This window comes from Pseudomonas sp. FW305-7, from assembly GCF_058786735.1.
Map to the genome: position 1 here is coordinate 20,316 of NZ_JBYSZA010000009.1, position 57,671 is coordinate 77,986.

A 57,671-nucleotide genomic window follows, 5' to 3' on the forward strand; every position below is an offset into this window, starting at 1 on the left:
ACTCGACAGGATTCGAACCTGTGACCGCTCGGTTCGTAGCCGAGTACTCTATCCAGCTGAGCTACGAGTGCATTTTGTTGCGCCGCATTATAGCCCGTCTAATCTCTATTCCAACCACTTTTTCTATAAATTTCAACAACTTACCGAAAAAGCCAGATTACAACGTACTAAGCAAATAATGGCGGAGAACGGGGGATTCGAACCCCCGACACCCTTTTGAGGTGTACTCCCTTAGCAGGGGAGCGCCTTCGGCCACTCGGCCAGCTCTCCGCAACACGGGGCGTATCTTAACCAACCTTTTCCCCGTTTGCAAACATAAAAATCGATAAAAATTAATGGCTTGGTTCTTCGTCCTTCTCTTTCTTTATACGCAGGTAAATTTCCTCACGGTGCACAGCAACCTCTTTCGGAGCGTTCACACCGATGCGCACTTGATTTCCTTTAACGCCGAGCACGGTCACGGTGATTTCGCCATCACCGATAATCAGGCTTTCTGCGCACCGACGAGTCAGAATCAGCATACCTTTCTCCTCACGCAATTCAGTTCAGGGACAACAGTCTGCAAAAAAAAGGCACCCGACCTACAACCGGAGCGATCGTAGCCCTACATGCCTGAGTATTGACCAGCGCGAGCAAAAGAACAGTTCAGGGCTCGCGCCATTCAAAAAATAAAGGGCGCGGTCAAACCGCGCCCTTCAGTGAAGCGGAATCACTCACCCTGACGGGCAGGCGCATCCAGTTCGAAAGCCGTGTGCAGCGCGCGCACAGCCAATTCCAAGTACTTCTCTTCGATCACCACGGAAACCTTGATTTCCGAAGTCGAGATCATCTGGATGTTGATGCTTTCCTTTGCCAGGGATTCGAACATGCGGCTGGCCACGCCTGCGTGGGAACGCATGCCGACGCCGACGATCGAGACCTTGGCAATCTTGGTGTCGCCTACCACTTCCCGAGCACCGATCTCGCGAGCGGTGTTTTCCAGCACGGTCTGTGCGGCCTGGTAGTCGTTGCGGTGCACGGTGAAGGTGAAGTCGGTGGTGTTATCGTGCGCAACGTTCTGCACGATCATGTCGACTTCGATGTTCGCGGCACTGATCGGGCCGAGAATCTTGAACGCCACACCGGGGGTGTCTGGCACGCCACGGATGGTCAGCTTGGCTTCATCGCGGTTGAAAGCGATGCCGGAAATGATCGGCTGTTCCATGGTTTCCTCTTCATCAATAGTAATGAGGGTGCCCGGACCCTCCTTGAAGCTGTGCAGTACGCGCAGCGGTACGTTGTACTTGCCGGCGAATTCCACCGCACGGATCTGCAACACCTTGGAACCGAGGCTGGCCATCTCCAGCATCTCTTCGAAAGTGATCTTGTCCAGACGCTGAGCGACCGGCACAACACGCGGGTCGGTGGTGTAGACACCATCGACGTCGGTGTAGATCTGGCATTCATCGGCTTTCAGCGCTGCCGCCAGTGCCACACCCGTGGTGTCGGAACCGCCGCGACCGAGGGTGGTAATGTTGCCGTGCTCGTCGACGCCCTGGAAACCGGCGACAACCACCACGCGACCTGCTTTCAGATCACCGCGAATCTTCTGGTCATCAATCTGCAAGATACGCGCTTTATTGTGCGCACTGTCCGTCAGGATCCGCACCTGATTACCGGTGTACGACACCGCCGGCACACCGCGCTTGATCAGCGCCATGGCCAACAGGGCAATAGTCACCTGCTCACCGGTGGAAACGATCACGTCCAGTTCACGCGGAACCGGTTGAGCCTCGCCACTGATTTGCTTGGCCAGATCGATCAGACGGTTGGTTTCGCCGCTCATTGCAGACAGCACAACCACCAGGTCATCGCCGGCATCGCGGAATTTCTTAACCTTGTCGGCGACCTGCTCGATTCTCTCGACAGTGCCGACCGAGGTGCCTCCAAATTTCTGTACGATCAAAGCCATTTCAAAGCCGCCTCTGCCCATGAAGGGCGCCCAATAATCACTCGAACAGCCGCCGGGCCCGCCACTAGACTGCGGGCCCGACGGGCCGTCTTATAAAGCCTGCTCGACGAATGGAACGGTCAGCGCCAGTGCGCCATCCAGCGCGCCGGCATCGATACCGCCGCCCTGCGCCATGTCCGGACGACCACCGCCCTTCCCGCCCACTGCCGCAGCAGCCTGTTTCATCAAATCACCGGCTTTGAGTTGGCCAGTCAGGTCTTTGGTTACGCCTGCAACCAGTACGACCTTTTCCTCATGGACACTGCCGAGCAGGATCACTGCGCGGCCGAGTTTGTTTTTCAGCTGATCGACCAGCGCCAGCAGCGCCTTGCCGTCCTGACCATCCAGACGCGCGGCCAGAACCTTCACGCCTTTGACGTCGACTGCCGAGTTCGACAGATCGTCGCCAGCGGCGCTGGCAGCCTTGGCCTGCAATTGCTCCAGTTGCTTTTCCAGCGCGCGGTTGCGCTCCAGCACGGCGGACAGCTTGTCGATCAGGTTGTCGCGGCTACCCTTGACCAGGTTGGCCGCTTCCTTGAGTTGTTCTTCAGCAGCGTTCAAGTAGGCCAGTGCCGCAGCACCGGTGACTGCCTCGATACGACGCACGCCCGAAGCCACACCGCCTTCGCTGATGATTTTCAGCAGGCCGATGTCGCCGGTACGGTTGGCGTGGATACCGCCGCACAGCTCGACGGAGAAATCACCGCCCATGCTCAGCACGCGCACGTTGTCGCCGTACTTCTCGCCAAACAGCGCCATGGCGCCTTTGTTCTTGGCGGTTTCGATGTCGGTCTCTTCGGTTTCAACCGCGGAGTTCTTGCGAATCTCGGCGTTGACGATGTCTTCCAGCGCTTTGATTTGCTCAGGCTTGATCGCTTCAAAGTGGCTGAAGTCGAAACGCAGGCGCTGGCTGTCCACCAACGAGCCTTTCTGCTGAACGTGCTCACCCAGAACCTGACGCAGTGCAGCGTGCAGCAAGTGGGTGGCCGAGTGGTTCAGCGAAGTGGCGTGACGCACCTCGGCATCGACGTGGGTTTCCACTGGCGCGCCAATAGTCAGGCTGCCCGAGTCCAGCACGCCGTGGTGCAGGAAGGCGCCGCCGGTCTTGGTGGTGTCGCGCACGTCGAAGCGCGCGTTGCCCGCCTGAAGGAAACCGCAGTCACCGATCTGGCCGCCGGATTCAGCGTAGAACGGCGTCTGGTTCAGCACGATTACCGCCTCTTCGCCTTCATTCAAGACGTCGACCGACTGGCCATCTTTATAGATAGCGACGATTTTTGCCGAACCGCTGGTGTCCTTGTAGCCGGTGAACTCAGTGGCCACATCAACCTTGACCAGCGTGTTGTAGTCCAGACCGAACGAGCTGGCCGAACGCGCACGAACACGCTGGGCTTCCATTTCACGCTCGAAGCCGACTTCGTCAACGGTCAGGCCGCGCTCGCGGGCGATGTCCGCGGTCAGGTCCATCGGGAAACCGTAGGTGTCGTAGAGTTTGAACACCACGTCGCCTGGCACCACGGTGCCTTTGAGTTCTGCCAGATCCTGCTCAAGGATCTTCAGGCCATGCTCCAGGGTCTTGGAGAACTGTTCTTCTTCTGCCTTGAGCACGCGCTCGATGTTGCTCTGCTGCTTCTTCAGTTCCGGGAAGGCTTCGCCCATCTCGGCAACCAGTGCCGCAACGATCTTGTAGAAGAAGCTGCCAGTGGCGCCCAGTTTGTTGCCGTGACGGCAGGCGCGACGAATGATCCGGCGCAGCACATAACCGCGGCCTTCGTTGGACGGCAGCACGCCGTCGGCAATCAGGAAACCGCACGAACGAATGTGGTCGGAAACGACTTTCAGCGAAGACTGGTCGCCATTCTCGCAACCGATGGCTTCAGCCGAGGCCTTCAGCAGGTTCTTGAACAGGTCAATGTCGTAGTTGGAATTGACGTGCTGCATCACCGCACTGATCCGCTCCAGGCCCATGCCGGTGTCGACCGACGGCGCTGGCAACGGATGCAACACGCCATCGGCGGTGCGGTTGAACTGCATGAACACGTTGTTCCAGATCTCGATGTAACGGTCGCCATCTTCTTCCGGCGAGCCCGGTGGGCCACCCCAGATGTGGTCGCCGTGATCGTAGAAAATCTCGGTGCATGGGCCGCACGGGCCGGTATCGCCCATGGTCCAGAAGTTGTCGGAAGCGTACGGCGCGCCTTTGTTGTCGCCGATGCGAATCATGCGCTCGACCGGCACACCGATCTGTTTGGTCCAGATGTCATACGCTTCGTCATCGGAGGCGTAGACGGTAACCCAGAGCTTTTCCTTCGGCAGTTTCAGCACGCCAGTGAGGAAGGTCCAGGCGAAGGTGATCGCGTCGTGCTTGAAATAGTCACCGAAGCTGAAGTTACCGAGCATTTCGAAGAACGTGTGGTGACGAGCGGTATAACCGACGTTTTCCAGGTCGCTGTTCTTGCCACCGGCGCGCACGCATTTCTGGCTGCTGGTCGCACGGGTGTACGCACGTTTTTCCTGGCCCAGAAAGCAGTCCTTGAACTGGTTCATCCCCGCGTTAGTGAACAGCAGGGTTGGGTCGTTGCCCGGAATCAAAGAGCTGGAGGCTACACGGGTGTGGCCTTGCTCTTCGAAGAAGCGAAGGAAGGCTTCACGGATTTCTGCGCTTTTCATTAGGTTCTTCCACGGAGGCTGCGGCCAAAGGCCTGTTCGAAACGTCAACAGACGAAGCGACGGCAAAGGGCCGCATTATATCGGCCCTGCGCGCGGGGTACAGCGTGTTTATACGATAGAAACGGTCAATTGGACGGCTAACGCTGTCACTTGCGCGAAAACTCGACGAATGTCGCGATCACTTGCTCGATTTGCGAGCGATTGACGTCCATGTGCGTGACCATGCGCAGACGAGCGGCAGCGCTCAATTTGATCCCGCGCTCGGCGGCAAACGCCTTGAGCGCCTCGGCCTTGTCGCCCATCTGCACGTAAACCATGTTGGTCTGTACGGGCTCAACACTGAAGCCTGCACCACGCAAGCCTTCAGCCAGAAACTGCGCGTTGGCGTGGTCATCGGCCAGACGCTCGATATTGTGATCCAGCGCGTACAGCCCTGCTGCTGCCAGCAAACCGGCCTGACGCATACCACCGCCGACCATTTTGCGCAGGCGGCGAGCCTTGCCGATCAACTCGACCGAGCCGCACAGCACCGAACCAACCGGCGCGCCAAGGCCTTTGGACAGGCACACCGACACCGAATCGAAATATTGGGTGATTTCCCGCGCATCGACCCCGAGCTTGACCGCCGCGTTGTACAAACGAGCGCCGTCCAAGTGCAGTTGCAGGCGGTGGTCCTGAGTGAATTGGCGCGCTCGCGCCAAGTATTCGAGCGGCAGCACTTTGCCTTGCATGGTGTTTTCCAGCGCCAGCAGGCGAGTCCGGGCGAAGTGGAAGTCATCCGGTTTGATTGCAGCAGCAACCTGATCCAGGTCCAGCGAACCGTCGGCCTGCACCTCCAGCGGCTGCGGCTGAATCGAACCGAGCACCGCTGCGCCGCCGCCCTCGTACTTATAGGTGTGCGCCTGTTGGCCAACGATGTACTCGTCACCGCGCTCGCAGTGCGCCATCAAACCCAGCAGGTTGCTCATGGTGCCGGTCGGCACGAACAGCGCAGCGGCGAAACCCAGTCGTTTTGCCAGTTCGGCTTCCAGACGATTGACCGTCGGATCTTCGCCATACACATCATCGCCGGTGGCCGCCGCGGTCATCGCTTCGAGCATGGCGGGAGTCGGTTGAGTGACGGTGTCGCTGCGAAGATCGATAACGCTCATGAACCTGGCCTCAAAGTCAGCAGGGAAAATCCCTTTACGAAGGTGAATTACTGCGGTCATTGCGCCGATTAATCAACCCTTGGCGCAGGAAAACACCATATCAGCGTTCGGAAAACTCGATAGCAATCATCAGAAAGGCGCAATGCACAGACACACAATCTGTGTTAAAAACGCTGCGCCGCCGAAAAAAGGGCGGCGTAAACGTTCTCAGGGCGGGGTGTAATTCCCCACCGGCGGTAATTGCGCGCAATGCGCATAGCCCGCGAGCGCTTGGTGACGAACACGGCTTAGGCGGTGGACGGCGGCAAGGTCAGCAGACCCGGTGTGATTCCGGGGCCGACGGTCATAGTCCGGATGAAGAGAGAACGGGATTAACGCCAAAGGGCCGTCCGCGCGCTTCTGCGCTCGTGCGTACCCTTGAATCCCTTTCGATTCATAACGCCCTGTTTTTCACACAAACAGGAGTCAGAACATGCAACCCACCGCTATCGACAGCAAAAGCAAACACCCACACGGCGAGCGCGTTGCGTTCATCCAGGCCTGCTGGCACAAGGAAATCGTCGACCAGAGCCGCAAAGGCTTCCTCGCCGAAATGCTTGTTCAGGGTTATCAGGAATCGGACATCGATTTCTTTGAAGTCGGCGGCGCCTTTGAAATGCCCCTGCACGCCAAACTGCTGGCCAAGACCGGTCGTTATGCCGGTATCGTCGCGGCAGCCCTCGTCGTGGACGGCGGCATCTACCGTCACGAGTTCGTCGCCCAGTCGGTGGTCAGCGGCCTGATGCAGGTACAGCTGGAAACCGAAGTGCCGGTGTTCTCGGTGTCCCTGACCCCGCATCACTTCCATGCCGGCGAAGAACATCAGAAGTTCTTCTTCGAACACTTTGTACACAAGGGTCAGGAAGCAGCACGGACTTGCGCGGATACGCTGCGCAAGGTTCGCGCACTGCGCCGCACCGAGCCACATGCTGTAGCGGTCTAAAGACGCTGAGTGAGATCTCTGGTCTCACTCATCCCCTGTGGGAGCGGGCTTGCCCGCGATAGCGGTGTATCAGTTGCGATAGATGTCGACTGACCGTACGCCATCGCGGGCAAGCCCGCTCCCACAGGGTTTTATGGCGATCAGCTCAGGCAAGATTTTCGTCGCTGGTCGGCACGATCAGGATGCCCGCGCGCAGGCCGTTCTTGACCTTGGGATTAGGGAAGATGATGCGTGCGCCCTCCTCCTCGATGACCCAGCGGGTATTGGCCAGATCTTCGGCCAGCACGTAACCCATCTCCAACTCGGAAAAGTTCTCGATATCCTGCGGCAGGTTCAGGCGGAAGGCATCGCTGTGCTTGATGATTTCCCGCGCCACGCTGAATAGCTGCAAACCATCCAATTGCGCTTCAGCCATTTCCGGCTCATTGCCTTCAATGATCTGCTTCAAACGGGTTTCCAGCAGCGACACATTGACCCCGTCGTTCTGCCCGAATGGCCGAGCCTTGCCCAACTCCAGCGTGAAGGACTCGGCATCGAGCTTGTCATAGGTGTACGAGCTGAACACGATCGATGGCTTGTTCTGCAACAGCACCGCTTCCATGCCCGCCGCACGCAGACGCGCCAGTTCCCGGCGGGAATGCTGACGACCTTCTTTCCACGGATACAAGGCGAACTGTTCGATCTTCGAGCCGCGAATCGCCGTGTGCAAGTCATAGTGCAGACGCTGGCGATTTGGCAGGCTGAAGAAACTCGCCGCTAACCGCTCCAGCTCACAGGCGCGTATGGCTTCAGAACCGCTTGTTTGTTCATGACGGCCATTGAACAGCCGATTGACGTCCTGCTCGATGAAACGCTCGCCTTTGCGAATCGCCTCGGGGTTGCCGAACAGGAACAGAATGCGGGCGCGTGGCTTCAGATCACCACGAGCGATGTCGTGCAGCAACCGGTCGAGCAACTCGATCGGTGCTGTTTCGTTGCCATGAATGCCTGCCGACAGCAGCAGATCCAGGCCATTGTCGCGAGCTTCCGGGGGCCGGACTTCCAGCGCCCCTTCGCTCAACCAGCGCATGCGCACGCCTTCGACAGTCAGTTGAGTCTTCTCCGCCGGTTCGCGGCCGGCGAGGGTCAGTTCAAGCAGTTTGCCGAGGGCGAGCATAGAGCGGTTTCCTTAGTGATCGTGGTTGCAATCCGGGCCGTGCACGTGGTCTTCGTCGTCGCCGACGTCAGCCGGTTCCATTTCCAGTTGCAGACTTACCAGATTAGTCGCCAATGGGCGCAGTAGCAGGTTGGCGTATTCCGCGTCACCTTCTTCAACGTCCACGCCGATCAGCAGTTGGCCACGGCCGTCCTGCTGGATCCACAGCTCTTTGCCTTGCCACATGACCGCGACGCGGGTGCACGAGGTTTGCAGTTGCGTGCCGTCGGTGTCTTCAAGGATCAGCTGCAGGGAATCGCTCATGTTTTTACTCTCTTGGGGAGACAAGCCGTGCGCCGCGTTCAGGCAGCGCGCCGGCCATCAATTGATCTGGAATGGATAAACCGCGCCCAGTTTAAGGATTTGCGTCAGTTCATCCAGTGCCGTCCGGCATTCAAGCAGCAACTGCGGGTCCGCCAGATCGGTTTCGCTCAGGCGGTCGCGGTAGTGCTTTTCAACCCATGCGGTCAACGAACCGTATAACGGGGCCGTCATGATAACGCCTGGGTTGACCGCCGCCAGTTCCGTTTCATTCAGCGCGACGCGCAGTCGCAGGCAGGCCGGGCCACCGCCGTTCTGCATGCTTTGCTTGAGGTCGAACACCTTCACTTCGCGGATCAGACCGCCGGAGCTGGTCAGGCTTTGCAGGTAAGCCCACACGCGCTCGTTGGCCTGGCACTCTTGCGGCACGATCAGCAGCATCGAACCGTCAGGGCGCGACAGCAACTGACTGTTGAACAGGTACGAACGCACGGCGTCATCCACGGTGACCGCCGAACGCGGCACGCAGATCGACTGGAAATTGCCGCCGACCTTAGCCAGCTTGCCTTGCAGTTCGGCGAGCATCTGTTCGGTGTCGAGGAAAGCGTCCTCGTGGTAGAACAGCGCCTCGCCGTTACCCACCGCGATCACGTCGTTGTGGAACACGCCCTGATCGATCACGGCCGGGTTCTGCTGGGCGTAAACCACGCCGTCCTCACGCAGACCGTGCAGACGGGCAACCGCTTGCGAGGCTTCGAGGGTCTGACGCGCAGGATATTTCTGCGGCGCCGGATAACGGTTGTCGAACGCACTGCGACCGAACACGAAGAACTCGACGCCGGCCTCGCCGTACTCACGGCAAAAACGCGTGTGGTTGGCCGCGCCTTCGTCGCCGAACTGCGCCACCGCTGGCAATGCCGCGTGGTGGGCGAAGTGCTGCTGATTGGCGAACATCGCGCCGAGCACGCGGCTGGTGGTCGGGTGCTCGATGCTGCGGTGGTATTTGCAGTTGAGGTTGGCGGCGGTGAAATGCACGCGACCGTCAGCGGTGTCGGCACTCGGGCTGACCGTGGCGGCGTTGGCCACCCACATGCTCGACGCCGAGCAACTGGCGACCAGCAGCGGCATGGCTTCTTTGGCGGCGCGTTCGATCACTTGCGCGTCGGTGCCACTGAAACCCAGACGGCGCAGAGCGGCCACGTCCGGACGTTCTTGCGGCGCCAGTACGCCTTGCTGAAAGCCCATTTCCATCAGCGCTTTCATTTTCGCCAGACCTTGCAGCGCCGCTTCCTTCGGATTCGAAGACTGCTGGCTGTTGCTCTGGGATGCAACGTTGCCGTAGGACAGACCACCGTAGTTATGGGTCGGCCCCACTAGACCGTCAAAATTGACTTCATAGGATTTCATCAGCGAGGCTCCACGAAAATCTGTTGTTATAGGCTTCAGTAACTAACTGTTCAGTGCGACCGCGTTGCGGCCATCGCTGGCAAGCCAGCTCCCACAAGTTCGGTGGTGTTCACAGATTCTGTGTACACCTCAATCCCTGTGGGAGCTGGCTTGCCAGCGATTGGCATCACGCCATTTTCACGCCTGGGGTCAGAGCCGCAGGCAACACCAGGCTCGGCGTTTCCAGCGACGCCACCGGGTACGCGCAGTAATCCGCCGCGTAATAAGCGCTGGCGCGATGGTTGCCCGAAGCACCGACACCGCCGAACGGCGCGCTGCTCGCAGCACCGGTCAGTTGTTTGTTCCAGTTGACGATGCCGGCGCGGCTTTCCAGCCAGAACTGCTGGTAACGTGCTTCGGAATCCGACAACAAACCTGCGGCCAGACCAAAAGCGGTGTTGTTGGCTTCAACAATCGCCGCTTCAAAATCGGCGTAGCGGATCACTTGCAACAGTGGGCCAAACAGCTCTTCGTCGGAGCGCTCGGCCACCGCCGTCACATCGACAATGCCCGGCGTCAGCAGCGCGGCTTGTGCCTGCGGCTGAGTCATCGCCAGCAACGACACGGCGCCGTTGGCCAGCAGATGTGCCTGGGCATCCATCAGCGCTTTCGCCGCGCCGAGGGAAATCACCGAGCCCATGAATGGCGCCGGTTGCTGATCGAACGCACCCACTTCAATAGTCGCGCAGACCTCAACCAGACGCTTGAGCAAGCTGTCGCCCCACGCGCCTTGCGGCACCAGTAGACGACGCGCGCATGTGCAGCGTTGACCCGCCGAGATGAACGCCGACTGAATAATCGTGTAGACCGCCGCATCCAGATCCGCGACCTGATCGACCACCAGCGGGTTATTGCCGCCCATTTCCAGCGCCAGAATCTTGTCCGGACGCCCGGCGAATTGCTGATGCAGATGATTGCCGGTACGGCTGGAGCCAGTGAAGAACAGACCGTCGATGCCCGGGTTCGCCGCCAGCGCGATGCCGGTTTCGCGAGCGCCTTGCAGCAGGTTCAAAACGCCTGCCGGCAGACCGGCTTCGATCCAGCACTTGACCGTCAGCTCGGCGACTTTCGGGGTCAGCTCGCTTGGCTTGAACAGCACGCTGTTACCGGCCAGCAGCGCCGGCACGATGTGACCGTTCGGCAAGTGGCCAGGGAAGTTATAAGGCCCGAACACCGCCACCACGCCGTGCGGCTTGTGGCGCAACACGGCGGTGGCGTCGCCCAATGGGCCGCTCTTCTCGCCGGTACGCTCGCGGTAGCTCTGCACCGAAATCGCGATTTTGTTGACCATGCTGGTCACTTCGGTCGCGGCTTCCCACAGCGGCTTGCCGGTTTCCTCACCGATGGCGCGGGCCAGTTCGTCGGCATGGTTTTTCAGGGCGGCGGCGAACGCTTCGAGGACGGCGATGCGTTCGTCCAGTGAACGACGTGCCCAACCCGGGAATGCCTGACGTGCAGCTTGCACGGCGGATTCGACCTGAGCGGCAGTGGCGCCCTCCCCCGACCACAGCACTTGCTGGGTCACCGGGTTCAGCGATTGAAAAGCCTCGCCCTGACCGGCCAGCCACTCACCTGCGATGTATAGCGAATTCATTATTTCGACTCCCGTGCAGCGGACAACGCTACGGCACGCACTTGATCGCCCGCGTTGAGTTGAAGACGTTTGGCGGTCAGTGGATCAACGACCAAAGTACCGGCGGCCAGACGGGCCGGCGCAGCAGTGATGCGGCAGTCTTCGCGCTTGCGGTTATGGATGATGAACGGCGTGGCGTCGTCGCCCGGCGTCCCCACGGCCAGCACCAGCGCTTCACTGTCACGCACTGCGCGGATCTTGCTGGTTTCGCATTCGATGGCCGGGCCGGCGTCGAAGATGTCGACGTAACCCTGATAGCTGAAACCTTCGCTCTTGAGCATCGCCAGCGCCGGCTCGGTGTCCGGGTGCACCTGGCCGATCACGCCTCGCGCATCCTCGGACAGGAAGCAGGTGTACAGCGGAAACTTCGGCATCAGTTCAGCGATGAAGGCCTTGTTGCCGACACCGGTCAGGTAATCGGCCTGGCTGAATTCCATCTTGAAGAAATGCCGGCCCAGACTTTCCCAGAACGGCGAGCGCCCGGCTTCATCGGACACACCGCGCATCTCGGCGATGATCTTGTTGCCGAACAGCTCAGGGAACTCGGCGATGAACAGCATCCGCGCCTTCGACAACATGCGCCCGTTGAGGCCGTTGCGGTAATCGGCGTGGAGGAACAGCGAGCACAGTTCGGAGTTGCCGGTCAGGTCGTTGGCGAGGAACAGCGTCGGAATCTCGCGATAGATGTTCAACTCCTGCGAGGCGCTGACGGTCAGGCCGACACGGAAGTTGTACCAAGGCTCACGCAGACCGACTGCGCCGGCAATGGCGGAAATCCCCACCACGCGACCGTCGTCTTCGAGTACGAACAGGTAGTCGGTATCGCCACGGCCGGCCTCACCGCGAAAAGTCTTCTCGGCCCAGCCGACCCGATGCGCCAGGCGTTCTTCGTTGGCCGGCAAGGTGGTCAGGCCGGTGCCGGTGCTGCGGGCCAGCTCGATCAGCGCGGATAAATCGCTGCTGCGTACGGGACGAACAATCATGCTATCTCCTCAAACGGGCCGCTCTCGCCACCCGTGAAACTCGCTAAGGCGTTAAACCGCCACCAGGCGCACGCTGGCACCTTCACCGACGCCCAGGGCTTCGGCCGCTTCCAGATCCAGAGTCACCGGTTTGCCCGGCGCGTAATCCAGTTCAAGCAGCACGGCGCGGTAATCCTGCAACTGCGCATTGGCCACCAGATACTGGCGCCCGGCACCTTTGACATGCTCGCCGATCTTCACCGGCACCACGCGGCTCTGGGCGATCGAACGGATCCCCGAAACACGTGCATGCAGGGTCGGACCGCCGTCGAAAATGTCGATGTAGTGATCGGTCTCGAAGCCTTCGCGCATCAGGATGTCGAAGGTGATCTGCGCACGCGGGTGCACCTGGCCCATCGCTTCCTGAGCGGAGTCCGGCAGCAGCGGCACATAGATCGGGTAATGCGGCATCAGTTCGGCGAGGAACGTACGGCTCTTGAGACCGCACAGACGCTCGGCCGCGGCGTAGTTGAGGTCGAAGAAGTTGCGCCCGATGGCGTCCCAGAACGGCGAGTCGCCATTCTCGTCGCTGTAACCGACGATCTCGGTCACCACCGAATCGGCGAAACGCTCGGGGTGGCTGGCAACGAACAACAGACGGCCACGGGAGTTGAGCTCGGACCACGGCGACCCCACCAGTTCGCGCTGCACGTAGAAACTGGTCAGCAAGCTGTTGCCGGTCAGGTCGTGGCACTGCGAAAGCACGTGGATCTTGTTGTGGATCTTCAGCTCGCGGGAGGCGTGGACGAAGGTCTCGTTGCGGAAGCTGTAGAACGGCTCGGAATAACCGGCCGAAGCGACGATGGCCGAGCAACCGACCAGTTTGCCGGTGGCGGTGTCTTCGAGGACAAAGAAATAGCTCTCCTCACCATTGAAGCTCACTTCGGCGGCAAACGAGGCTTCGCTCGCAGCGATCTTGTCGCTCAGACGTTCCACGTCATCCGGCAAGGAAGTGACACCAATCGGGCTGTCCGCAGCCAGACGCTGTACCTCGCCCAGATCAGCCATTTGCGCAGGGCGCATCACCAGCATGGTGTCACTCCTTTTCTCTTATAAAAATTTACTGAAAAAAAAACACCGGACCTTGTAGGGGTGAGCCTTTGTGGTGAGGGGATTTATCCCCGATGAGGCGCGTAGCGGCCCTCAAAAAGCTTGGGGCTGCTGCGCAGCCCATCGGGGATAAATCCCCTCACCACAAGCCCGCTCCCACATTTGATATTGCCCGGTATCAAAAATTTTGATCGACGCCTGAAATGCTCAGGCGTCGAAGGGTCTATCAGGCTTGCGTCAGTTTTGCGGCAGCGCGTTCGAAGCGGTCCAGACCGGCATCGATATCAGCATCTTCGACCACCAGGCTCGGCGCGAAACGGATCACGTCCGGGCCGGCCTGCAGAATCATCAGGCCTTCTTTTTCAGCGGCGTTGAAGATGTCCTTGGCCTTGCCTTTCCAGGCTTCGCTCAGCACACAACCGATCAACAGACCGAGACCGCGCACCTGAGTGAACAGGCCGTACTTCTCGCCGATCTGCTGCAGGCGGGTCTTGAATTTGTCGTGCTTGGCGTTGACGCCGCTCAGCACTTCAGGGGTGTTGATCACGTCGATCACCGCTTCGGCGACGGCGCACGCCAGCGGGTTGCCGCCGTAAGTGGTGCCGTGGGTGCCGACGACCAGATGCTTGGCCAGCGCTTCGGTGGTCAGCATGGCCGCGATCGGGAAACCGCCGCCCAGGCTCTTGGCGCTGGTGAGGATGTCCGGGATCACGCCGTAATGCTGGTAGGCGAACAGGTGGCCGGTACGGCCCATGCCGGTCTGCACTTCGTCGAACACCAGCAACGCGTTGTTCGCGTCGCACAGTTCACGGGCACCTTGCAGGTAAGCCAGTTCGGCCGGCAGTACGCCGCCCTCGCCCTGGATCGGCTCCAGAACCACTGCGCAAGTCTTATCGGAAACGGCGGCTTTCAGTGCTGCCAGATCGTTGTACGGAACGTGGGTGATGCCGGTGATTTTCGGACCGAAACCGTCGGAATACTTCGACTGGCCACCGACGTTAACGGTGAACAGAGTGCGTCCGTGGAAGCTGTTCAGTGCGGCGATGATTTCGTACTTCTCGCTGCCGAAACGATCAAACGCCACGCGACGGGCCAGCTTGAACGCAGCCTCGTTGGCTTCGGCGCCGGAGTTGCAGAAGAACACGCGCTCGGCGAACGTGGCGTCGATCAGCTTGTGCGCAAGACGCAGGGCCGGCTCGTTGGTGAACACGTTGGAAACGTGCCACAACTTGTTCGCTTGCTCGGTCAAGGCACCGACCAGCGCCGGATGCGCGTGGCCCAATACGTTGACGGCGATGCCGCCGGCGAAGTCGATCAGCTCGCGGCCGCTCTGGTCCCAGACACGGGAACCGGCGCCACGCACCGGTATGAAAGCGGCAGGCGCGTAGTTGGGAACCATAACCTGGTCGAAATCGGCGCGTTCTACCGCAGCGTGCTCAACGGACATCGGAGTCTCCTGATGAGGGCCACCCGCCTGAAACTGGCGAGCGATGGGGGGATTGTAAGGACAGTTTTCAGCCCGGCCTTGTCGCCAAGCGACAACTTCTTATAGCGCAAACCCCGGATTTTCCCGGGTTTACGGCAATGCGACATATAGCGTCGCAAAGGCGCAGTTTAAACCGGCATCGGCGATTTGCGGCAGGCCGCGCAGGATATCAATTCAGCCGGTTGTCACCGGCATAAATATGTACCGCACGTTGATCGCCACTGGCTGGTTTGCTGTCAGCTCTTCCAACGCTAAAGGAATGGCACATGCAATTGCCCGAAGGACAGCAACCGGCAGCCCCGATCGATACGAGCGACGCGCAACATCCCGACGAACACTACTTGCACCTGGTCAATACCATTCCCGACTGGCTCGGCACAGCCTCGCCCCGCGTGCGCCTGGCCCTGCGCAGCAGTCAGCCCGCACTCCCGGCCTCGCTGCAGGCTGCGCCAGTCGGGCAACACCAGCAACTGCAGGCGCTTGGCGCCGCACACTGGCGCGCTCAGAGTGAGGTTGATCAACAACTCAAACACCTGCAAGACGTCAACGCCTTCGCCGAACCGCTGCTCAAAGCAGCCCTGAAAACCGCATGCGGTCTGGATCTGGATGTCAGCAAGACCTTTCTGCGCCTCTACGTTCCCGCCACAACGCCATGGTTTGCGATCAAAACCGGCGCAGCTCGCGCCTGGACGGTCTCGTTACTCGACGCGGCACTGCACAACTTCGAAGACGCCGAAACCAAAGATGACGCCTATGAGCGCGAATCCACCTTCATCACCCAACCCTCCGCCAGCGGGCAGTTCGAAACGCTGCCTGCGATCAACAGCAAGCTGAGCATCAGCGCCTTCATCAAGCTGTGCAGAACGCTGGACATCGGCGCTCAATACCAGACTTATCTGAAAAAACATCTCGGCTTCAACGATCCGGCCGCTGCTGCGGCACTGCAACGGAAAGTGACCACGAGCCAGCAAGCGGCACTCAAAGCCGCCCTGCAATGGGCCCGCATGAGCGGCGACCTCAGCGAGAACTGCTTTCGCCTGATCAACGGCTTGCTCGATGGCGTGCAGGGCATGCGGCTCGACGGCCAGACTCTGCTGTGTCACGACGTGTCGATGATGGCGGCACCGCTGACCGGGATTCTGGTCTTCGCTCCGGATGCCTACACGCCCCGGCACATCAGCCGGGTTGTTGCCTACGTCCCGGATGACCCGGAGCACCCGATCAAGGAGTACGCTTCCTCGGCCGCCATGGAAGCCGAACTCACCCGCCAGTTGCGTACGAAAGACTATCAGCGCTTCTTCAGCCGGTTTATCGATCAGGAACGCAGCGGTTTCTTCTTTGCCGATCTGCAGCAACGCCTGGCTCGCATCAAATGGCACAAACCCGAACCTGGCAGCTCGCTACCCGCGTGGCGAGAGGAGCCCATCGCCAAACCCGACTTGCAGCTGGTCAGCGCAGCGATCCCTGCTGAACTGTGGCAGCACCTGTATCAAGCAAAACTGAACAAGATTCTCAACGACGCGAAAGTGATCGCCATCCCCACCGCAACGGTCGACAGCAGAGCCCGTTGGGCACGCTGGGATTCTCTGGTCAATATCGCGACCTCCATCATCGAAACAGCCGCTTTCGTGATTGCGCCATTCGTGCCAGGGCTGGGCGAGTTGATGATGAGCTACATGGCCTATCAACTGCTCAACGAGGCGTTCGAAGGCATCATCGACTGGACGCAGGCGAAAACCAGTGAGGCGTTCGAACACCTGATGGGCACGGTCGAATCCCTGGTTCAACTGGGTGCCTTTGCCGCAGGCGGCATGATCGGCATGGGCGAATATCGCAAGGTCCTGCCCAAGGAAATCGTCACGTTCATCGATCGCTTCAAACCCGTGGAACGGCCCGGCGGCCCTCCCCGTTACTGGGAACCGGACCTGACCCGCTACGAGCACAACGCCCCTCCCGCGCCAGACTCACGGCCAGACGCGCGCGGACTGCATCCGCATCAGGGCAAACACCTGTTGGCGCTGGAAGACACACACTTCGCGGTCAGTGAAGACTCGATTCCCGGTCAGTTCCGCATTGAGCACCCCACGCGCCCCGAGGCTTACAAACCGTTGTTGCGACACAACGGCGAAGGCGCCTGGCACAGCGAACTCGAACAGCCGCTAGCCTGGGACCAACCCACGGCCTTGCGCCGGATCGGCCATTCGGTCGAATCTTTCGAACCGGCTCAGCAAGAACGCATTTTGCACGTCAGCGGCTATAACGAAGACGCCCTGCGCAAAATGCACATTGATCAGGAGTCCGTACCGCCCCTGCTGGCCGACACCATCAAACGCTTCAAGATCGATCAGGATCTACAAGTCTTCATTGAGCAACTGGACAGCGCCGAGCATTACCGCGATGCCGATCCCCTGACGCAACTGCAACTGCTGACAGAACACGGCGCATGGCCGAGCGGCAAACGCCTGTGTTACTTAAACAGCCAGGGCGAGCTGATCTGGCAATCATCCAGTGACGAAGCGCTGCCGGCAATCACCGTTCGCCAGAACAGCGCACAAGACGCTGACTTGCTGAAGAACTTGCTTGAGTCCCTTGATGAGCAAGACGTCAAAGGTCTGCTGGGAGAATCGTTCGGTGGCCCGACGCTTGCGCTCGATGTGCGCACGCAGGCACTTCGCAGACAACTGAGTCAATTCGCGCGGCAACACCGCTGCGCCATGTTCGAATCCCGCTACCAGCAACTGGAGACCACCGCCGATCCGCTGGCCGCACCGATCCGCCACTATGAGCCGCTGCTACCGGCCAGCGTCACCCGCGAATTGCTCGACACCGCCAACACCGCAGAGCTGCTGAGCATCAGCGAAGGGCAACTGCCCGAGCGTCAGCAGCAACTGGTGCAGCAGGCCAGTCAGCAAGTACGCATCAGCCGCGCCTATGAAGGCCTGGAACTGGACTCCGTGAGCAATGCGGATACCGACACCCTCGCGCTGCACAGCCTGCAACGCTTGCCCGGCTGGAGCGGACAAGTGCGCATCGAAATACGTGACGGTTTTTATGAAGGCCCGGTGCTCGACAGCACCGGGCCCGCCCAGGCCCGCGAGCAAAAAGTACTGGTGCGAAAAGCCGATGGCCGCTATCAGCCCTTTGACGATCGCGGCCAGGAACTGAGTGCCGACGGCGACTTCTTTTCCAGCGTCCTCCGCGCCTTGCCGGATGCCGAGCGCCAGGCGCTGGACCTGCACATCGGCGACGCCGGCAGACTGAAACAGGCGATTCGGGCAAATCCGCTGGAGCGCGGCGAACTGCGGGTGGCGATGGCCCAGCCGCCACTGCCGGAACCGCTGATCGATACATTGCGCCTGCTCGGTGTCGAGGGTTATCGCCCCTTGTTCCGAGAGGCGCCGCGCACGCTGGAAGAGAGAGTACGCGAGATCTACCCCAGCGATTCGCTCGCCGAAATACAGGCATTCATTGACGAGCACCAAGGGCTCCCCGGCGGAGTGCGCGGCGAACTCTCGCGCCTTGATCGCGAGTACCGAAAACTCTGTGACGACCTGCGCCTCTGGGCGCTCGACGTGCCGCTCACCGACCCGCAGACCGGTCTGCCGTTGACGCCGACTCAGCGCCGCGCGGCCCTGCAAAGTCGTTCGATGCTCAGATCCCTCATCCAGCGTTGCTGGCGCAAACAGACCCGCGGACCCGCCGGGTACATGCTGCAGATCACCGATCCGATTCTTGGCCATCTGCCCTCACTCGACGCCGACTTCAGCCATGTCACCACGCTGACAATCAATGGCAGTAAAGCCACCCGAGGCCTGGAACCGTTTTTACAACGCTTCCCCAAACTGATGTATCTCGACGTGCAAAGCGCCAACTTGCCACAGCTGCCACCCGCGATCACCGCCATGCCGATTCTGCGGCACCTGATTCTGCGCGATTGCAGCCTGCACCTTGGCGCTGCCGACCAGACTCTCCTGGCGTCACTGCCGGAGCTGACTTTTCTCGATCTGCAGGACAACCCGTTGGGCACATCGCCCGATATCCAGCCGATGACATCGCTGCGTTTCATCAACCTGACCAATACCGGTATAACCGAACCCCCCGCCAATCTGTTACACCACCCGCGCCTGGTCACCGGCAAATTTGCCGGCAACCGCATCACCGAAATACCGGACGCGCTGTTTACCCTCAATAGTCTGCTCAGTGACGGGTTCAATTTCGCCGATAACCCGCTGAGCGCAGCGTCACGTGAGCGCGTGAAAGCCCACTATCAGCGCACCACAAAACACTTTGGCGTGCTGCCTGAAGAAGCCGACGTCACACGCACGGTTGCCCTGTTTCCGACACTGGAGCCTGCCGAGGCTACCGACGTGCTCTATCAACTGCCGGGAACGCTGGATCAAGGGCGCACGCAACTGACCCAATGGGAGGCCGAACTCAGTCAGATGAAAGCTGATCTGGCGCAATGGAGCCGCGACACCCCCAAACGCAATCCCTCGAACGGTCAATTGCTGAACCTCAACGAACAGGCCAGCGAAGTCATGCACCGCGAGCGATTCGCTCAGACGCTGGAACAATTCTGGGGCACGAGAGACGCGCATCGGCCCAGCGTCCGCAGCAGTCATCTGGAAGCACAGGTCCAGTTCGCCGGCGACATGCCAACGCTGGCCGCCGATTTCAGCCACGTCTCCAAACTGAGCCTGACCGGCAATAAAAGCGCTTCATCCGTGACGGCATTTCTGCAGCGTTTTCAAAACCTGGAGGCGTTGCATTTGCGTCATTTCGATCTGGAGCCGGTGTCCACCTCGATCATCCACCTGCCGCGCCTGAACACATTGGAACTGAAAGATTGCGCCGTCGTGCTGACACCGGAAAATCAGGACGCACTCTGCGCCATGCCCCATCTGGAAACACTCGAACTGAGCAACAACCCGCTAGGCACGCTGCCCGACCTCAACCTGCTTCCCCAACTGACTTATCTCGATGTGGCCAACACGGGTCTGTCGACATTGCCCGGCGGTGTCACCGATCACCCGCACTTGCGCACAATGATCTTCAGTGGCAACGCCTTCACAGAGCTGCCCGCAGCCCTGTTCGAGCTACCCTCCAATCGCAGCGACGGCTTCGACTTTGCCGACAACCCGTTAACGCCAGAAACCCGCGAACAGATAAAAACCTACTACCGCAAGCACGGCAACGACTTCGAAGTGCTGGCCGACGCGGCGGACATTGCCCTGGCCCGAAAACTGTTCCCCTCGCTGGATGCGCAAGAGGCCAGTGACATGATCTATGACTTGCCCGGCACCCTGAACGATGGCCATCTCCATCTCGATCGCTGGCAAGCCGAATTCGACACAATGAAAGCCCAACTCGCCACATGGGCGTCTCAGGTTCCCATCCATAATCCCGTCACTGGCGAAGTCCTCACAGCCGTTGAAGTGTTCGACCAGTACGCGATCCGCTTGAACTTCAAACAAAAGCTGGAGGAGTTCTGGGCTCATCGTTCGGCTATTTCCGGGGCACGCGATACGGATTTATCCACGGCTTTGCCGTTCATGGGCGAGATGCCCGTGCTCACAGTGGATTTCAGCCACGTCTCGGATCTGGCCCTCAGGGGCAATCCTGCGCTACAAGGCGTCGAGTCGTTTCTCGATCTGTTTCCAAACGCGCAAACACTCGAGATGCGCGATTTCGAGCTGTCCGAACTGCCCACATCCATTGGCCGCATGACGGAACTCAAAGATCTGAACCTGCACAATTGTCAGATCACCCTGACCGCCGAAGGCCAGAATACGCTGACATCGCTGACCGAGCTTGAACGCCTGGATCTGAGTCAAAACCCGCTGGGCCTGGCGCCCGATCTGGCGACCATGCCGAGACTCAATGACGTACGTCTGTCCAACTGCAGCATCGCCGACCTGCCCAACGGTCTGGCTGATCATCCCAATCTCAGAACCGCCCTGCTCGACAGCAACCGCATCACTGAATTGCCTGCAGCATTTTTTCAGATTGACCTCGATCTGGCCGACGGCGTCGATCTGTATGGCAACCCGCTGTCGACAGCCAGTCGTGAGCGGATCAAGGCGTTTTACCTTGAACACGCCTGCGATCTTGGTGTTTCGGCCGATCCCGCCGACCTCGCCCGGGCACGCGCACTTTTTCCGGCACTGCAAGATGGCGACGCCAGCCACATGCTCTACTCCCTGCCGGGCACACTGGATGCCGGTCGTGCCCAACTGCTGCGATGGGAAGGTGAAATCGCCCGGATGAACCGCGAGCTCGATGCCTGGACGCGAGCTATTACCGAGCATGACCCACAAACCGGCCAGGCGATCAGCGCAGACGACATGGCCAGCGAACGCAGCGCCAGAAACGAGTTCAGCAGCAAACTGCAGCAGTTCTGGCGTCAGCGGCGAGCTGACAATCTGGAGTTGCGCTCCAATACGTTTATCGCAGATCTGACGTTCAACGGTGATCTGCCAGCGCTGTCGGCCGACTTCAGCCATGTCACGCAATTGTCGCTGCTGGGCAAATCGACGCAGAACGTCCCCGACGCCTTCTTGAACTGCTTCCCGGGTTTGACTGGCCTGGAAATGCGTGACTTTGCCTTGGGCCGCTTGCCGCAGGCGCTGACCCGCATGCCCCAGCTCCAGACTCTGGTGCTGAGCAAATGCGGCGTGGTCTTCGACGCTCAGGCGCAAGTCGCACTGGCGGGTTTGCCACGCCTGGTGGGGCTTGACCTGTACCACAATCCACTTGCCGTGGCGCCCGACCTCTCCCCACTCAAGGCGCTGAGTTACCTCGACCTTGCCGGAACCGGGATCGATAGTGTCCCAACCGGCCTGACGCAGCTTGCTGACCTCCAGACCGCGTTATTGAACGACAACCGGATAACCGAGCTGCCTGACACGCTCTTCAACCTTCCCGACTCCATCAGCAAAGGCATTGATCTTGACAATAACCCGCTGTCGCCAGCGACCCGCGAGCAGATCAAGGCCTATTACCAACGTACCGGCAGCGATCTTTGCGTACTGGCCGAACAACCAGATATTGAGCTCGCACAAGCGCTGTACCCGCATCTGTCCGAAACCCAGGCCAGCGATCTGGTCTACGGTCTGCCCAGCACATTGGCCGACGGACGCCTTGCGCTGGCGCGTCGAAAAACCGAACTGAACAGCCTCATCAGCGAGCTTGAAAGCTGGATGAATGCCCCCGTGTCTGATCCCGTCACACAGCTCCCCCTGGAGACAGAGCCACTGCTGCAGGAGCAGTACAAAAGAATGCAGGTGAAGAGCCGCCTGGAAGACGCCTGGCGGCGCAAGTCATCAGCAACAGAGTCGGAATTCGTCTTGAATCTGGAGATGTCGTTCATCGGTGACCTGCCAGCCTTGCAAGCAGACTTCGGGCATATCCTCGAGCTGGATCTGACCAGCACCGCAGCGATTGCACCAAAAGCCGATGGCTGGCTCGGCCACTTCCCCAATCTGCAGAGCCTGAAAATGCGCGGCTTTGAACTGGGCAGTATTCCCGCCGAGGTTTTTGGCCTGAAGCAACTCACGCTGCTGAATCTGCCCGAATGCAACATCAGCCTGACGGAAGAAGCCGCGACCGCACTCGGCGCCCTTGAAGAGCTGGGCAATTTGAACTTGCGCAACAATCCGTTGGGACGGGCGCCGGACATCAGTCGCATGCAGCAACTGACTCACCTTGATCTGAGCAATACCGGACTCACCGAGACATGGCCGGCGCTGTTCGAAAGGATCACGCTCACTCACGCCGATCTATCCAACAACGCGATCATTGAGTTGCCGATCGAGTTTTTGCGCGGTGACCACCGACTGACTGCCGACTTCGACTTCAGCGGCAACCCGTTATCGGAGGTGGCGCGCAAACGACTTGCAGACTACGCACAAGTACGTGGAGCCAGGCTGGATGCACCGCGACTCTGGCGCCAGCAAATCGCCGAGACGGAGGACGAGTTCGAGGCCTTATGGCCTACAACGGGTTGGCGTTCGTTAAGGGTTCCGCGGCCTGGGGATTAATGGCCGTCCCCCCACCCGACGCGGCTCAGCCGCGCTCGGGTGGCACCGACGACAATTCGAACGGGCTGCTGCTGCGCCGCTGGTTGCGATCTTCCCGCGGCGTGGCACCGAAGAAATTGCGGTAGGCGCTGGAGAAATGCGGCCCCGAGGAGAAGCCACACGACAAGCCGATCTGGATGATCGACTTGCTGGTTTGCATCAACATCTGCCGGGCCTTGTTCAGGCGCAGCTCCAGGTAGTACTGGCTCGGCACACGATTGAGGTATTGCTTGAAGATCCGCTCCAACTGCCGGCGGGACACGCACACGTGCTGGGCGATTTCGTCGGTGGTCAGCGGCTCTTCGATGTTGGCTTCCATCAGCAACACGGCTTGCGTCAGTTTCGGGTGACTGGAGCCGAGGCGGTTCTGCAATGGAATGCGCTGACGCTCGCCGCCTTCACGGATGCGTTCGACCACCAGTTCCTCCGAGACGGCACCGGCCAATTCTGCGCCGTGGTCACGGGCCAGCACCGCCAGCAACAGATCAAGCACCGACATGCCGCCGCACGCGGTCAGGCGATCACGGTCCCAATCGAACAGATGACTGGTGGCGATGACTTTCGGAAAGCGTTCAGCGAAATCGTCCTGCCAGCGCCAGTGCACGGCAGCGCGATAACCGTCGAGCAAACCCAGTTGCGCCAATGGATACACGCCGGCAGACAGACCACCGATCACGCAACCGGCGCGCACCAGTTGCTTGAGCGCGCTGCTCAGTGGCGAGGCAAGTGCAGTCGGCGGCTCATCGGCCAGCAGGAACAGTTTCTGGAAGTTTTCGAGCTTGCCGGCCCACGGTTCGCCGGGCAATTGCCAGGCGCCTTCGACCGGCGGCTCGGCCTGCAGAAAAGACAATTCGTAAACCACGTCCGGGTGCACCCGCTGCGCAACACGCAAGGCCTCCTCTGCCAGCGCCAAAGTCAGAGCTTTAGTGCTGGGCCAAATCAGGAAACCAATTCGATGGGCAGTCATGGGCGGGCGATCCGAAACGAAAAACAATGATGAAGGCATGGGCCAATGCTAGCCCGGAAATGAACACAAATCTCAAAGCCGACGCAGACCCATTGTGGGAGCTGGCTTGCCAGCGATGGCGGTGTATCTGTACCAGAAATGTCATCTGGCCCACCGCTATCGCTGGCAAGCCAGCTCCCACAGGGATTGTAGCCAGCCTTCAGGCTGCGAAGCATGCACTATTCCGGTGCATATCGGCAGTTCTGTTTACTTGAGGCTGCCCGACAGGAACTGCTGCAGACGCTCCGATTGCGGATTGACCAGCACTTCGCGCGGGTTGCCGCTTTCTTCAACAACGCCTTTATGCAGGAACACCAACTGGTTCGACACTTCGCGGGCAAAGCCCATTTCGTGGGTTACCACAACCATGGTCCGGCCTTCCTGAGCCAGCGCCTGCATGACCTTCAGCACGTCGCCAACCAGTTCCGGGTCGAGCGCCGAAGTCGGTTCGTCGAACAGCATCACCTCAGGTTCCATCGCCAGCGCACGGGCAATCGCCACACGCTGCTGCTCGCCACCGGACATGTGCCCCGGGAATGCGTCTTTGCGATGAGCCACGCCAACCTTGTTCAGGTAGTGCTCGGCTTTCTCGCGGGCTTCAGCCTTGGACACGCCCAGTACATGCACCGGCGCTTCCATGATGTTTTCCAGCGCGGTCATGTGCGACCACAGGTTGAAATGCTGGAACACCATCGACAGGCGCGAACGCATGCGTTGCAGCTGTTTCGGATCAGCGGCTTTCAGCGCGCCGTCCTTGTTCGCGACGAGTTTGAGCTCTTCGTTGTTGAGCAGGATCTTGCCCGCGTGCGGCTGCTCAAGCAGGTTGATGCAGCGCAGGAAAGTACTTTTGCCGGAGCCACTGGAGCCGATGATGCTGATCACATCGCCGGCTGCCGCTTTCAGGGAAACACCCTTGAGCACTTCGTGACTGCCATAGCGTTTATGCAGGTCTTGGACTTCAAGTTTGTACATGCGGTCGGTTCTCACAAAAACAGTCAGTCAGTCGTTGAGCAAGCGCCCGTGACGCAGCGCTTCGCGCCCCGCCACCTTGGCCAGCCAGAAACCGGGTTGGGCATAGCGCAGCCGTTCAATGGCAAACAGCACCCCGGACGTACCAGCACATACCGTGCTGACCCGATCGGACACAGGGTCGATCACTTCAAAAATCTCGTCACCGGCCTCGACCCATTCGCCGGGTTTACGCAGAAAACTCACCACCCCCGGGTGCGGCGCGAACAGCAATTCGGTGCCTTCGAACGGCATGCCTTCGCACGGTTCGTGAGCCGCATTCGGCCACTCGCCGGTGATCAGGCCTTGCTCGGCAAGGAACGCGAGAATGCCTTCAGCATACGCCTCGGCATCAGCGCGGCCAGTGTCGGCCTGACCACCCAGCTCAATGGTCGTCGCCAGGCACGCCAGCGGAATCTGTGCGTCCGGGAACTGCCGCGACAGACGCAGCCACGGCAGCGAGCAAGCCTCGTCGAAGGAGCTGCCGCCGGAATCTTCCGCCAGCAGACCGACCTTCACATTCAGGTGCGCAGATAACGAACGCCACTGCGGCCAGTGCTGCGGCAGCGCATACATGTGCAGCGCGGCTTCGGCATCGCAGTGCAAGTCGAGCACCACGTCGGCGGTGCAGGCGTGGCTCAGCAGCACACGCTGCATGCCTTGCAACTGGCTGCTCGCCTCGGGCAATGCCGCGAGGTGATCGGCCATCGCCTGACGGATCAGGCGAATGTTGGCGTGTGGATCATCACCGAGACTGTCGGCCAAAGCCGCCGCTACCGGCGCGCTCAGCTCAACGAAATCACGGTTGAAATTCTTGCCGCTGCCCGCCTCGAAACGGCCCTGGAAATTGCCTTGCAGCAACTGCCCAAGCCCCAACGGATTGGCCACCGGCACCAGCTCGATCACACCGTTGAGCAAGCCTTTGGCTTCGAGTTCGCCAAGGCGCTTTTTCAGCTCCCAAGCGGTGCGCATGCCCGGCAATTCGTCAGCGTGCAGGCTGGCCTGAATGTAGGCCTTGCGCTCGCCACTGCCGAAGCGGAACACCGAAATCTTGCGCTCGCTGCCCAGGTGGCTCCACGGTAAAACGTGGTCGATGCGTTCCATATCAGTGCTTCCGCGGCGCGAGGTAGCTCAACCAGCGACGCTCGGCCAGCTTGAACAGCTTCACCAGAATGAAGGTCAGGCACAGGTAGAACACGCCAGCGGTGATGTACGCCTCGAACGGCAGATAGAACTGCGCGTTGACGGTACGTGCCGCGCCAGTGATGTCGATCAGGGTCACGATGGACGCCAGACTGGTGGTCTGCAGCATCATGATCACTTCGTTGCTGTACTGCGGCAGCGCCCGACGCAGGGCCGATGGCAGCAGGATGCGCTTGTACAGTTTGAAGCGCGACATGCCCATGGCCTTGGCCGCTTCGATCTCACCGTTCGGCGTAGCCTTGAGGCTGCCGGCGATGATTTCAGCGGTATAGGCGCTGGTGTTGATCGCGAAGGCCAGGCACGCGCAGAACGTTGCGCTGGACAGCCACGGCCAGAGGAAGCTTTCGCGTACCGCTTCGAACTGCGCCAGACCGTAGTAGATCAGGAACAGTTGCACCAGCATCGGCGTGCCGCGAATCACGTAGGTGTACAGCCACGCGGCGCCATTGACGATCGGGTTCTTCGAGACGCGCATCAGGCCCAGAGGCAGCGCCCCCAGCAAACCGAAAAACAGCGACAGCGCGAGCAATTTGAGGGTGGTCACCAGGCCGCCGAGGTACAGCGGCAGAGCCTCCCAAATGACGTTGTAGTCGAAGATCATAGATCAGCCGCCCTTACGCCTACCGAGTAGCGCTTCTCAAGTTGACGCAGGATCAGCAACGACACGCTGGTGATCACCAGGTACATCGCCGCCACTGCGAGGAAGAAGGTAAAAGGCTCGCGAGTGGCATCTGCCGCCTGCTTGGCCTTGAACATCATGTCTTGCAGACCGACCACGGAAATCAGCGCGGTGGCCTTGGTCAGTACCAGCCAGTTGTTGGTGAAGCCGGGAATCGCCAGGCGAATCATCTGCGGCACCATCACCCGGAAGAACACCTGAAAACTGCTCATGCCGTACGCCATGCCGGCTTCGGCCTGGCCTTTGGGGATCGCCATGAACGCGCCACGGAAGGTTTCCGACAGGTACGCACCGAAGATGAAACCGAGGGTGCCGATACCGGCGGCCAGCGGGTTCAGGTCGATGTAATCGTCATAGCCGAGCAGCGGCGCCACACGGTTGAGCAAGTCCTGACCGCCGTAGAAGATCAGCAGGATCAGCACCAGATCGGGAATCCCGCGGATCACCGTGGAATACAGATCGCCCAGCCAGGCCAGCCAGCGCACTGGCGACAGGCGCAGTGCAACACCGATCAGCCCGAGAACGATGGCCAGAGCCATGGACGACAAGGCGAGCTGAAGCGTCAGCCATGCGCCATCGAGGATGACAGCCCCGTAGCCTTTCAACATGATTCAGGTCCTCGAAAGTTGGGATGAAAAAATGGCGCAAACCGCAGAGATCCTGTTGCTTGCGCCATTTCGGACTTGTCGCAGAGACGTGTTACTTGCCGTAGATATCGAAGGCGAAGTACTTGTCCTGGATTGCTTTGTATTTGCCGTTTTCGCGAATGGCCGCGATGGCTGCGTTGATCTTGTCTTTCAGAGCGTCGCCCTTGCGCACCGCGATGCCTACGCCGTCGCCGAAGTATTTGACGTCGGTGAACTGCGGGCCAACGAAGGCAAAGCCTTTGCCGGAATCAGTGTTCAGGAAACCATCTTGCAGCAGGGTGGCGTCAGCCACGGTACCGTCGAGGCGACCGGCGGCCACGTCGAGGTAGATTTCGTTCTGCGAACCGTATGGCTTGATCTCGGCACCCAGCGGGGCCAGGACTTCGCGGGCGAAACGTTCGTGGATCGAACCACGTTGTACGCCGATGTTCTTGCCCTTCAGCTCGCTCAGGTTTTCGCTGACCTGAGTACCGGCCTTCATGACCAGACGTGCCGGAGTGTTGTAGTACTTGTTGGTGAAGTCCACAGACTTCTTGCGATCTTCAGTGATCGACATGGACGACAGGATCGCGTCGATCTTGCGCACCTTCAGTGCCGGGATCAGACCGTCGAACTCTTGCTCGACCCACACACACTTGACCTGCATCTGCTCGCACAGAGCGTTGCCGATGTCGTAGTCGAAACCGACGATGCTGCCATCCGGCGCTTTCGAGGCGAACGGAGGGTAAGCCGCTTCGATACCGATCTTCAGAGGTTTTTCATCAGCGAAGGAATTCAGCGACAGCACGGAGGACAGTGCCAGGGCGCCAAGCAGCACAAGTTTCTTCATCTTGGGACTCCATCGGTAAAGGGCAAAAACGGCAGAGTGAGCGACAGCCCAATATGCGAATGGGTGAATCGGGAAATCGGTTGCTGCATCGATGGGAAATTTCTCATTGAAACCGTCGGAGGTTTCAACGTCAGCCACGATGAGCGAGTGATCGGCATTCTAACGACAGGCCCGAAGCCGATATTTCTTCAATGCGACAACTAATTACAGATGCACAGAGAAAGCGACTTGGGCGCATTGACAGCCCTGCAAATTCATGCAAGAGCGAACGATTGTGAACCGATCTATGCTGCAAATTGCGGGCCTATTATTCGCAAACCCTTCTAATCCGGCAAGCGCAGCGTTGTGTCTTATTTTTCACCGGAGGTTTTAAGGCTCTAAAACGGGGCGATGCGTTTCCCTTTGCCCCGGTTTGATGCGGGCGGTTACACATTCGGTTACGTGGATGGCGGCGGGTAACAGCGGGAAAGGTCTTACGGGGGAGATCGATAATTATTGGTTGGGTGAGTCCGCGTTCCGACAGCTGACTACACCGGCGCCTGACAAACTGCTATCGCTGGCAAGCCAGCTCCCACAGGGATTTGTGCTGGCACCGAAATATCCGACACACCACAAAACCTGTGGGAGCTAGCCTGCTGGCGATGAGGCCAACCCAGCCAACCCGCATTTGTGCCGAAACTGAAATTTCCGAAACACCACAACCCCTGTGGGAGCTGGCTTGCCAGCGATGGGGCCAGACCAGCCAACCCACATTTGCGCCGAAACTGAAATCTCCGAAACACCACCCCCCCTGTGGGAGCTGGCTTGCCAGCGATGGGGCCAGACCAGCCACCACAAAAACAGCAGACACAAAAAAGCCCCGCCCGGCATCACCGGACAGGGCTCCATGCTTCTAACGCTTAAGCAACATTCATCGTCTTGTGCGTATCAATCAAATGCTGCACCACACCCGGATCCGCCAGGGTCGAGATATCCCCCAACCCATCGTATTCCGCCGTAGCAATCTTGCGCAGAATCCGCCGCATGATCTTGCCCGAACGGGTCTTCGGCAGCCCCGGTGCCCACTGGATCACGTCCGGCGAAGCAATCGGCCCGATCTCTTTGCGCACCCAGTTTTTCAACTCCAGCCGCAGCTGTTCGCTCGGCTCCTCGCCATTCTTCAACGTGACATAGACATAAATGCCCTGCCCCTTGATGTCATGCGGCACCCCAACCACCGCCGCTTCGGCAACCTTCGGATGCGCAACCATCGCGCTCTCGATCTCCGCCGTGCCCATGCGGTGACCCGACACATTGAGCACGTCATCGACACGCCCGGTGATCCAGTAGTAACCATCGGCATCACGACGCGCGCCGTCACCGGTGAAGTACATGCCACGGAAGGTCTTGAAGTAGGTATCAACGAAACGATCGTGATCGCCATACAGCGTACGCGCCTGACCTGGCCACGAATCGAGAATCACCAGATTGCCTTCAGCCTCGCCTTCAATAATGTTACCGAGGTTGTCGACCAGCGCCGGCACCACACCAAAGAACGGCCGTGCCGCCGAACCCGGCTTCAGCGCATGCGCACCCGGCAGCGGGCTCATCATGTTGCCGCCGGTTTCGGTCTGCCACCAGGTATCGACGATCGGGCAACGCGACTTGCCGACATTCTTGTAGTACCAATCCCACGCTTCCGGGTTGATCGGCTCACCCACCGAACCGAGCAGACGCAGGCTGCTGCCATCCGCGCCTTCAACCGCAGCCTGACCCGAGGCCATCATCGCGCGGATCGCGGTCGGTGCGGTGTAGAGGATGTTGACCTTGTGCTTGTCGACGATCTTCGCCACCCGGGTAATGTCCGGATAGTTCGGCACGCCTTCAAACAGCAGCGTGGTCGCGCCATTGGCCAGCGGGCCGTAGACAATGTAACTGTGGCCGGTGACCCAGCCGACGTCGGCGGTGCACCAGTAAACTTCGCCCGGACGGTAGTCGAACACGCGCTCGTGGGTCATCGCTGCATACAGCAGATAACCGCCAGTGGTGTGCTGCACACCCTTCGGCTTGCCGGTGGAGCCGGAGGTATAAAGGATGAACAACGCTTCTTCCGCGCCCATCTCTTTCGGCGCGCAGACGGTGCCCGCCACTTTCATCAGGTCTTCGTACCAGATGTCGCGATGCTGGTTCCACTTGATGTCGCCGCCGGTACGCTTGCAGACGATGACTTTCTGAATGCTGCTGGTTTCCGGATTGGTCAGTGCGTCGTCGACGTTGGCCTTGAGGGAAATCTTCTTGCCGGCGCGGATACCTTCGTCAGCAGTGATCACCACTTTCGAGCGGCAGTCGATGATGCGACCGGCCAGGGCTTCCGGCGAGAAACCGCCGAACACCACCGAGTGAATCGCGCCGATCCGGGTGCAGGCCAACATGGCGACCACGGCTTCGGGAATCATCGGCATATAAATGGTCACCACGTCGCCGCGGTGAACGTCCTGACCACGCAGGGCGTTGGCCAGTTTGCACACTTGTTCGTGCAGTTCGCGGTAGGTGATGTTGCGGCTTTCGGAAGGATCGTCGCCTTCCCAGATGATCGCGACTTGGTCGCCGCGCTCGGCCAGATGACGGTCGAGGCAGTTGTAGGAAACGTTCAGGGTGCCGTCGGCAAACCACTTGATGTCGACATGGTGATCGTCAAACGACGTCTGTTTCACCGTGGTGAAAGGCTTGATCCAGTCGAGACGCTTGGCTTGCTCGCGCCAGAAACCGTCAGGGTTGACGACCGACTGTTGGTACATGGCTTTGTAGGTCGCCTCGTCAGTCAGCGTGTTAGCCAGAACCTCGGGACGAACGGGATACAGAGAAGCCGCACTCATCTTTCCTACCTCGGTGTAATAGTTGTTTTTGTATGACCCTGTTGTAACGGGGCCGGGCCCATAGAACCATTCGACGATGGTAGTAACAAGCCCCTACAAAACATCCAGATACCCGTTTTGCAAGCCAGACTCCAACCTCCAAAACACCCCCGAACCCTGTGGGAGCTGGCTTGCCAGCGATTCAGACAACTCGGTTCCCCAGACAAATCGCATCGCCAGCAAACCGATTCCCACACCCTATCGACCGATTGTTACCAAATCTGCCAAAGGTGTTTATCAAAACCCGCTCTGTTTACCCCCACCCCATCTCCCTAAAATTCACCTCGCCGACAAGGCAAACGCGATTAACAACGTTACAGCCCCCACGAAGGCCGTTAATCCAGCTCTCAAGTAATAACTGCAAACGATGAAGTTCCACACGCAACCCTAAAAAGGTTGCGTGACCCCACTCGACCTCAAAAAGGTAAATCTGAAATGAAAGCTTTATTGGTTCTGGCCCTCAGCAGTCTGTGCGCAACCGCCATGGCAGACGAGGTCCCGACTGATGTCGCACAGCAACAACCAGCTATCGAGGAATACACTTACTCGACCCACCTGGACATCGCCAACGTTGTATCCATGAGCGAAGTGCCAAATGTCTGCGAAGTTGTTCCGATGAAAATGGAATACGACGACTCCAAGGGTCAGCGGCACATCCTGCGTTACAGCGTCATGGGCAACGGCTGCACCAATTGATGAGTTGAGACTGCACCGAATTGGATCTCTCAGCGCAACATTGAGGGTCGATTCCAGCCCGACTTCGGTCGGGCTCAGTTGTGTCTGGAGTCGTCAAAAGTGCTTGCAAAACACTAGATGTAGTGAAAAACCCAATTTTTTGTTCGTTTTTTGAGCAAATCCACATTTACCAAATTTCTGCGAAAAAAAATCTATCCCCGGCAAAGCCCTGTAAACCCACGCTCTCATCGAAAAACCAGCCTCCTCGACCGCTCCATGCGCGGATTCGCCTCAGCACAGCCGTGTTTTTTTCCCTATAATGCCCCCCTAATCGGGTCAGCAATATTCCCTTACAGGGATCAAAAGCCATTCTGAAGCCCCGCAGTCGCGTTCAACGTGATCTGCGCCCGTCAGAGGCTCTCGGAAACCCGTACAAAATTCTGTTTGATGCCTGCGTTTAGCTGCTGCAAAGAACGATTCCTTTAGATCCAACGCGGTCTGTACGACCGTGTGAAAAACCAACCAATCAGGTTTCACACGGGCGACAGGCCCTCACGCAGGAGACGACACGTCATGCTGAGCTGGGACGAATTCGACAAAGAAGACAGTGAAGTAGCAACCGTGAAAGGCGCCAACGCCGGCCACGCTACTGAAGCCAACATGGACCGCCTCGACAACGCCGGCGGTGCCGCGGCACTCGAAGCCCGCGCCGTCACCGCCGCCGACTCGGCCGCCGTGGCCCGCGCCAAGGCTGCACTGAACTCCCTCGACGTCGCCGAAGGCCTCGCCGAACTCGAAGGCGCCTCCGCCCGTGTCGCCGTTGACGAAAAGCGCATGATCAACTGCCGCGCCGACCTCAACCAACTCGTGCCATTCAAGTACGACTGGGCCTGGCAGAAATACCTGGACGGTTGCGCAAACCACTGGATGCCGCAAGAAGTCAACATGACCGCCGACATCGCCCTCTGGAAAGACCCGGAAGGCCTGACCGACGACGAGCGCCGCATCGTCATGCGCAACCTCGGCTTCTTCTCCACCGCCGACTCCCTGGTTGCCAACAACCTGGTACTGGCCGTGTACCGCCTGATCACCAACCCGGAATGCCGCCAGTACATCCTGCGCCAGGCTTTCGAAGAGGCGATCCACACCCACGCCTACCAGTACTGCATCGAATCGCTGGCCATGGATGAAGGCGAAATCTTCAACATGTACCACGAGATCCCATCGGTCGCTAAAAAGGCAGCCTGGGGCCTGAAATACACCCGTTCGATCTCCGATCCGAAGTTCGAAACCGGCACCCCAGACACCGACAAAGAGTTGCTGCGCAACCTGATCGCCTACTACTGCGTTCTGGAAGGCATCTTCTTCTACTGCGGCTTCACCCAGATCCTCTCCATGGGCCGCCGCAACAAAATGACCGGCGTCGCCGAGCAGTTCCAATACATCCTGCGCGACGAATCCATGCACCTGAACTTCGGCATCGACGTGATCAACCAGATCAAAATCGAAAACCCACACCTGTGGGATGCCGAAATGAAGGAAGAAGCGACCCAGATGATCCTGCAGGGTACGCAGCTGGAGATCGAATACGCGCGTGACACCATGCCTCGCGGCGTACTGGGCATGAACGCGGCGATGATGGAGGACTACCTGAAGTTCATCGCTAACCGTCGTTTGAGCCAGATTGGTTTGAAGGAAGAGTATCCGGGGACGACTAACCCGTTCCCTTGGATGAGCGAGATTATGGACTTGAAGAAAGAGAAGAATTTCTTTGAGACTCGGGTTATTGAGTATCAGACTGGTGGGGCGTTGAGCTGGGATTGATTAATAAATAACATCTTAAACCTTACCTGACATGGACGTCGGGAAGGTGTGCGAACTTTTTAAATGTTCTGCCTTATTCAGAAATAAAGGACTATCTATGCAACCCCATGAATACTCAATCATTGGGCACAGTCGTGCCATGATCGGAAGATATCTGGCAATTTTTGCTGGATTAGCTTCATCCGCTATCGCCGCAGTAGTAGCCTTAAGTTTTGATATTGCTCAAAAGCTCGAGCTCACGGCGAGCAATCCTGGAGTTATCGTTCTACCGATCTCCGCCGCAGTAATCTACACCTTTGGTCACGCACTATTTGATTCTTGGATGTGGCGCTGGCCATTAATTCTCAAGCTACTCAAAATCCCAAACTTGAATGGCACATGGAACTGCAAAGGACAGACTATAAACTCCGCTGGAGAGGTTACCTTTGATTGGAGCGCCACGATCCGCATAACCCAAACTTGGGAAAAACTTCGAATATACCTAAACACCGGCCAGTCAAAATCGGCAAGTATCGCCGCTTCATTGGTACATGAACCAGGGAGGGGATACATTTTAATGTACAGCTATCGCAATGAACCTCGCGCCGGCGAAGTCGAGTTAAAGTCGCATATCGGCTATGCCGAACTTGAATTAAATGAAAGCCTAACCGAAGCATATGGGGATTATTTCAACAACAAAGGCCGCCTTACCTGCGGGCGTATGATTCTTACTCGCCAAGGAGACTAGAATGAGCAACTATAAAGTAAAACTTAACAACCTCAGAAACAGAAGACTTGGTGAAACTTCCTCTATCACATTAGATTCAGCATCTTCACTATCAGGACTAGAGAGCCTTATCTATAACTCTCGTTCAAAAAAAGAAAACTACGAAACAAGAGCATCTGGCGAGGCTACAAAGTACGCACTTGGATCAATGCAAGAAGTAGGTGCACGTTACACAGAGATTAGCTACGAGGAAGGAAACCGTGTAATCAGTCAAATTTCGAACGGTTTGAACGCTCTCCCCCTAAAGACTAGTTTTGAATTCCAAGGTTCTGTGCCATTGAATGTTCACATTCGCGGGGTAAGCGATGTAGATATTCTGGTTCTCCATGAAGAGTTTGTTACCTTGGACTGGAATGGTCCGACAGCCCACACCTACGGAAGACTTCCACTCCTCCCGACATCCTTAGAACAAATACAGCATCTAAGGTTAGAATGCGAAAAACTTCTAAAAAGTCGATACTACGCAGCAAAAGTCGATATTAGCGGAGATAAATCAATATCTCTTTCTGGTGGTTCATTAAGAAGAAAAATCGATATTGTCCCATCTCACTGGCATCACCCTGCCAGCTTTCAAAGCTCACAGCAAAAACATGACAAAGAAGTTAGAATACTACACAAGTCAAAAAAAGAGCTCCTTACTAACAGCCCGTTCCTTCATATGCAGATGTTAGACAACAAAGACCTGCAAACAAATGGCGGAGCAAAAAAAGTAATACGCCTACTTAAAAATATAAAAAACGACTCAGATCTAGGCATAAATCTTTCTAGCTATGATATTGCCTCGCTGGTTTGGCATTTCGACGGAAGCCTCTTAACAAAACCATCTTACATGGAGCTTGCGCTCGTTAGTGAGACTCAGCAAAAATTAGAATTAATGATACTGCTTGAGGCCCATACAAGATCCTTGAGGACTCCAGACGGATCGAGGAAAATCATTGACACCGAGGAAAAATGGACGTCATTAATACTTTTAAATGACGAATTAATAGCGCTGTCAGAGCAGATCATAAGAGAAGTAAAACCGCACTTATATTACAACTCGCTCCCCGCTGTAAGAAGAGCACTTAGTGAGTCCTACATCTACTGACAAATGCGAAACCTCTTCCAACACTAAATGGATTCCGAGGTCGACACATCTTGGAATCTTTTATTTTCACAAATACTCAATTACTCTCACAAGAATTCTTTCCACTCCTCCAGCGCACCAAAGCTCACAGAAATATCAGTAAACTCCTACAAAAAAGCGTCCACAACAAGGTTGACGAACCATGCATACTAAAACTACTCTAGCCACAAGTGCCTAAGAAACACCCAACGTAGAAGCTGTTTATACATATAGAGTGCATAGTGCGTATGAGCCTTGCATTTTTATATAAGCATGCTTGTTGGGGTTTATTAAATCCTCTACTGCGGGTGTTGCCCTAGTCCCAAGTAGAGGTAATTTTTATGACTTCAGAAATGCCTTATTGGCAAGTTATTCCCGCCCCCTTCGCCTCCACCACTTTTTCCCGCCAAAAGCTATTCCTTCACGCATTACTTGTCGAAAACCAACCATGGTTCTGTGCTCGCGATATTGGGCGCTTAATGGGCGTCCATCTGAGCGATCGCATGCTCAAAAAACTCGATAAGGATCAGCGTCGCGTTTTGTGGATCGAGTATTTCCGGCAACCCGAAAAGCAACTGATGTTCAGCGAGTCCGGCGTTTATGCGTTGCTTGTGTACCACTACGTTCCAGGGAATCGTTTGTTGCGTGAGTGGCTGACTCATCAGGTGGTGCCAGCCTTGCGCGATGCAGAACACTTGGGAAATTCAGATCGGCCGATGTTGAGTTTGTTGGATTGGCCGGAGATGTCGTTGAGTCTGCTGCATTGGCAGGACGAGGGTTGGATTCGACTGCGGGACATGCCCCTTCTGTTGAGCGATCAGACACCACGAAAAGCGATGACGATGAAGCCTTGGTGGCGAAGGCTCGCTCAGGCGTTTCAGTCGTCGAAGCATTCGATGGGATCAGCGACGCGCTTGTAGGATCACATGCGAGATCCGTCGCTATTTTTTGTAGGAATTTTCGTAGACAGCAGTAATGGCCACTCAGTATCGTCCGAGGGTTTTCAACCCTCGGCGACTGTATGGATACGAAAAAGGAACAAAAAGGCTGGACCAATGACGAATTGGAGGCCTCTGTCGATGCCTACCTCTCTATTCAAGCGAGATATCCAAACGACGAAAAATTCAATAAGTCTGCGGAGCACAAGCTTCTCCAGAGCGGTGCGCTTGCCAATCGCAACAGCAAGTCGATCGACTATCGCCTTCAGAACCTTTCAGCACTGTTTGACGAGTTAGGACTGAAGACGATTGTTCACTACAAGCCAAAAGTAAACATTGGCTCAGGAATCGCCGCCCGGCTGACCAAAATTTTAGAATCCAAAGGTCTTTTGACTCCGAGTTATGACCTTCCTTCCGCCGAGGGAGACATTCAGAATCGATATGTAAAGCAAGCCAAAACACAGGATTTTGTAAGTGAACCAGACGATGATGAGACACCTCAACAAGGGGTGACGATTACCCGATATTTCGTTCGAAACTCTAAGATCAAGGGCTGGATCCTAGATAACGCTAACGGCATTTGTGAGGCCTGTGATCAGCCAGGCCCTTTCGAAATGGATGGAAAGCCATATCTCGAGGTTCACCACGTTAAGCACTTGGCACATCACGGCAAGGATCGCAAAAACAACACAATTGCGCTCTGTCCAAATTGTCATCGACGCTGCCATCATTCAAGTGACCGTGAGGAATTCACAGACTCGCTTTATAAAAAGGTGAAGCGTTTGAAGCGGCAATAATCTGTGTACATATCGACTGTGGCGAGGGGATTCATCCCGGGTGGGCTACGGATCAGTCTGCAAGCGAAAGATGATCTATTTGTATCATCGCTCATGCCGCTTTTGGGGCCGCTACGCGGCCCATCGGGGATAAATCCCCTCGCCACAAGGACGAGTTTGCCCCAGAGACTGAGTGAATGCGGGAAATCGCAAACAGCTCCAGCAACAACTCACAGACTTACCATCATCCCGAAACTTTACGGACTGCCTTCACTGTGGATCGAGAACAAATCTCGACCACTAACATGGACGAACATCTCATGCAGCAACCATCAACGGACTCGACCACCCCGGGTCAATCCCGACTACTGACCGCCTCATTTCTAATCGCCTTTTTCGGCCTACTGCTTATGGCCTTACGTATCGCTCAAAAGAACGAAATCATGGCCGTTGGAGCAGTCTGGGTCGCAAATGCGTTAAACATGGTGCTGCATGTCATCTATTGGAATCGTTATGGCCTGTCCGTCGGCTTTAAAATCGCGGTTGTGATTCAAATCGTCATTACGATTCTGCCTTTCCTTTTTGGCAATCTCGGTTTTGTGGCTGTTATGTTGATGCTGGGTGGCGAGATCCGTTACTGGTAACCCGCGCCACCTCCCGCTATTAATACCCCTCCCCCCCTCAAGGATCCGAGCCCCACCATGAAATTCGATCTCGCCTACTGCCTCAGCCTCGACGACAAGTTGTCGATCTATGACGTTCGCGATCTCAATTTCGATGAGACGGTGGCGTTTGATTCCGCGAAGGAGCACTTCCAGTGCCCCAACGATGCCTGTCGTTCGGCGTTCGAGGCCTCGAACGAGTTGGGCACGTTCAACGCCAAGAACGTGAATTACGTGCGCACGCCGCACTTCAAGAATTTGCCCACGACGCAGCATGTGGCGGGTTGTCCGTATTTGAGTTTGAAGGCTTCGGCATCGGGTGTTGAGACGGCGGATGGCGAGGTGGATGACGGTCGTGAGGAACATTTCCCATCGGAGTTATTGCTCACCCGGCGTGAGTATGTGCGTAAGCCTGCGGCGCCAGCGTTAGAAGCGGATGTGTTGCGCGATGATCCGGTGCGGGTGGCGGCGGTGAGTGGTAAAGAGTCAGCGAGTCGTGAATCGGCGCCGGACAAGACCAGTGTGTTTGCGCATCCGGTGGAGTGTTTTGTTTCGAACTTCGCGGACAAGGAGTTGCTCAAGCGGATGCCGTTGAAGGTCGGCGAGCATTCGGCGCCGTACAGTTCGTTCTTCAAGAAGATCGAGTATCTGACGGACAACAAAGGGCTGATTTACTGGGGGCGGATCAAGAAGATCGAGGACTTCCACAGTGCCAGTTTTCGTATCGATTTCGTGGACAAGGTCTGGTTCAAGAAGCCCGAGGACAGTAAGAAGAAGCCTTATCCGGTCAGTGTTTATCTGAACAAGAAGCTGATCGACAACTACCGCAAGCGCAAGGCGTTTCTGGAGGAGATCAAGCACGCGGCGGATAGCGACAAGGCGTTGTTCTGTTTCTTCTATGGGGTGACGCCGGAGTTGAAGCAGGTGCCTGGCAAGAAGAACCCCGAAAAGCCTTTCGAGGTCTTCAATGCCAATATCGAGAACCTGGATCACTTCATCATTCGTGAAGCGCCGGGTCTGGAGTGAGGGTTAGCCCTGGGGCAGTTGCAGTTTGACGGCGCCGGGGTGTTGTTTGACGATTGAGTACGGCAAGACTGACCAGTCGGGTCTGTCGCAAGAGCGTTGTACGCGGGCGAAGTAGGCGCCGAGGTACAAACCCTTCGGGGTGAAGTACCAAGGTGAAGATCCCCAAATACTTTCCTCCTGGAAGTTGCAGTCGTCTTCTTGCGTCGGTTTCTTCATCTCCTCGGGGTACAGGGCGATGAACTGCTTGATAATCCATGGCACCAGCTCTTTGCTTTCATACTGATAACGCTCGCCACTTTCCGCTTCACTCAAAGGCTTGTCGCCCAGGCTGTCGCGCTCGGCATGCAGAATAGGCGTGCCCTTACCTACCCACAGCACATCTTCCAGCGACAGTGGATGGCCGGTTTTCACGTCGATGTTAAGCGGAGCATCGCCGAAGTCCGGATGTGCGCCGCCACAGTAATAACTGGTGGAGATGTTCAAGCTGACGACAGCTGGCGAAATCATCTTGGGTTCTGCCTGCTGCATGAACTCGACGTTTTCTCCACCCTGAAGTTGGCAGCTGTGATAGCTGATCACTTCAAGCCACAGTTTGCCCAGTAATTGCTGGTTAACCCGTTGCTGATCATCTTTCGGCAGACCGGATTCCACGCTGAACAGGGAGATCTTCGAATCAGGCTCGGTCCACCATTGCAGGTCGTAGCCCATGAAATTTTCTTTCTTGGTGGGTTTGAGCTTGAGTCCTTGCAGGCGCAAGTATTCATAAGCTTCGCCCTTGGGCAGCGCGGCAATAACCGGCAAAGCGTTGGCGGGCGGTGCAGGGAGTTTGGCCTCGGTCAGTTTCACCGAAAGCTTTTTACCCTGCGGACTTTGCCATTCGCCTTGCCAGCCATTACCGGTTTCTTCCAGTTTCAGGGTGGGCAGTGGTTTATCGTCGCCGTAGCGATTATTGCCTTCGGTCAGGGTCAGCGTATTGCCCTGTAGCGCGCCACTCAGGGGCAAGTCGCGATGATATTTCTCGTAGAAGTAACGACCGGTCACTTCATCCTGTTGAGTGGTGTTGAGTTCCACCACGATGGGTGTCTTGCCCAGAGTGCCGGTGAATACCTGCCGGCCATCTTCGGCCTGGGCAGTGGAAATCAGTGTGAACAGCGCAGCGGCGTATGGCGTCAGGCGCAGCAGTCCCTTGAGCATTGATCGTTCCTTGAAAGAGGCGGAGGCAGCGCCGGGGTTTGAACGCCGGGGCGGATTATGGCGGGGATGGACTCAGGAATCGAGGTTCTGTTTAAACATCGATTCAGGGCAATTGCAGTGCGACGCCGCCGGGGTGCTGTTTGACTTGATCATAAGGCAGGAGACCCCACTCGACGTATCCGCAAACCGCTGAGACATGCGGGTACGACGGTGTAAAAGTGATGCCTTTTTCCGAGAAGTACCACGAAGGAAATTGCCAGGGTTCTGGCTCGTTGTAACCGCAGTCGTTTTCACCTTCAGCCGTCACCGTCATTTCTTTGGGGTAGCGTTTTAATAACTGCGTGATGAGCCAAGGGGCGAATTCTTTGGAGCGGTAATTGTAATAGTCCTCAGAAGAAGCCCCTACAAATCCTTCGTAAGACTCGTAATGCAATGGCTTGCCCTGGCCCACCCAAAAAACGTCTTCAAGTGTCAGTAATTTCCCTGTTTTGATATCAAGGTTGAGCGATTCATTGATCTGATTCGGGTACGCGCCGCCGCAATAATATTCAGTCGAAATGCGCACACTCATCACAGAGGGCGCAATCCACAGTGGCTGACTGGATTGCGAGTAGCTCCCCGAGCAACTGAAATACGCTACGACTTCGCCCCATAAACGCCCCATCAACTGTTGATTGATGCGCTGACGCTCTTCAGGGGAGTAGCCCGAGACCACTTCAAACAGCGATGTCTCCGATGTCGGCTCGCTCCACCATTGCAGCGTGTACCCCATGAAGGTTTGGGTGCTGCCCTTTTTAAGTTGAAGACCTTGCAGGCGCAGGTATTCGTACGGGAAGTTGTCGTGCAGTTCGGCGAAGTATGGCAATGCACCGTCGGGGACGTCGGGGATCGTGGCGGGTTGCAATTCGACCTTGAGGGATTTACCGCTCGGGCTATTCCATTCACCGGTCCAGCCGTTGAGCCTGGGCTGCAATCGCAGGGTCGGGCGCGAATCGCTGTCCATTGAAGAGCCTTCAACCATCTCCAGTACGTCGCCCTCTCGGCTACCGTCGAGCGCAAGGTCTCTGCGGTACTTTTTGTAGAAGTAACGACCTTCTCCATTGCGCGTGTCCAGTTCCAGGACAATCGCTGCTTTACCCAATGTGCCGGTGTAAACCTGCTTGCTGTTGTCAGCCCATATCCGGTTTGAGAGCAATAAACCGGCGAGCACACAAACGCCGGAGAAACGTAACAATCCGCGATGCATCAATTCATCCTTGAGTGAGCGAGCAGGCGCCCGAAAGAAACGCCGCGGATTATGGCGAGGCTAAAGCGGAGAATCGAGTGCAACCGCACATTTCGGCTGCACCCTGGCGCTTAATGAAATGCTTCGATCTCTCGCCACGCCGCCAGACGCCGCTCCAAGGCTCTTTCGATACCCGCCTCATCAACAGCGCAATATTCCCGTAACCAATGAGCGACCATTTCAACATTCGGCCAGTAGGTATCTTTCTGACCTTTGCTGCTTCTGGGCGTGTCATTCATCGCGGCATCGAAACCAATGGCTGCACGTTCACCCTGTGGTAAACAGCCCCATTCAGCTGCACTGCCCTGGAAATACCAGGCGATTTCATCAATGTGTTTTTGTGCGCTGCGATGGCTGCGCCGATAAAAGCTGTACTCGCGACAACCTTGGTCCATGCGCTCCGGCATGATGCCGGCATCGACCCAATCCATAAGGCCATGATTGATCGCATCGTGGATCAATCCTTCACGCCAACGATCAGCAAACCAGGCAACGAAACCTTCTGCGTCAGCCTTTTTCGCATCGGCGAAGACCATGCAGTAACGGGTTTTCACATGGATAACAAACAAAACGTGCTTACGTTGCACAGTGATCGCATGGACTAGCCACTGCTCTACGGAACGGCTGGCCTCGTCATCTTCGATGGCTGGCGACGGCGGTTTGTTGTCCACCGGTGTAATCTTTTTGCCTTTATGGATGCGGCTGAAGAATTTGCTGGCAGCTTCGGTGCAATTGAAGATCAACATCCCGGTTCTCTAGTAAGTGTGGGTCGCATCAATCAGTCGTGATGAGCAGTTTCTTCAACCCAGTCGATTTCGTAGGGTCGGCGCTCAATATCGGAAAACGCCCTGCGGGCATCATCGCTCAATATCGACAACTCCGCGTCAGTCAGCAGGTCATGCGAGACCATCATGGTCAATTTCCATGACGCGGAGGATCGAGCGAGACCATCGAACATTCGAGCCATATCGCGATTCCGATCATTGATCAGTCCGTAAATCATGCCGTAGCGGGAATGCGCCGAAAGAGCACCGTGCTGAGTAATGGTTTTGGTGTCGGCGAGAACGCCTTGGCAAAATCGATCAAGTGCAATCTTGCGCAGTTCCTTGAACTTCTTCCAGTCACTCTCAATCCATCGAAATGGTTCCCCTCTGCACTTTTTCTTGAAACGTTCGAATGTGTTGTCTGACGCCTCAACGATACAAAGCATCAACTCATTACGTCCACATACTCAGCATCACCACAATCAGCAACCCAATATAGACCCGGGCATGCACTTGATCCGGTATCCGTCCGATCCACGGCGTCGCCAGTCGAATCCCCAACAACGAGCCGAGCGTCAGCACCGCAAACGCCAGCAAGTCCACATACCCGACGAACCATGTTCCAAGGTCTGTCTCGCTGAAACCGGCCATTGCCATGTACGTCAACGTTCCGGCCACTGCCACCGGTACGCTGAGCGGATTGGCCATGGACGTTGCCTGGGACATGCTCAGCCCGCAACGACGCAACAGCGGCACGGTCATGACGCTTCCTCCTACACCAAGAAACGTCGCGATGGCGCCGATGCCTACACCTCCGCCGGACGTTTCTGTATTGCCAAGTCGGCGTGGGATGACGCCTTCCGTGTGTGTGAGAAATCCGCGTCTGAGCAAGCAGTCGATGATGGTCACGCCTAGGTAGGCGATGAAGGCATAGCGGATGACTTCACCGCTGACCCACACGGCTGCTATCGCGCCGATAACCGCGCCCAGTCCGATGAAGCCGCCGAGCGGCCACAGGTAATGACCGATCAGGTTACCGGCGCGGCGGTGTTTGTCGGTGGCGATGAGCGCATTGACGATCATCACGCAGGTCGAGGTGGCGACAGCGATGTGCATTGCCGATTGGCCGATGGAATCGTTGGCGCCATGGCTGGCGGTGAGCATGCGGTAGAGCAGCGGTACGACGACGAAGCCGCCGCCGAAGCCAAAGAGCACGGCGGTGATGCCGGTCAGGCAGCCGAAGAGTGTCAGCAGAAGATAGAACATGGCGCGTCGTCCGAGGGTTGAGAGCGGTCTACGATAGAGCGGCAGCGCTTGGCCTGCTTCAGCAAGTCAGCCAATAATGTTTGCGTTTACGCCAACTGCCGGATGCCACTCGATGCGCAATGTTTCGATCAATCTGCTGGATGACACACCACGCCCGGTGGTGGCGATTGGTACGGATTATTCCCACGGTCACTTGCTGCCCTTTCATACGCATCGGCGGGCTCAATTGCTGTACGGCGCGACCGGGGTGATGCAGGTCAGCACCCATGATGGCAACTGGATCGTGCCGCCACAGCGGGCGGTGTGGATTCCGCCGGGGGTGGCGCATGAGGTGTTGATGCTGGGAGTGAGCACTCGCAGTGTGTATATCGAACCGGGTGCCGTGGATCTGGGGGAGCGCTGCCAGGTGATCAATGTCTCGCCGTTGCTGCGGCACTTGCTGATGGAGGCGGTGGAGGTGCCGCTGACGTATGACCCGAGCGGTCGCGATGGTGTATTGATCGATTTGTTACTGCATGAACTGCAACGCAGTGCGCCTTTGCCGCTGCATATTCCGCTGCCATCTGACGGAAAACTCCTCACGCTGTGTCAGAACTTTCTGCATCAGCCGAACGCCCATCAGTCGCCACAGCACTGGGCCGAGCAGTTACACATAAGCTTGCGCACATTCAACAGACTGTTTCGCCAGCAGACCGGGTTGAGTTTCAGCCAATGGCGGCAACAGGCCTGTGTGGTGCAGGCGCTGGCGCGACTGGCCGCGGGTGAAGCGGTGACGCGTATTGCGCTGGACTTCGGTTATGAAAGCCCGGCGGCGTTCTCGACGATGTTCCGGCGCATTCTCGGCCAGCCACCGTCCGTCTGGTTGGAGGAGGCAAATTAGCGCAAATCAAAAAATGCGTTTGATCCCGGCCGAAAACAACTGTACAAAAACACAGTACATTTTCAATCAGCACTCTTGAGCCCGGAGCACACCATGGCCTCTCTTGCGATGAACCACATCCTCGAACGCATTGCCCTTTTCCAGTTCACCCCGACTCACTGCGTGCAGGCCCGAGCGATGCTGGGCTGGAGCGTGGATCAGCTATCGCGGGAAGCTGAGGTTTCGGTGGACGACATCCAGCGCTTTGAAGCGCAGCAAGAGGTGGCGGATGCGGCGCGTCTGGCGCTGGCGTATCGGTTTGAATCGCGGGGATTGGTGTTCTTTCCCGGGTTTGCGCCGGGACGCAGTGCGAGTTTGAACGCGATGGCTTCGGAAACGGCGGGGCGTGGGGATTATGCGATGGCTGAGTAAGGACAGGACATGAGTGAAATAGAAGAAAGCGTCGGTAACGTTTACCAAGATCTGGGTCTTGAGAATGCTAACGATATGCTGACCAAATCCAGCTACGTAGCAAAAATGGCTTTGCTGATCGAGACCTCTGACGTCAGTGAACCTGAGGTAGCTGAAAAACTGGAGTTATCGCTGGAAAAGCTTCAGGAAATTCTTCGTGGACAGTTCCGGGATGAACCCGTTCATGCAATGGCTGATTACCTGGAGAAGATCTCCGAGATAACCGGTTCACCCCCTTAGGAGCGAACCGGCTGCAACAAATCAGGCGTTCTGCACCACCGCCCCACTCTCCCCCTCAACTCCCAACCACCACGCATCCCCGCGTTGTGGTTGAGCGATGTTGAACGCTTCACCCATTTGCGGCGTGGTGATCGAAACGCTGCGCTCCCAGGCCAGCGCAAGGATTCGGTCAAACGGTTCATGCCAGGCATGCATCGCCAGATCAAACGTGCCGTTGTGGATCGGAAACAGCCAGCGGCCCTTGAGGTCGAGGTGGGCTTGCAGGGTTTGTTCGGGTTGCATGTGCACGTGCGGCCATTCGACGTTGTAGGCGCCGGTTTCCATCAGGGTCAGGTCGAACGGGCCGTACTGTTCGCCGATGCGCTTGAAGCCGTCGAAGTAGCCGCTGTCGCCGCTGAAGAAGATCCGGGTGTCGCCGTCGATCATCACCCAGGAGGCCCACAGCGTGCTGTTGCCGTCGAACAGACCACGGCCGGAGAAGTGCTGCGACGGCGTGGCGATGAAGCGAATGCCGGCGACTTCGGTGCCCTGCCACCAGTCGAACTGGCGGACCTTGTTGGCATCGATACCCCACTTGATCAAGGTGTCGCCGACGCCCAGCGGCGTCAGGAACAGGTTGGTTTTGACCGCCAGCCTGAGCACGGCTTCGTAATCGAGGTGGTCGTAGTGGTTGTGGGACAGGATCACCGCTTCGATCGGCGGCAACTGGTCGATGCTGATCGGTGGCTGGTGAAAGCGTTTCGGGCCGGCCCATTGCACCGGCGAGGCGCGCTCGGCGAAGACCGGGTCGGTGATCCAGAATTTATCCTGCATCTTCAGCAGCAAGGTCGAGTGACCGAGGCGATAGACGCTGTGGTTTGGTGCCGCGAGCAGGTCTTCGCGGGTCAGCGGTTGTACCGGAATCGGCGCGGCAGGCCGGGTGTTGCGCGGTTTGTGGAAGATCATGTTCCACATGATGCGCAGCATCTTGCGCAGGCCTTCGCGTTGTACCGGCGCATGATTGCGGAACAGCCCTTGATCCTGTCGAGAGGCTTCAGGCGTGGAAATTTTATCCGGGAGGGAAACTGGATTGGCCATGACTGAATGACTCCAGAAAAACCGCGCAATTCGCGGTGTTTCACGGTGGGACGATAAATGGCCAAGGCACGCACGCATCAGCCGAACTTTCTGTTTTTTAGGTTGCGAGGATTAACGCAACATTACACTGGTCGGTGTAGTTTCTAGGTTGCATCAAAGCTGCCGACAAGTAAACTGCCAAGTGTAATTTCATTATTGACCTGCCGAAGCGTACTTATGACAGCTCCACAGCGACTCACCGACCGTAAACGCGAAGCGATCATTCAGGCGGCGATTGCCGAATTTCGTGCCAACGGTTTCGAGATCACCAGCATGGACAAGATCGCGGCCACCGCCGGGGTGTCGAAGCGCACGGTGTACAACCATTTCCCCAGCAAGGAAGAGCTGTTCGCCGAAATTCTCAATCAATTGTGGACGCGGATCAGCGCGGAACAGTCGGTCACCTATGACCCTGAACAGCCACTGCGCGATCAGTTGCGGCAGATGCTGCTGGCCAAGGTGCAGATGATGGCGGATGAAAACTTTCTGACCCTGGCGCGGGTGGCAATCGCGGCGACGATTCATTCTCCGGAGCGTGCGCAAAACATGGTCGAGCGTATGGGCGAACGCGAGGAAGCACTGACCGTGTGGATTCGCGCCGCGCAGGCCGATGGCCGGTTGAAACCGGTCGATCCGCAATTTGCCGCGCATCAGGTGCAGGGGTTGCTCAAGACCTTTGGGTTCTGGCCGCAGATGTCGCTGGGTCAGCCACCGCTGGATGCCGAGATGCAGAATGCGGTGGCAGAATCGGCGCTGGAGATGTTTCTGGCGCGCTATCAGCTCTAAAACGGCCCTGTCTTGCGCGTTTCATCGATTAAATGGCTCGGAAGGACACTGATTATTCCCGCTGGAATAAATGACAATGTCCGACAATCGACCGACGGACGGTCAACCTGAAAAAGATACTGCAAAGTATTTCAGGATGAATTGCGCGCAGGACATCATGGAAAACCAACGCGGCAAAGGCTTGTCATTCGCCAGACGCATCTATCTGCCACGGGCCATCGGTCTCGGTGTTGGTTTTTTCAGCGTCGGCGCGGCACTGTATCCGCTGAACATGCCGACCTGGCTGTGGCTACTGTTGGTGTTCAACGGGTTTATCTGGCCGCATCTGGCGTTTCAAGTATCGACCCGTTCGGCATTCCCCTATCAGGCCGAACGCCGCAACCTGTTGTATGACTCGCTGTGCGGCGGTTTCTGGGCCGCGTGTTGTCAGTTCAATCCGCTGACCGCCGTGACCATCCTGTCAATGATGACCATGAACAACGTCGCTGCCGGTGGTCGACGTCTGTTTGTCTTGGGTGCCATCACTCAAGTCGCGGGCATGCTGCTCGGTGGATTGATCTTCGGCTTCAAGTTCAACCCGATGATGACGCAAACCCAGGTCTGGGCCTGCTTGCCGATGCTCACGCTATATCCGCTGGCCGTGGGCATGGTCTGTTACCAATTGGCAATCAAACTGGCCCAACACAAACGCACGTTGAGCGCCCTGAGCCGCACCGACAGCCTGACCGGATTGCTCAATCATGGTGCCTGGAAAGACCTGCTGCACCTGAAGTTTCAGCAATGCCGTCAGCACAATACGCAAGCGATTCTGGCGCTGATTGATATCGACCATTTCAAGCTGATCAATGACAGCTACGGCCATATCGTCGGTGATGCGGTGCTGCAGCAATTGAGCCGCGAACTTAAACGTCTGCTCGATTCGGGTGAACTGGCCGGGCGCTACGGCGGTGATGAGTTCTGCGTGATTCTGCCGGATCTGCCGCTGAACAAAGCAGAGTCTTTGATGGAGCAACTGCGTCAGGCACTGGATCAATACCGCCATCCGGATGTGCCGGAAATGCGCGTCAGCCTGAGTATCGGTCTGGCTCGGTTTCAGCCGAACTACAGTGATGCGATTGCCTGGCTGGATGACGCCGACAAGGCGCTGTACACCGCCAAACATACCGGCCGTAACACCATCAGCGTGGCGTTGAGTCACTCGGCGACGCGCGCAGGGCTATAGTGACGCGATGTCCCAATGCCCTGCCGAGAGCGCCATGAATTCCGAGAAAACCGAAACACCCGCCCCTGTCGATCACCTGCGCTTCCATCGCCCGCACGCCCATTTGGCCACCACCTTCGGCAACGACAACTTCGCCCTGCGTGCCGAGGCGTTCGCGCGGTTCTTCGGCACGCCGATGTTTCTCGGTGCGCAAACCCTGATCGTGGTGTTGTGGGTCAGCCTCAACGTATTTGGCGTGACCACATTCGACGTTTATCCCTTCATTCTGTTGAATCTGGCGTTCAGCCTGCAATCGGCCTACGCCGCGCCGCTGATTTTGCTGGCACAAACCCGTCAGGCTGCACGCGACAAGGCGCAATCGGACGCCGATGCGCAACACCGCGAAGCACTGGCGCAAGCCAACACCGAACGCCAGGCGGAGGCTGCGAAAAACTCCGCGCAATTGCTCGAGTTGCTGGAGCAGAACACGCGCCTCACCGAGATGACCAAGAGCCTGACCGAACGCATCGAAGGCCTGACGCGCGAGCTGCACGCGCATGTGTGTCAGAACCCGCAACGCTGATCAGGGCAGACGCAGCGCCCGCCCGAGTTCATCGAACAGCGTGACCACCGAACGCAATGCCCGGCAATCCGGGCGTGTCAGTAGCCACAGCGCGGTGTCGTAACCATGCAAGGGTTCGCTCAAGGCCCGCAAACCGTCGGTGATCAGAAAATCCGGCAACGCCGCAACTCCGAGGCCGGCCCGCACCAGTTCCGTGACTGAAAGCATGCTGTTGCAGCGATAACCCGGCGTCACACCGGGCAACTGCTGGCGACGCCAGGCGATGGTCGGGTGATCGGGCAGAAAGTCGTCCGGGGCGATCCAGGTCAGCGCGGCCAGATCTGACGCGTCGACGTGCTGTAAATAGCGTTCGCTGGCGCAGACCCGGTAGGAAATCTTCGCCAATTGCCGTCCGACCAGATGCTCCGGCGGTGTGCGTGTCAGGCGCAGGGCGATGTCGGCGTCACGACGGCTAAGATTGGCGAAATCGTTGGAGGTGCTCAACTCGATGGTCAGCGCCGGGTAGTTGGGCATGAACTGCGCCAGCGCCGGCAGCAGCAAACCTTGCAACACCGAGTCGGTGCAGGTCAGGCGCACCGTGCCGCTGACCACTTCACCGCCCTGCTCCACACCGATCCGCGCAGCTTCGAGGGCTTGTTCGGCGCGTTCGGCCTGCTCGGCGAGCGCCTGCGCCAGCGTCGTCGGTAAGTAACCGGCACGGCTTTTTTCGAACAATTGTTGACCGAGGGCGGCTTCGAGACGGCGCACGGCGCGGAACACGGTCGACACGTCTACTTTTAAAAGTTGCGAAGCGCGGGCCAGCGAGCCACCGCGCACCAGCGCGAGGATCAGCGCCAGATCCGGGTAGTCGAGCCGATAGTGCGTCGCTGCATTGATCACTTGGGGAAACGCCAATGTTGAGTGCGTGAGCGCCAATCTATAGTGGTCACCAACAACCGACAATCATGTTCTCTCTGAGCCAAACCCAAAATCTGTGGCGAGGGGATTTATCCCCGATGGGCTGCGAAGCGGCCCCATAATTTCAAGAGCAACGACAGCTTCGCAGCCGATCGGAGGCGGTGCGACGTTTCGCTAAATCCCCTCACCACAGATAAGTTTCAACTCACCGAGTTTAGAAAAGGAAATCCCATGGACGCCATTTCCATCGCCCTGATCGGCGATTACGACCCGCAAGTCACCGCCCACCAGGCCATTCCCATGGCACTCGGGCAGGTCGCAGAACACCTCGACCGTCCACTGACTTTCCGCTGGCTGGCCACTAACCAAATCGACGCCAACACCGCGCTGCAAGACTTCGACGGTTTCTGGTGCGTCCCCGCCAGCCCATATAAAAGCGAAGACGGCGCGCTGCGGGCGATCCGTTTTGCCCGCGAACAACAGCGTCCTTTCCTCGGCACCTGCGGCGGTTTTCAGCATGCCGTTCTGGAATTTTCCCGCAATGTGCTGGGCTGGGCCGATGCCGAACACGGCGAAACCGCGCCCGATTCCGCAAGAGCCGTGCTCACGCCACTGACCTGTTCGCTGGAGGAAGCCGTGGACAGCATTCATCTGCTGCGCGGTTCGTTGATCGCCAAGGCGTACGAAACGTCCGAGATTCGTGAAGGCTATCGCTGCCGCTTCGGTGTGAATCCGCAGTTCGAGCGTGATCTGTTAAACAATCAGCTACAAGCCGTGGGGCACGATTCGGCGGGCGACTTGCGGGCGATCGAACTCGCAAACCACCCGTTCTTTGTCGCCACGCTGTTCCAACCGGAACGCGCAGCGCTCAAGGGCCAGATGCCGCCACTGGTGCGAGCGTTTATCGAAGCCTGCACGGAGCAAAGTCGATGAAACCAGAATGTTTTGCGGTGATCTTCACCTCGACCCGCACCGAGGGCGACAACGGTTACGCCGAGGCGTCCGAGCGCATGATGGAACTGGTCAGCGAACAGCCGGGATTTCTCGGCATCGACTCGATTCGCGGGGCCGATGGGGTCGGGATCACGATTTCGTACTGGGACAGTGAGTCGGCGATTCTGGCGTGGCGCAACCATCCCGAGCATCGGGTAATTCAGGAGCGTGGGCGGGCGGTCTGGTACTCGGCGTTTCAGACGCGGGTGTGTCGGGTTGAGCGGGAGTATCGGTTTGGGCAGTGAGCTTTCTGGGTAATCAATGGCCTCATCGCTGGCAAGCCAGCTCCCACAAGGTATTGCGTGGCTCTGAAGGTCACGCTGTACCTGTGGGAGCTGGCTTGCCAGCGAAGGGGCCAGAAGCTTCACCGCAAAAACCTTCAGCCCCGCACCAGACTGCGCACCGCGACAATCTCCGGCACTTCAACCTTGCTCATGTAAACCCGCAACGGCTCGGTGATGTTGATACGGTCATCGATATTCTGATCCAGCAGCAACTGAATAAGCTCACGTTTAAGGGTCATGGTCGTTTCCGATACCCGCGCCCAGACAAATTCACTGGTCGCAATGATGCCGTCATCCGCCACGTCCATGCCGAACGAATCTTCGCTGAAGCGCACGATGTATTGACCGGTCTTGCGGTTGAGGCCGACAAAGCCCTTGAGGTCGTCGGCTGCCTGGCAGATGAGTTGGGAGGTGATGCGCATGGTAAACCTCACGAAATGTTGATCGATGGTTTACACGCAGGGCGAAACGGTAGGCGCGCCCTCTGCCGGGACGTCTGCCGTGGGCAAGCGTACTGCAAACGGCGCCACAAAAGTGCAGGAAAAATCGCTTTTAATACGTTTATGTCGGTCTGGCGATAGCACGCAATTGATTCAGTTGTTAAAAGGTACGTCTTTGAAAATGCCCTGCGAAAGGAACTCGAACATGCCCGCCACTTTCACCAAAAGCGCCCTCATGCTGAGCCTGCTGCTCGGTCTCGGTCAGGCCCATGCCGCCGATGTCGATGCGCTGGCCGCCGCCCACGGCATTCCGCACCCGGCGGTCATCGCCCACCGTGGCGCGTCGTTCGATGCTCCGGAATCCACCGCCGCTTCCTACAAACTGGCGCGCGACCTGGGTGCCGATTATCTGGAAATGGACCTGCAACGCAGCAAGGATGGCGTGTTGTTCGCCCTGCACGACAACAACCTGCAGCGCACCACCGACGTCGCGACCAAGTTCCCCGAGCGCAAGGACAGCCCGGCCACAGCCTTCACCATGGCCGAACTGAAAACCCTCGACGCCGGTAGCTGGTACAACAAGTCCTACCCGGATCGCGCACGCCCGTCCTACGCCGGGCTGAAAATTCTGACCCTCGATGAAATCATCGACATCGCCCAGGCCAATCCGCAGCATAAGCCGGGCCTGTACATCGAGACCAAAGAGCCGCAACTGTTCCCAGGCATCGAGAAAGACCTGAAAGAGAAACTTCAGGACCGCGGCTGGCTGAGCCCGGCCGGTTCGAAACTGGCGAAAAGTGCGCTGGGTGTCGGTCAGGGCAAAGGCAAGGTGATCCTGCAAACCTTCGAGAAAAACAGCCTCGAACTGCTGCAAAAGGAAATGCCGCAAGTGCCGAAGATTCTACTGCTATGGGTCGGCGAAGGCAGCATCGAGCCGAAATCCAAGGTGACCTTTGCCGAGTCCGGCGAGAAGGACAAGAACGTTTTCTACGGTAAACAGGAACCGAAGTCCGAAGCTGAATTCAAGCAATGGGTGGATTACGCCAAGGCCCAAGGTGCAATCGGCACCGGTCCTTCGGCGAAGCTGACCAAGGGCGGCGATCAGAGCTATTCGGATCTGGTGCAACCGTGGATGAACAAGTACACCCACGATCAGGGCCTGCTGGTGCACGTTTACACCGTCGATGAGCCAGTGGACTTCGAGAAAGTCATGGCTGCAGGCGTGGACGGCATTTTCACCAACCGCGCCAGCGAACTGTTGAAGTTCTATAAACGCCCGGCCGCTGCCAGTGTCGATCAGGTGTTGAAGAACAACGGTTTCTGAGTGACCACACACACCGAGTGGACAGGCCGCCTCTGGCTGGGGCACGACTATGGCCTGATCCACGGAGTGTCGGGGCGCACGGCGCCCCATTCCCACTATGCCCACCAGATTATTCTTGCCCCCGAGCGCCCCGTAACGGTGTTGCTCGATGGCGAAACCCTCAGCGTCTCGCAGCTGTTGATTGCCTCAAACGTGCGCCATGCGATTGTTGAAGCGCCGGACCCGCTGTTTACCGTTTATGCCGAACCGTTGCTGTTTGCTGCGCCCACGTTGCGTGAGGCGTTGTTTAACGCCGAACTGACGTTGCCTGCGCTTGATCTGGCGATACGCCAATGCCCGCGTCGTTCGCTGAGTGACCCGCGCATCGAACGTGCGCTAGCGGCGCTGGACGCTTCACTGACCGATAAAGTCGCCGCCCGCGCCGTGGCCGATACGGCGAATTTATCCCTGAGCCAGTTGCAGCGACTGTTGGTCAGTCAGGTCGGTTTGCCGGTGCGCAGGCTGGTGTTGTGGCGGCGTCTGCGCAGGGCGATGGCCTCGATTCTGGCGGGCGAGTCGGTGACATCCGCTGCACACAACGCAGGTTTCGCCGATTCGGCACACTTCTCACGCAGCCTGAAAAAACTCTTCGGCGTCACCGCGCGCCAGTCCTTGCAACACATCGACCTGACACTGCTCGACTGAGTCAGCGGCGCAGCGCATCGGGCACTTGCGGTTCGCGACTCGACGTCACCGTTCCAAACGGATCGAGCAATTGCGCCACATAGTCGCGAGGGAAATCCGGGCGGCTGCCAATCCCCAGATCGCCCTGGCCAATGCGGTAATCCTCAGTGTAGAAACCGGTGCCCAGCAGCCAGTCCCACACGGTGAAGAACAGCCCGAAATTAACGTCGCCGGCTCGCCCGTACTTCATGTGATGGAAACGATGCAGTGGTGCCCAGGCGAAGATCCAGCGCAGAAAGCCGAGGCGCATATCGACATTCGAATGTTGCAACAACAGTTGGATCGCGATGGCGAATGCCAAGAGCGTCGCGACCTGCAACGGAATGCCCAGCACCAGCAACGGCAACAGCCCCGCCGAGGCTTCGAGCAGTTGATGCAACGGATGCTTCATCAAACCGTTGAAGCCATATAAACGTTCAACACTGTGATGCACGGCATGTAATCGCCACAGCCACGACACGCGATGACTGGCGTAATGCATCAGGCTGATACCGGCATCGGCAATGACAATCGCCAGCCCCAGTTGCAACCACAACGGCCAGCCCCTTGGCCACACACCGTCAATCGCCAGCACGACGACCAGTCCCGGTAGTGCAAGCAACCCCAAGGCACTCAACGCTTCGTTGACCAGCGCATGGAGGATGTCGCGCCGGCGATCACCGGCCGCACGATTCCAGTACACCTCGTAAGGCAGCGCCCACTCGGCCATGAACGACACCGCCAGCGCGGCAATAAACAGCGGCAACAACCACAGTGTCGAGACCTCTGCCAGCCACACACCCAGTCCGATAAAGCCGCCCCAGAACAACGGTGCGTACAACCCGGCCATCAAACGTTTCATGTGCACCTCCATTGATCGAAGGCACAGCATGAAATCTCCCGGCGTGGGGTAATTGAACAAACGACGCAATCGAACGGGCGGTTTTAAGGGTGAGTTAAGTTGCGCTGGTTAATCTGAACTCACTGAAACAGCACACCCGCTCAGACAAACACTAAAGGATTGAACCGATGAAAACTTTGACTGCCCTGTTTACCGCCGCTGCCCTGACCCTCACCGCTGGCCTGGCCCAGGCTGACGTCCGTGTCGATCAGATCCCTGAGTTGGTCAAGTCCGGCAAGATCAAGTCGCTGGAGTCGATGAACGCCGAAGCGCTGAAACTGCATCCGGGTGCGACCATCACCGACACCGATCTGGATAACCACTTCAACGGGTATGAGTACGAAGTTGAATTGAAAACCGCTGATGGCAAAGAGTTCGACGTCGACTTCGACGCCACCACCGGCAAGGTGCTGAGCAACAAGCAAGACACTTGATTTGATGCAAAGACAAAAGCCGCACGATTGAAAGATCGTGCGGCTTTTTTATGTCTGGTGTCTGGCTCGATTGATGTGTTGTCAGTGACATTTTCTCCCCCTCACCCCAGCCCTCTCCCCCAAGGGGGCGAGGGGGAAAGGGAGCTAATCGGGGGCTTTTCAAAGCCTGAGTTTGACTTGAAATTTCAGGTCGGCGTAGCTCGAATAGTCACCGCGGTCAGTCCCCTCTCCCTTGGGAGAGGGCCAGGGTGAGGGGAAACGGCATCACACCGAGGTGCTGACCAGCGAACCCGAGGTGCTTGAATCGGAATCCTGCAACGCCTGCAACAATGAGGCTGTTGCGGTGGACAGGGAGGCGGAAGTGGCAGTGATTTGCGCCTGAGCCGCCGCCACTTCAGTCGCCTTGGCATCCGCGCTTTCCTGTTTCGCCTGCGCCGCTTGCAACGCTTGCTGCTGTTCCTGCAATTGCTTCTGCAGTTCGGCAATCTGCTTGCGCAGTTCTTTCACCGTGTCCGATTCATCGCTGCTGCTGGAACTGCTATCGCCAGAAGGCGCAGCGCCGCCCGCCGCTTTCGGTGCATCGCTGGCGGCGCCAGTGCTGGCGACTGCGCTGGTGGAGTTTTCTTCACTGGTGTCGCTGACTGCGGCTTTGCTGGCCGAGGTAGCGACGGGTTGAGTGATCGAAACGGAGGTGATGCTGACCATGGGAAGGCTCCAATGCCGGTTATGAATAACCGGTCATCGTCGGTGGTCAGCTCAACTTGAGATCGACTGTGTACCGACTCGGTATCCGAACCGGTACACATTCAATCGCGTCAGGCGCTGAGGCGCGCAGTAACCTCATTCAGTTGCCCGGACAGACCATGCAGGTTCTGGCTGGCGCTTTCGGTGCGCTGGACGTTGTCGAGGTTGGTGCTGGCGATCGAAGTGATTTCGGTCAGGTTGCGCGAAATATCTTCGGCCACCGACGTCTGTTCTTCTGCCGCCGTCGCGATCTGACGGTTCATGTCGCGAATCGCCTCCACGGCATGGGTGATGCGCTCAAGCATCGCACCCGCCTGAGTCACTTGCTCGACGCTTTCGTCGCTGCGGGTCTGGCCGCTGTCGATGGCTTGGGCCGCGTCCACCGCGCCGGTCTGCACGCTCTGGATGATCTGATTGATCTCGATGATCGACTCCGCGGTACGCTGCGCCAGATTGCGCACTTCGTCAGCGACCACGGCAAAACCACGCCCGGCCTCACCCGCCCGCGCCGCTTCAATCGCCGCGTTGAGCGCCAGCAGATTAGTCTGCTCGGCAATGCCGCGAATCACTTCCAGCACCTTGCCGATGCGCCCGCTGTCCGCTTCCAGACGACGGATCACCGTGGCGGTGTTGGCGATTTCGCCGCGCATCTGGGTGATGCTGTGGATGGTGCTCTGCATGACCTTTTCACCCTGTTGGGCGGACTGGTCGGCATCGTCGGCGGCCCGCGCTGCGTCGGCGGCGTGACGTGCGACTTCCTGGGCGGTGGCGGACATTTCGTTCATCGCCGTGGCCACTTGATCGGTGCGGTTGAACTGCTCGTTGGTGCCGCCGGCCATGGTCGTGGCGATCGCATTCAACTCGCCGCTGGCGCTGTCCAGATCACTGGCGCTGCGCTGCAAACGGGCGAAGGTGTCGGCGAGGAAATCACGCAGGGTGTTGGCGGCTGCGGCGAGGTTGCCGAGTTCATCCTGACGGTCGCTGACCACGCGTTCGGCGAGTTTGCCGCGGCTCAGTTGAGTGACGTAGTCAATCAGTTTGCGGATCGGTTCGACCAGGTTGCGGTTGACCAGCCACAGGCTCAGCAGGCCAATCAGCAGGCCCGAAGCAAGCATTACCAACAACCCGAGCCATACGGTGCGATCGGCCTCGGCACTGATCTGCGCCGACTGTTCGGTGCCCTGTTTGCGCAGTTCGCTGACCAGTTCGCTCATCTGATCGCTGGCCGCACGGTCCACGCCTTTGACGGCGGTGTCGCCCGCCGTTGGATCGCCACCGGCAGCGACGTAGGCATCGCGGCCCTTCTGGTAGGCGCTGCCTAGCTGGCGATGCTCTTCGCGCAAACGCTCGATGCGGTTTTTCAGGCTCGGCTCGATGCCCTTCTGGCTGGCCAGTTCACCAAGGATGTTCTGCACATCGCGCTGACGGTCTTCGAACTGGCCCCAATACTTGGCCAGGTCTGCCGGTTGCTTGCCGCGCAGCAGCACGTTTTTCCATTCCTGTACCTGCACCTTGAATTGCAGGTTGGCCTCGTCGATAAGTTGCGAGGTGTGCAACGGGCCAGCGATCAACTGACTGTAGCTCTGCACGCCGTTGGACAGGAAATGGAAACAGGCCAGCGCGATCAACAGCATCGCCAGCAGGCTGCCGCTCAGCAGGGCGAGAATTTGCGCTCTCAGGGATTTTTGCAGCATCGCAAGATACTCAGGACAGGGATGAGGCACGCCCGGTGAGGCGTGGGATTTTGCCGGACATCCATGTCGGCGAGCCTTGGCTGATGGCCAAGCGCGCGCAACGTAACCTAAGCGTGATCGGCGTGCCAGAGCGCTTCTTGAAGAAAATCCGACCACCGGTAAGACATTGATCTGACGTCATTTTTCAGTCACACAAGTGTCATGTGCGCTTGCGATGATCCGGCTCAGTGAACCTGCCATTCCCGCGATCGACGCGCCCTCTTCGCAGCGAGCCTTCATGAACCACAGCCTCGATACCAGCCATCGCGATCCTGACCTGTTTGGCTTGCTCTACGGTTTTCGTTTCCTGCCCGGTGAGCGTGGCCGCGAAGTCGATTCGGCGACGGCTCTGCGTTGTTTGCAGGACGACAGCGACAGCGGTGAATTCCTCTGGCTGCACCTGAACCTGGCGCACGCTGCTTGTGAGCGCTGGATGAAAAGTCATCTGCAAC

General features: G+C 57.9%; 51 protein-coding genes, 2 tRNA genes and 1 riboswitch (1 of these 54 only partly in view). Of the genes, 22 read left to right on the top strand and 31 right to left on the bottom strand.

Translation table 11 applies throughout. The features are described from left to right. The 6 genes from AC3WMT_RS13235 to ltaE form a co-directional block, all read right to left on the bottom strand. A tRNA-Arg gene (locus tag AC3WMT_RS13235) sits at positions 1–71 on the bottom strand. A 108-nt stretch (positions 72–179) separates the two neighbouring features. Further along, positions 180–270, bottom strand: a tRNA-Ser gene (locus AC3WMT_RS13240). A gap of 62 nt (positions 271–332) precedes the next feature. After that, positions 333–521 carry a carbon storage regulator CsrA gene (gene csrA, locus AC3WMT_RS13245; RefSeq protein ID WP_002554426.1) on the bottom strand — a complete coding sequence of 63 codons (189 nt, stop codon included), beginning with the start codon at positions 519–521 and terminating at the stop codon, positions 333–335. A 188-nt stretch (positions 522–709) separates the two neighbouring features. Further along, positions 710–1,951: an aspartate kinase gene (locus AC3WMT_RS13250; RefSeq protein WP_016773595.1), complete on the bottom strand. Its 1,242-nt coding sequence runs from the start codon at positions 1,949–1,951 to the stop codon at positions 710–712. A 90-nt stretch (positions 1,952–2,041) separates the two neighbouring features. Continuing rightward, a complete protein-coding gene (alaS, locus tag AC3WMT_RS13255) occupies positions 2,042–4,660 on the bottom strand; it encodes an alanine--tRNA ligase (RefSeq protein WP_103304075.1) in 2,619 nt (872 codons plus the stop codon). A 146-nt stretch (positions 4,661–4,806) separates the two neighbouring features. Continuing rightward, the gene (gene ltaE, locus AC3WMT_RS13260; protein WP_103304074.1) at positions 4,807–5,811 is read right to left on the bottom strand and encodes a low-specificity L-threonine aldolase; all 1,005 of its coding nucleotides are present in this window, start codon (positions 5,809–5,811) and stop codon (positions 4,807–4,809) included. Positions 5,812–6,010: 199 nt separating this feature from the next. Further along, positions 6,011–6,182: riboswitch (FMN riboswitch) on the top strand. 101 nt (positions 6,183–6,283) lie between these two features. On the opposite strand from ltaE, the gene AC3WMT_RS13265 reads away from it, so the two are divergent. Then, positions 6,284–6,793, top strand: coding sequence for a 6,7-dimethyl-8-ribityllumazine synthase (locus AC3WMT_RS13265; protein WP_103304073.1), 510 nt, complete (start codon positions 6,284–6,286; stop codon positions 6,791–6,793). Positions 6,794–6,938: 145 nt separating this feature from the next. Here AC3WMT_RS13265 and astE read toward each other — a convergent pair whose 3' ends face one another. The 7 genes from astE to AC3WMT_RS13300 all read right to left on the bottom strand — a co-directional run bounded on the left by astE (position 6,939) and on the right by AC3WMT_RS13300 (position 14,847). Further along, entirely contained in the window at positions 6,939–7,949 is a 1,011-nt protein-coding gene (astE, locus tag AC3WMT_RS13270) for a succinylglutamate desuccinylase (RefSeq protein WP_103304072.1), read from the bottom strand. Between the two features lie 12 nt (positions 7,950–7,961). After that, entirely contained in the window at positions 7,962–8,252 is a 291-nt protein-coding gene (locus tag AC3WMT_RS13275) for a hypothetical protein (protein ID WP_016983958.1), read from the bottom strand. 57 nt (positions 8,253–8,309) lie between these two features. Beyond that, positions 8,310–9,656, bottom strand: a complete 1,347-nt coding sequence (gene astB / locus AC3WMT_RS13280; RefSeq protein WP_103304071.1) for an N-succinylarginine dihydrolase — start codon at positions 9,654–9,656, stop codon at positions 8,310–8,312. A 166-nt stretch (positions 9,657–9,822) separates the two neighbouring features. After that, positions 9,823–11,292, bottom strand: coding sequence for a succinylglutamate-semialdehyde dehydrogenase (gene astD, locus AC3WMT_RS13285; RefSeq protein WP_177431397.1), 1,470 nt, complete (start codon positions 11,290–11,292; stop codon positions 9,823–9,825). Continuing rightward, a complete protein-coding gene (gene astA / locus AC3WMT_RS13290; protein ID WP_103304069.1) occupies positions 11,289–12,311 on the bottom strand; it encodes an arginine N-succinyltransferase in 1,023 nt (340 codons plus the stop codon). Before astA ends, astD begins: the two co-directional genes overlap by 4 nt. Before the next feature lie 51 nt (positions 12,312–12,362). Next, complete coding sequence (gene aruF / locus AC3WMT_RS13295; protein WP_103304068.1) at positions 12,363–13,382, bottom strand: arginine/ornithine succinyltransferase subunit alpha; 1,020 nt, start codon at positions 13,380–13,382, stop codon at positions 12,363–12,365. Positions 13,383–13,626: 244 nt separating this feature from the next. Continuing rightward, a complete protein-coding gene (locus AC3WMT_RS13300) occupies positions 13,627–14,847 on the bottom strand; it encodes an aspartate aminotransferase family protein (RefSeq protein ID WP_103304067.1) in 1,221 nt (406 codons plus the stop codon). Positions 14,848–15,152: 305 nt separating this feature from the next. Between AC3WMT_RS13300 and AC3WMT_RS13305 the strand changes: the two genes are divergently transcribed. Further along, positions 15,153–22,925: a leucine-rich repeat domain-containing protein gene (locus tag AC3WMT_RS13305; RefSeq protein ID WP_103304066.1), complete on the top strand. Its 7,773-nt coding sequence runs from the start codon at positions 15,153–15,155 to the stop codon at positions 22,923–22,925. A 25-nt stretch (positions 22,926–22,950) separates the two neighbouring features. On the opposite strand, the gene argR is transcribed toward AC3WMT_RS13305, so the two are convergent. The 7 genes from argR to acs form a co-directional block, all read right to left on the bottom strand. Further along, on the bottom strand, positions 22,951–23,931 hold the full coding sequence (gene argR / locus AC3WMT_RS13310) for a transcriptional regulator ArgR (RefSeq protein WP_103304065.1): 981 nt from the start codon (positions 23,929–23,931) through the stop codon (positions 22,951–22,953). 246 nt (positions 23,932–24,177) lie between these two features. Then, the gene (locus tag AC3WMT_RS13315) at positions 24,178–24,942 is read right to left on the bottom strand and encodes an ABC transporter ATP-binding protein (RefSeq protein ID WP_003227281.1); all 765 of its coding nucleotides are present in this window, start codon (positions 24,940–24,942) and stop codon (positions 24,178–24,180) included. A gap of 27 nt (positions 24,943–24,969) precedes the next feature. Beyond that, entirely contained in the window at positions 24,970–26,082 is a 1,113-nt protein-coding gene (locus tag AC3WMT_RS13320; protein WP_103304064.1) for a M14 family metallopeptidase, read from the bottom strand. A 1-nt stretch (position 26,083) separates the two neighbouring features. Then, positions 26,084–26,782, bottom strand: a complete 699-nt coding sequence (locus tag AC3WMT_RS13325) for an ABC transporter permease (protein WP_103304063.1) — start codon at positions 26,780–26,782, stop codon at positions 26,084–26,086. Further along, entirely contained in the window at positions 26,779–27,468 is a 690-nt protein-coding gene (locus AC3WMT_RS13330; protein ID WP_103304062.1) for an ABC transporter permease, read from the bottom strand. Before AC3WMT_RS13330 ends, AC3WMT_RS13325 begins: the two co-directional genes overlap by 4 nt. A 91-nt stretch (positions 27,469–27,559) precedes the next feature. After that, positions 27,560–28,336: an ABC transporter substrate-binding protein gene (locus AC3WMT_RS13335; protein ID WP_103304061.1), complete on the bottom strand. Its 777-nt coding sequence runs from the start codon at positions 28,334–28,336 to the stop codon at positions 27,560–27,562. 899 nt (positions 28,337–29,235) lie between these two features. Beyond that, complete coding sequence (gene acs, locus AC3WMT_RS13340) at positions 29,236–31,191, bottom strand: acetate--CoA ligase (protein ID WP_103304060.1); 1,956 nt, start codon at positions 31,189–31,191, stop codon at positions 29,236–29,238. Positions 31,192–31,665: 474 nt separating this feature from the next. Between acs and AC3WMT_RS13345 the strand changes: the two genes are divergently transcribed. The 8 genes from AC3WMT_RS13345 (at position 31,666) to AC3WMT_RS13380 (ending at position 39,002) form a co-directional block, all read left to right on the top strand. After that, a complete protein-coding gene (locus AC3WMT_RS13345; RefSeq protein ID WP_003227290.1) occupies positions 31,666–31,926 on the top strand; it encodes a DUF2790 domain-containing protein in 261 nt (86 codons plus the stop codon). 552 nt (positions 31,927–32,478) lie between these two features. Continuing rightward, a complete protein-coding gene (locus tag AC3WMT_RS13350) occupies positions 32,479–33,729 on the top strand; it encodes a ribonucleotide-diphosphate reductase subunit beta (protein WP_103304059.1) in 1,251 nt (416 codons plus the stop codon). Positions 33,730–33,826: 97 nt separating this feature from the next. Then, positions 33,827–34,456, top strand: a complete 630-nt coding sequence (locus AC3WMT_RS13355; protein WP_103304058.1) for a Cap15 family cyclic dinucleotide receptor domain-containing protein — start codon at positions 33,827–33,829, stop codon at positions 34,454–34,456. Between the two features lies 1 nt (position 34,457). Beyond that, on the top strand, positions 34,458–35,582 hold the full coding sequence (locus AC3WMT_RS13360; protein ID WP_146041238.1) for a nucleotidyltransferase-like protein: 1,125 nt from the start codon (positions 34,458–34,460) through the stop codon (positions 35,580–35,582). A 359-nt stretch (positions 35,583–35,941) separates the two neighbouring features. Further along, complete coding sequence (locus AC3WMT_RS13365) at positions 35,942–36,520, top strand: BRO-N domain-containing protein (protein WP_256583540.1); 579 nt, start codon at positions 35,942–35,944, stop codon at positions 36,518–36,520. Between the two features lie 101 nt (positions 36,521–36,621). After that, the gene (locus AC3WMT_RS13370; protein WP_103304056.1) at positions 36,622–37,335 is read left to right on the top strand and encodes an HNH endonuclease; all 714 of its coding nucleotides are present in this window, start codon (positions 36,622–36,624) and stop codon (positions 37,333–37,335) included. A 284-nt stretch (positions 37,336–37,619) separates the two neighbouring features. Further along, on the top strand, positions 37,620–37,958 hold the full coding sequence (locus AC3WMT_RS13375; protein ID WP_256583539.1) for a hypothetical protein: 339 nt from the start codon (positions 37,620–37,622) through the stop codon (positions 37,956–37,958). 57 nt (positions 37,959–38,015) lie between these two features. Continuing rightward, positions 38,016–39,002 carry a hypothetical protein gene (locus tag AC3WMT_RS13380; RefSeq protein WP_103304055.1) on the top strand — a complete coding sequence of 329 codons (987 nt, stop codon included), beginning with the start codon at positions 38,016–38,018 and terminating at the stop codon, positions 39,000–39,002. A gap of 3 nt (positions 39,003–39,005) precedes the next feature. Here the strand turns inward: AC3WMT_RS13380 and AC3WMT_RS13385 are convergent, their stop codons facing one another. The 5 genes from AC3WMT_RS13385 to AC3WMT_RS13405 form a co-directional block, all read right to left on the bottom strand. Continuing rightward, a complete protein-coding gene (locus AC3WMT_RS13385; protein WP_103304054.1) occupies positions 39,006–40,196 on the bottom strand; it encodes a hypothetical protein in 1,191 nt (396 codons plus the stop codon). 103 nt (positions 40,197–40,299) lie between these two features. Beyond that, positions 40,300–41,442: a hypothetical protein gene (locus tag AC3WMT_RS13390; protein WP_103304053.1), complete on the bottom strand. Its 1,143-nt coding sequence runs from the start codon at positions 41,440–41,442 to the stop codon at positions 40,300–40,302. A gap of 110 nt (positions 41,443–41,552) precedes the next feature. Continuing rightward, a complete protein-coding gene (locus AC3WMT_RS13395; protein WP_103304052.1) occupies positions 41,553–42,227 on the bottom strand; it encodes a DUF6933 domain-containing protein in 675 nt (224 codons plus the stop codon). Between the two features lie 32 nt (positions 42,228–42,259). Next, positions 42,260–42,691 (bottom strand): hypothetical protein, encoded by a 432-nt coding sequence (locus AC3WMT_RS13400; RefSeq protein WP_256583538.1) that lies wholly within the window; start codon positions 42,689–42,691, stop codon positions 42,260–42,262. Positions 42,692–42,698: 7 nt separating this feature from the next. Beyond that, positions 42,699–43,511, bottom strand: coding sequence for a sulfite exporter TauE/SafE family protein (locus AC3WMT_RS13405; RefSeq protein ID WP_103304051.1), 813 nt, complete (start codon positions 43,509–43,511; stop codon positions 42,699–42,701). Between the two features lie 112 nt (positions 43,512–43,623). Here AC3WMT_RS13405 and AC3WMT_RS13410 point away from each other — a divergent pair, with 112 nt between their 5' ends. The 3 genes from AC3WMT_RS13410 (at position 43,624) to AC3WMT_RS13420 (ending at position 45,081) form a co-directional block, all read left to right on the top strand. After that, positions 43,624–44,391 carry an AraC family transcriptional regulator gene (locus AC3WMT_RS13410; protein WP_103304050.1) on the top strand — a complete coding sequence of 256 codons (768 nt, stop codon included), beginning with the start codon at positions 43,624–43,626 and terminating at the stop codon, positions 44,389–44,391. Between the two features lie 93 nt (positions 44,392–44,484). Further along, the gene (locus AC3WMT_RS13415; RefSeq protein ID WP_103304049.1) at positions 44,485–44,802 is read left to right on the top strand and encodes a helix-turn-helix domain-containing protein; all 318 of its coding nucleotides are present in this window, start codon (positions 44,485–44,487) and stop codon (positions 44,800–44,802) included. A gap of 9 nt (positions 44,803–44,811) precedes the next feature. Continuing rightward, entirely contained in the window at positions 44,812–45,081 is a 270-nt protein-coding gene (locus tag AC3WMT_RS13420; RefSeq protein WP_103304048.1) for an XRE family transcriptional regulator, read from the top strand. Between the two features lie 21 nt (positions 45,082–45,102). Here AC3WMT_RS13420 and AC3WMT_RS13425 read toward each other — a convergent pair whose 3' ends face one another. Then, a complete protein-coding gene (locus AC3WMT_RS13425) occupies positions 45,103–46,158 on the bottom strand; it encodes an MBL fold metallo-hydrolase (protein WP_103304047.1) in 1,056 nt (351 codons plus the stop codon). Positions 46,159–46,374: 216 nt separating this feature from the next. Here AC3WMT_RS13425 and AC3WMT_RS13430 point away from each other — a divergent pair, with 216 nt between their 5' ends. From AC3WMT_RS13430 to AC3WMT_RS13440, 3 genes are all read left to right on the top strand, one after another. After that, on the top strand, positions 46,375–46,983 hold the full coding sequence (locus tag AC3WMT_RS13430; protein WP_103304046.1) for a TetR/AcrR family transcriptional regulator: 609 nt from the start codon (positions 46,375–46,377) through the stop codon (positions 46,981–46,983). A gap of 157 nt (positions 46,984–47,140) precedes the next feature. Beyond that, on the top strand, positions 47,141–48,205 hold the full coding sequence (locus tag AC3WMT_RS13435) for a diguanylate cyclase (protein ID WP_103304093.1): 1,065 nt from the start codon (positions 47,141–47,143) through the stop codon (positions 48,203–48,205). Between the two features lie 34 nt (positions 48,206–48,239). Continuing rightward, a complete protein-coding gene (locus AC3WMT_RS13440; protein WP_103304045.1) occupies positions 48,240–48,767 on the top strand; it encodes a DUF1003 domain-containing protein in 528 nt (175 codons plus the stop codon). Here AC3WMT_RS13440 and AC3WMT_RS13445 read toward each other — a convergent pair whose 3' ends face one another. Then, the gene (locus tag AC3WMT_RS13445) at positions 48,768–49,682 is read right to left on the bottom strand and encodes a LysR family transcriptional regulator (RefSeq protein ID WP_371919310.1); all 915 of its coding nucleotides are present in this window, start codon (positions 49,680–49,682) and stop codon (positions 48,768–48,770) included. 213 nt (positions 49,683–49,895) lie between these two features. On the opposite strand from AC3WMT_RS13445, the gene AC3WMT_RS13450 reads away from it, so the two are divergent. Beyond that, a complete protein-coding gene (locus AC3WMT_RS13450; RefSeq protein ID WP_103304043.1) occupies positions 49,896–50,597 on the top strand; it encodes a CTP synthase C-terminal region-related (seleno)protein in 702 nt (233 codons plus the stop codon). Then, positions 50,594–50,902, top strand: coding sequence for an antibiotic biosynthesis monooxygenase family protein (locus tag AC3WMT_RS13455; RefSeq protein WP_103304042.1), 309 nt, complete (start codon positions 50,594–50,596; stop codon positions 50,900–50,902). Before AC3WMT_RS13450 ends, AC3WMT_RS13455 begins: the two co-directional genes overlap by 4 nt. 134 nt (positions 50,903–51,036) lie before the next feature. Here the strand turns inward: AC3WMT_RS13455 and AC3WMT_RS13460 are convergent, their stop codons facing one another. Continuing rightward, positions 51,037–51,363 (bottom strand): DUF2025 family protein, encoded by a 327-nt coding sequence (locus AC3WMT_RS13460; protein ID WP_103304041.1) that lies wholly within the window; start codon positions 51,361–51,363, stop codon positions 51,037–51,039. A gap of 223 nt (positions 51,364–51,586) precedes the next feature. Here AC3WMT_RS13460 and AC3WMT_RS13465 point away from each other — a divergent pair, with 223 nt between their 5' ends. Together AC3WMT_RS13465 and AC3WMT_RS13470 are read left to right on the top strand one after the other, a co-directional pair. Then, entirely contained in the window at positions 51,587–52,705 is a 1,119-nt protein-coding gene (locus tag AC3WMT_RS13465) for a glycerophosphodiester phosphodiesterase (RefSeq protein WP_103304040.1), read from the top strand. After that, positions 52,706–53,389 (top strand): helix-turn-helix domain-containing protein, encoded by a 684-nt coding sequence (locus AC3WMT_RS13470; RefSeq protein ID WP_103304039.1) that lies wholly within the window; start codon positions 52,706–52,708, stop codon positions 53,387–53,389. It begins immediately after the preceding gene. Position 53,390: 1 nt separating this feature from the next. Here the strand turns inward: AC3WMT_RS13470 and AC3WMT_RS13475 are convergent, their stop codons facing one another. Next, positions 53,391–54,269, bottom strand: a complete 879-nt coding sequence (locus AC3WMT_RS13475; protein ID WP_103304038.1) for a sterol desaturase family protein — start codon at positions 54,267–54,269, stop codon at positions 53,391–53,393. 167 nt (positions 54,270–54,436) lie between these two features. On the opposite strand from AC3WMT_RS13475, the gene AC3WMT_RS13480 reads away from it, so the two are divergent. Next, positions 54,437–54,742 (top strand): PepSY domain-containing protein, encoded by a 306-nt coding sequence (locus AC3WMT_RS13480; RefSeq protein WP_007917758.1) that lies wholly within the window; start codon positions 54,437–54,439, stop codon positions 54,740–54,742. 264 nt (positions 54,743–55,006) lie between these two features. On the opposite strand, the gene AC3WMT_RS13485 is transcribed toward AC3WMT_RS13480, so the two are convergent. Then, positions 55,007–55,447, bottom strand: coding sequence for a hypothetical protein (locus AC3WMT_RS13485; protein ID WP_103304037.1), 441 nt, complete (start codon positions 55,445–55,447; stop codon positions 55,007–55,009). Positions 55,448–55,557: 110 nt separating this feature from the next. Further along, on the bottom strand, positions 55,558–57,180 hold the full coding sequence (locus tag AC3WMT_RS13490; protein ID WP_103304036.1) for a methyl-accepting chemotaxis protein: 1,623 nt from the start codon (positions 57,178–57,180) through the stop codon (positions 55,558–55,560). Positions 57,181–57,457: 277 nt separating this feature from the next. Here AC3WMT_RS13490 and AC3WMT_RS13495 point away from each other — a divergent pair, with 277 nt between their 5' ends. Further along, positions 57,458–57,671, top strand: partial view of a transporter gene (locus AC3WMT_RS13495; protein WP_103304092.1) — the beginning only. It continues 809 nt past the right edge of the window; the window shows 214 of its 1,023 coding nt (coding positions 1–214); its start codon is at positions 57,458–57,460; the stop codon falls past the right edge of the window.

Coding starts and splice junctions, on each gene's coding strand:
- AC3WMT_RS13475 (WP_103304038.1), bottom strand. CDS start 54,269: ATGAAACGTTTGATGGCCGGGTTGTACGCACCGTTGTTCTGGGGCGGC.
- astB (WP_103304071.1), bottom strand. CDS start 9,656: ATGAAATCCTATGAAGTCAATTTTGACGGTCTAGTGGGGCCGACCCAT.
- AC3WMT_RS13375 (WP_256583539.1), top strand. CDS start 37,620: ATGGACGAACATCTCATGCAGCAACCATCAACGGACTCGACCACCCCG.
- AC3WMT_RS13320 (WP_103304064.1), bottom strand. CDS start 26,082: ATGGAACGCATCGACCACGTTTTACCGTGGAGCCACCTGGGCAGCGAG.
- AC3WMT_RS13415 (WP_103304049.1), top strand. CDS start 44,485: ATGGCCTCTCTTGCGATGAACCACATCCTCGAACGCATTGCCCTTTTC.
- AC3WMT_RS13355 (WP_103304058.1), top strand. CDS start 33,827: ATGCAACCCCATGAATACTCAATCATTGGGCACAGTCGTGCCATGATC.
- AC3WMT_RS13315 (WP_003227281.1), bottom strand. CDS start 24,942: ATGTACAAACTTGAAGTCCAAGACCTGCATAAACGCTATGGCAGTCAC.
- AC3WMT_RS13435 (WP_103304093.1), top strand. CDS start 47,141: ATGGAAAACCAACGCGGCAAAGGCTTGTCATTCGCCAGACGCATCTAT.
- AC3WMT_RS13465 (WP_103304040.1), top strand. CDS start 51,587: ATGCCCGCCACTTTCACCAAAAGCGCCCTCATGCTGAGCCTGCTGCTC.
- aruF (WP_103304068.1), bottom strand. CDS start 13,382: ATGCTGGTGATGCGCCCTGCGCAAATGGCTGATCTGGGCGAGGTACAG.
- AC3WMT_RS13425 (WP_103304047.1), bottom strand. CDS start 46,158: ATGGCCAATCCAGTTTCCCTCCCGGATAAAATTTCCACGCCTGAAGCC.
- AC3WMT_RS13365 (WP_256583540.1), top strand. CDS start 35,942: ATGACTTCAGAAATGCCTTATTGGCAAGTTATTCCCGCCCCCTTCGCC.
- AC3WMT_RS13250 (WP_016773595.1), bottom strand. CDS start 1,951: ATGGCTTTGATCGTACAGAAATTTGGAGGCACCTCGGTCGGCACTGTC.
- AC3WMT_RS13330 (WP_103304062.1), bottom strand. CDS start 27,468: ATGTTGAAAGGCTACGGGGCTGTCATCCTCGATGGCGCATGGCTGACG.
- AC3WMT_RS13275 (WP_016983958.1), bottom strand. CDS start 8,252: ATGAGCGATTCCCTGCAGCTGATCCTTGAAGACACCGACGGCACGCAA.
- AC3WMT_RS13325 (WP_103304063.1), bottom strand. CDS start 26,782: ATGATCTTCGACTACAACGTCATTTGGGAGGCTCTGCCGCTGTACCTC.
- AC3WMT_RS13395 (WP_103304052.1), bottom strand. CDS start 42,227: ATGTTGATCTTCAATTGCACCGAAGCTGCCAGCAAATTCTTCAGCCGC.
- AC3WMT_RS13485 (WP_103304037.1), bottom strand. CDS start 55,447: ATGGTCAGCATCACCTCCGTTTCGATCACTCAACCCGTCGCTACCTCG.
- AC3WMT_RS13350 (WP_103304059.1), top strand. CDS start 32,479: ATGCTGAGCTGGGACGAATTCGACAAAGAAGACAGTGAAGTAGCAACC.
- AC3WMT_RS13380 (WP_103304055.1), top strand. CDS start 38,016: ATGAAATTCGATCTCGCCTACTGCCTCAGCCTCGACGACAAGTTGTCG.
- astA (WP_103304069.1), bottom strand. CDS start 12,311: ATGATTGTTCGTCCCGTACGCAGCAGCGATTTATCCGCGCTGATCGAG.
- AC3WMT_RS13405 (WP_103304051.1), bottom strand. CDS start 43,511: ATGTTCTATCTTCTGCTGACACTCTTCGGCTGCCTGACCGGCATCACC.
- AC3WMT_RS13265 (WP_103304073.1), top strand. CDS start 6,284: ATGCAACCCACCGCTATCGACAGCAAAAGCAAACACCCACACGGCGAG.
- AC3WMT_RS13300 (WP_103304067.1), bottom strand. CDS start 14,847: ATGTCCGTTGAGCACGCTGCGGTAGAACGCGCCGATTTCGACCAGGTT.
- AC3WMT_RS13450 (WP_103304043.1), top strand. CDS start 49,896: ATGGACGCCATTTCCATCGCCCTGATCGGCGATTACGACCCGCAAGTC.
- AC3WMT_RS13390 (WP_103304053.1), bottom strand. CDS start 41,442: ATGCATCGCGGATTGTTACGTTTCTCCGGCGTTTGTGTGCTCGCCGGT.
- AC3WMT_RS13480 (WP_007917758.1), top strand. CDS start 54,437: ATGAAAACTTTGACTGCCCTGTTTACCGCCGCTGCCCTGACCCTCACC.
- AC3WMT_RS13410 (WP_103304050.1), top strand. CDS start 43,624: ATGCGCAATGTTTCGATCAATCTGCTGGATGACACACCACGCCCGGTG.
- AC3WMT_RS13335 (WP_103304061.1), bottom strand. CDS start 28,336: ATGAAGAAACTTGTGCTGCTTGGCGCCCTGGCACTGTCCTCCGTGCTG.
- argR (WP_103304065.1), bottom strand. CDS start 23,931: ATGACTGCCCATCGAATTGGTTTCCTGATTTGGCCCAGCACTAAAGCT.
- alaS (WP_103304075.1), bottom strand. CDS start 4,660: ATGAAAAGCGCAGAAATCCGTGAAGCCTTCCTTCGCTTCTTCGAAGAG.
- AC3WMT_RS13370 (WP_103304056.1), top strand. CDS start 36,622: ATGGATACGAAAAAGGAACAAAAAGGCTGGACCAATGACGAATTGGAG.
- AC3WMT_RS13420 (WP_103304048.1), top strand. CDS start 44,812: ATGAGTGAAATAGAAGAAAGCGTCGGTAACGTTTACCAAGATCTGGGT.
- acs (WP_103304060.1), bottom strand. CDS start 31,191: ATGAGTGCGGCTTCTCTGTATCCCGTTCGTCCCGAGGTTCTGGCTAAC.
- AC3WMT_RS13430 (WP_103304046.1), top strand. CDS start 46,375: ATGACAGCTCCACAGCGACTCACCGACCGTAAACGCGAAGCGATCATT.
- AC3WMT_RS13385 (WP_103304054.1), bottom strand. CDS start 40,196: ATGCTCAAGGGACTGCTGCGCCTGACGCCATACGCCGCTGCGCTGTTC.
- astE (WP_103304072.1), bottom strand. CDS start 7,949: ATGCTCGCCCTCGGCAAACTGCTTGAACTGACCCTCGCCGGCCGCGAA.
- AC3WMT_RS13460 (WP_103304041.1), bottom strand. CDS start 51,363: ATGCGCATCACCTCCCAACTCATCTGCCAGGCAGCCGACGACCTCAAG.
- AC3WMT_RS13440 (WP_103304045.1), top strand. CDS start 48,240: ATGAATTCCGAGAAAACCGAAACACCCGCCCCTGTCGATCACCTGCGC.
- AC3WMT_RS13455 (WP_103304042.1), top strand. CDS start 50,594: ATGAAACCAGAATGTTTTGCGGTGATCTTCACCTCGACCCGCACCGAG.
- AC3WMT_RS13345 (WP_003227290.1), top strand. CDS start 31,666: ATGAAAGCTTTATTGGTTCTGGCCCTCAGCAGTCTGTGCGCAACCGCC.
- csrA (WP_002554426.1), bottom strand. CDS start 521: ATGCTGATTCTGACTCGTCGGTGCGCAGAAAGCCTGATTATCGGTGAT.
- AC3WMT_RS13360 (WP_146041238.1), top strand. CDS start 34,458: ATGAGCAACTATAAAGTAAAACTTAACAACCTCAGAAACAGAAGACTT.
- AC3WMT_RS13400 (WP_256583538.1), bottom strand. CDS start 42,691: ATGCTTTGTATCGTTGAGGCGTCAGACAACACATTCGAACGTTTCAAG.
- AC3WMT_RS13490 (WP_103304036.1), bottom strand. CDS start 57,180: ATGCTGCAAAAATCCCTGAGAGCGCAAATTCTCGCCCTGCTGAGCGGC.
- AC3WMT_RS13305 (WP_103304066.1), top strand. CDS start 15,153: ATGCAATTGCCCGAAGGACAGCAACCGGCAGCCCCGATCGATACGAGC.
- ltaE (WP_103304074.1), bottom strand. CDS start 5,811: ATGAGCGTTATCGATCTTCGCAGCGACACCGTCACTCAACCGACTCCC.